The 56470-nt window shown below is 67.1% G+C and carries 53 protein-coding genes (2 of these 53 only partly in view); 18 read left to right on the top strand and 35 right to left on the bottom strand.

All coding sequences use genetic code 11. The annotated features are described in order from the left end of the window. Positions 1-665: the 3' portion of an energy transducer TonB gene (locus tag AX730_RS01645; protein WP_062350961.1), read on the top strand. The gene continues 4 nt to the left of window position 1, outside the view; the window shows 665 of its 669 coding nt (coding positions 5-669); its start codon lies off the left edge, out of view; it ends in the stop codon at positions 663-665. A gap of 57 nt (positions 666-722) precedes the next feature. On the opposite strand, the gene rlmH is transcribed toward AX730_RS01645, so the two are convergent. The 6 genes from rlmH to leuS all read right to left on the bottom strand — a co-directional run bounded on the left by rlmH (position 723) and on the right by leuS (position 6706). Next, on the bottom strand, positions 723-1193 hold the full coding sequence (gene rlmH, locus AX730_RS01640; protein WP_062350959.1) for a 23S rRNA (pseudouridine(1915)-N(3))-methyltransferase RlmH: 471 nt from the start codon (positions 1191-1193) through the stop codon (positions 723-725). Between the two features lie 85 nt (positions 1194-1278). Next, positions 1279-1695, bottom strand: a complete 417-nt coding sequence (gene rsfS / locus AX730_RS01635; protein WP_062350956.1) for a ribosome silencing factor — start codon at positions 1693-1695, stop codon at positions 1279-1281. Between the two features lie 31 nt (positions 1696-1726). Then, positions 1727-2404, bottom strand: a complete 678-nt coding sequence (gene nadD / locus AX730_RS01630; RefSeq protein ID WP_062351036.1) for a nicotinate-nucleotide adenylyltransferase — start codon at positions 2402-2404, stop codon at positions 1727-1729. Positions 2405-2410: 6 nt separating this feature from the next. Beyond that, on the bottom strand, positions 2411-3445 hold the full coding sequence (gene holA, locus AX730_RS01625) for a DNA polymerase III subunit delta (RefSeq protein ID WP_062350953.1): 1035 nt from the start codon (positions 3443-3445) through the stop codon (positions 2411-2413). Further along, positions 3445-3993 (bottom strand): LPS-assembly lipoprotein LptE, encoded by a 549-nt coding sequence (locus AX730_RS01620; RefSeq protein ID WP_062350950.1) that lies wholly within the window; start codon positions 3991-3993, stop codon positions 3445-3447. Before AX730_RS01620 ends, holA begins: the two co-directional genes overlap by 1 nt. Before the next feature lie 82 nt (positions 3994-4075). Beyond that, positions 4076-6706 (bottom strand): leucine--tRNA ligase, encoded by a 2631-nt coding sequence (leuS, locus tag AX730_RS01615; RefSeq protein ID WP_062350947.1) that lies wholly within the window; start codon positions 6704-6706, stop codon positions 4076-4078. A gap of 110 nt (positions 6707-6816) precedes the next feature. Here leuS and AX730_RS01610 point away from each other — a divergent pair, with 110 nt between their 5' ends. Next, entirely contained in the window at positions 6817-8136 is a 1320-nt protein-coding gene (locus tag AX730_RS01610; RefSeq protein ID WP_062350944.1) for a metal-dependent hydrolase family protein, read from the top strand. A 21-nt stretch (positions 8137-8157) separates the two neighbouring features. Here the strand turns inward: AX730_RS01610 and AX730_RS01605 are convergent, their stop codons facing one another. The 4 genes from AX730_RS01605 to AX730_RS01590 all read right to left on the bottom strand — a co-directional run bounded on the left by AX730_RS01605 (position 8158) and on the right by AX730_RS01590 (position 10307). Then, entirely contained in the window at positions 8158-8769 is a 612-nt protein-coding gene (locus tag AX730_RS01605) for a DUF998 domain-containing protein (protein WP_062350941.1), read from the bottom strand. Positions 8770-8799: 30 nt separating this feature from the next. Continuing rightward, entirely contained in the window at positions 8800-9384 is a 585-nt protein-coding gene (locus tag AX730_RS01600) for a DUF4410 domain-containing protein (RefSeq protein ID WP_062350938.1), read from the bottom strand. 78 nt (positions 9385-9462) lie between these two features. After that, positions 9463-9681 carry a helix-turn-helix transcriptional regulator gene (locus AX730_RS01595; protein ID WP_062350935.1) on the bottom strand — a complete coding sequence of 73 codons (219 nt, stop codon included), beginning with the start codon at positions 9679-9681 and terminating at the stop codon, positions 9463-9465. Then, positions 9678-10307, bottom strand: coding sequence for a hypothetical protein (locus AX730_RS01590; RefSeq protein ID WP_157074040.1), 630 nt, complete (start codon positions 10305-10307; stop codon positions 9678-9680). Before AX730_RS01590 ends, AX730_RS01595 begins: the two co-directional genes overlap by 4 nt. A 139-nt stretch (positions 10308-10446) precedes the next feature. Between AX730_RS01590 and trxA the strand changes: the two genes are divergently transcribed. Both trxA and AX730_RS01580 read left to right on the top strand, forming a co-directional pair. Beyond that, entirely contained in the window at positions 10447-11301 is an 855-nt protein-coding gene (gene trxA / locus AX730_RS01585; protein WP_062350929.1) for a thioredoxin, read from the top strand. Between the two features lie 43 nt (positions 11302-11344). Further along, positions 11345-11806 carry a DUF4442 domain-containing protein gene (locus AX730_RS01580; protein WP_062350926.1) on the top strand — a complete coding sequence of 154 codons (462 nt, stop codon included), beginning with the start codon at positions 11345-11347 and terminating at the stop codon, positions 11804-11806. Here AX730_RS01580 and AX730_RS01575 read toward each other — a convergent pair whose 3' ends face one another. Next, positions 11807-13144 carry a hypothetical protein gene (locus AX730_RS01575; protein WP_062350923.1) on the bottom strand — a complete coding sequence of 446 codons (1338 nt, stop codon included), beginning with the start codon at positions 13142-13144 and terminating at the stop codon, positions 11807-11809. Between the two features lie 72 nt (positions 13145-13216). Between AX730_RS01575 and AX730_RS01570 the strand changes: the two genes are divergently transcribed. From AX730_RS01570 to AX730_RS01545, 6 genes are all read left to right on the top strand, one after another. Next, positions 13217-13888 carry a DUF502 domain-containing protein gene (locus AX730_RS01570; RefSeq protein WP_062350920.1) on the top strand — a complete coding sequence of 224 codons (672 nt, stop codon included), beginning with the start codon at positions 13217-13219 and terminating at the stop codon, positions 13886-13888. A gap of 3 nt (positions 13889-13891) precedes the next feature. Further along, positions 13892-14668: a queuosine precursor transporter gene (locus AX730_RS01565; RefSeq protein WP_062350917.1), complete on the top strand. Its 777-nt coding sequence runs from the start codon at positions 13892-13894 to the stop codon at positions 14666-14668. 336 nt (positions 14669-15004) lie between these two features. After that, positions 15005-16657, top strand: coding sequence for a FecR domain-containing protein (locus tag AX730_RS01560; protein WP_083537635.1), 1653 nt, complete (start codon positions 15005-15007; stop codon positions 16655-16657). Beyond that, positions 16654-18363, top strand: coding sequence for a CHASE2 domain-containing protein (locus AX730_RS01555; protein WP_062350913.1), 1710 nt, complete (start codon positions 16654-16656; stop codon positions 18361-18363). The genes AX730_RS01560 and AX730_RS01555 overlap by 4 nt, the downstream gene beginning before the upstream one ends. 186 nt (positions 18364-18549) lie before the next feature. Beyond that, positions 18550-20637 (top strand): M13 family metallopeptidase, encoded by a 2088-nt coding sequence (locus AX730_RS01550; RefSeq protein WP_062351033.1) that lies wholly within the window; start codon positions 18550-18552, stop codon positions 20635-20637. Positions 20638-20832: 195 nt separating this feature from the next. Next, positions 20833-22851 (top strand): M13 family metallopeptidase, encoded by a 2019-nt coding sequence (locus AX730_RS01545; protein WP_062351031.1) that lies wholly within the window; start codon positions 20833-20835, stop codon positions 22849-22851. Positions 22852-22917: 66 nt separating this feature from the next. Here AX730_RS01545 and AX730_RS01540 read toward each other — a convergent pair whose 3' ends face one another. Continuing rightward, on the bottom strand, positions 22918-23568 hold the full coding sequence (locus tag AX730_RS01540) for a rhomboid family intramembrane serine protease (RefSeq protein ID WP_062350911.1): 651 nt from the start codon (positions 23566-23568) through the stop codon (positions 22918-22920). Positions 23569-23611: 43 nt separating this feature from the next. Further along, positions 23612-23950, bottom strand: a complete 339-nt coding sequence (locus tag AX730_RS01535) for an MGMT family protein (protein WP_062350908.1) — start codon at positions 23948-23950, stop codon at positions 23612-23614. Between the two features lie 42 nt (positions 23951-23992). On the opposite strand from AX730_RS01535, the gene AX730_RS01530 reads away from it, so the two are divergent. Beyond that, a complete protein-coding gene (locus AX730_RS01530; protein WP_062350905.1) occupies positions 23993-24403 on the top strand; it encodes a hypothetical protein in 411 nt (136 codons plus the stop codon). Positions 24404-24475: 72 nt separating this feature from the next. Here AX730_RS01530 and AX730_RS01525 read toward each other — a convergent pair whose 3' ends face one another. After that, complete coding sequence (locus tag AX730_RS01525) at positions 24476-25597, bottom strand: inorganic phosphate transporter (RefSeq protein WP_062350902.1); 1122 nt, start codon at positions 25595-25597, stop codon at positions 24476-24478. A 12-nt stretch (positions 25598-25609) separates the two neighbouring features. Beyond that, on the bottom strand, positions 25610-26236 hold the full coding sequence (locus AX730_RS01520) for a DUF47 domain-containing protein (protein ID WP_062350899.1): 627 nt from the start codon (positions 26234-26236) through the stop codon (positions 25610-25612). Positions 26237-26514: 278 nt separating this feature from the next. Here AX730_RS01520 and AX730_RS01515 point away from each other — a divergent pair, with 278 nt between their 5' ends. Both AX730_RS01515 and AX730_RS01510 read left to right on the top strand, forming a co-directional pair. Next, on the top strand, positions 26515-27852 hold the full coding sequence (locus AX730_RS01515) for a hemolysin family protein (RefSeq protein WP_062350896.1): 1338 nt from the start codon (positions 26515-26517) through the stop codon (positions 27850-27852). Position 27853: 1 nt separating this feature from the next. Beyond that, the gene (locus tag AX730_RS01510; protein ID WP_062350893.1) at positions 27854-28474 is read left to right on the top strand and encodes an exopolysaccharide biosynthesis protein; all 621 of its coding nucleotides are present in this window, start codon (positions 27854-27856) and stop codon (positions 28472-28474) included. Positions 28475-28599: 125 nt separating this feature from the next. Here AX730_RS01510 and AX730_RS01505 read toward each other — a convergent pair whose 3' ends face one another. The 3 genes from AX730_RS01505 to AX730_RS01495 are packed head-to-tail and all read right to left on the bottom strand — an operon-like array spanning position 28600 to position 32503. Continuing rightward, positions 28600-30720, bottom strand: a complete 2121-nt coding sequence (locus tag AX730_RS01505) for a putative bifunctional diguanylate cyclase/phosphodiesterase (RefSeq protein WP_062350890.1) — start codon at positions 30718-30720, stop codon at positions 28600-28602. Next, positions 30717-31646: a phosphate/phosphite/phosphonate ABC transporter substrate-binding protein gene (locus tag AX730_RS01500; RefSeq protein ID WP_083537633.1), complete on the bottom strand. Its 930-nt coding sequence runs from the start codon at positions 31644-31646 to the stop codon at positions 30717-30719. The genes AX730_RS01505 and AX730_RS01500 overlap by 4 nt, the downstream gene beginning before the upstream one ends. A gap of 50 nt (positions 31647-31696) precedes the next feature. Beyond that, on the bottom strand, positions 31697-32503 hold the full coding sequence (locus tag AX730_RS01495; protein ID WP_062350887.1) for an RNA methyltransferase: 807 nt from the start codon (positions 32501-32503) through the stop codon (positions 31697-31699). Positions 32504-32599: 96 nt separating this feature from the next. Between AX730_RS01495 and AX730_RS01490 the strand changes: the two genes are divergently transcribed. Beyond that, complete coding sequence (locus AX730_RS01490; RefSeq protein WP_062350884.1) at positions 32600-33421, top strand: inositol monophosphatase family protein; 822 nt, start codon at positions 32600-32602, stop codon at positions 33419-33421. 216 nt (positions 33422-33637) lie between these two features. On the opposite strand, the gene secF is transcribed toward AX730_RS01490, so the two are convergent. From secF to AX730_RS01460, 6 genes are all read right to left on the bottom strand, one after another. After that, a complete protein-coding gene (gene secF, locus AX730_RS01485; protein WP_062350881.1) occupies positions 33638-34612 on the bottom strand; it encodes a protein translocase subunit SecF in 975 nt (324 codons plus the stop codon). 13 nt (positions 34613-34625) lie between these two features. Beyond that, positions 34626-36509 carry a protein translocase subunit SecD gene (gene secD / locus AX730_RS01480; RefSeq protein ID WP_062350878.1) on the bottom strand — a complete coding sequence of 628 codons (1884 nt, stop codon included), beginning with the start codon at positions 36507-36509 and terminating at the stop codon, positions 34626-34628. Positions 36510-36608: 99 nt separating this feature from the next. Then, positions 36609-36941 (bottom strand): preprotein translocase subunit YajC, encoded by a 333-nt coding sequence (yajC, locus tag AX730_RS01475; protein WP_062350875.1) that lies wholly within the window; start codon positions 36939-36941, stop codon positions 36609-36611. A 138-nt stretch (positions 36942-37079) separates the two neighbouring features. Beyond that, positions 37080-38219 (bottom strand): tRNA guanosine(34) transglycosylase Tgt, encoded by a 1140-nt coding sequence (tgt, locus tag AX730_RS01470; protein WP_062350872.1) that lies wholly within the window; start codon positions 38217-38219, stop codon positions 37080-37082. After that, positions 38216-39250 (bottom strand): tRNA preQ1(34) S-adenosylmethionine ribosyltransferase-isomerase QueA, encoded by a 1035-nt coding sequence (gene queA / locus AX730_RS01465; RefSeq protein WP_062350869.1) that lies wholly within the window; start codon positions 39248-39250, stop codon positions 38216-38218. The genes tgt and queA overlap by 4 nt, the downstream gene beginning before the upstream one ends. A 56-nt stretch (positions 39251-39306) precedes the next feature. Further along, a complete protein-coding gene (locus AX730_RS01460; RefSeq protein ID WP_062350866.1) occupies positions 39307-39738 on the bottom strand; it encodes an Lrp/AsnC family transcriptional regulator in 432 nt (143 codons plus the stop codon). A 119-nt stretch (positions 39739-39857) separates the two neighbouring features. On the opposite strand from AX730_RS01460, the gene AX730_RS01455 reads away from it, so the two are divergent. Further along, positions 39858-41354, top strand: coding sequence for an aminotransferase class III-fold pyridoxal phosphate-dependent enzyme (locus tag AX730_RS01455; RefSeq protein ID WP_062350863.1), 1497 nt, complete (start codon positions 39858-39860; stop codon positions 41352-41354). Between the two features lie 116 nt (positions 41355-41470). Here the strand turns inward: AX730_RS01455 and AX730_RS01450 are convergent, their stop codons facing one another. From AX730_RS01450 to AX730_RS01440, 3 genes are read right to left on the bottom strand one after another with little or no spacing between them, the layout of a single operon-like run. Continuing rightward, positions 41471-42082, bottom strand: coding sequence for an inorganic diphosphatase (locus AX730_RS01450; RefSeq protein ID WP_062350860.1), 612 nt, complete (start codon positions 42080-42082; stop codon positions 41471-41473). A 29-nt stretch (positions 42083-42111) separates the two neighbouring features. Continuing rightward, a complete protein-coding gene (locus AX730_RS01445; protein ID WP_407071464.1) occupies positions 42112-43494 on the bottom strand; it encodes a purple acid phosphatase family protein in 1383 nt (460 codons plus the stop codon). Continuing rightward, on the bottom strand, positions 43491-44618 hold the full coding sequence (locus AX730_RS01440) for an NHL repeat-containing protein (protein WP_062350854.1): 1128 nt from the start codon (positions 44616-44618) through the stop codon (positions 43491-43493). Before AX730_RS01440 ends, AX730_RS01445 begins: the two co-directional genes overlap by 4 nt. A gap of 254 nt (positions 44619-44872) precedes the next feature. On the opposite strand from AX730_RS01440, the gene AX730_RS01435 reads away from it, so the two are divergent. Together AX730_RS01435 and upp are read left to right on the top strand one after the other, a co-directional pair. Continuing rightward, positions 44873-47701 (top strand): TonB-dependent receptor, encoded by a 2829-nt coding sequence (locus AX730_RS01435; RefSeq protein ID WP_083537632.1) that lies wholly within the window; start codon positions 44873-44875, stop codon positions 47699-47701. Positions 47702-47814: 113 nt separating this feature from the next. Continuing rightward, entirely contained in the window at positions 47815-48447 is a 633-nt protein-coding gene (gene upp, locus AX730_RS01430) for a uracil phosphoribosyltransferase (RefSeq protein ID WP_062350847.1), read from the top strand. 10 nt (positions 48448-48457) lie between these two features. On the opposite strand, the gene AX730_RS01425 is transcribed toward upp, so the two are convergent. From AX730_RS01425 to rsmD, 7 genes are all read right to left on the bottom strand, one after another. Beyond that, the gene (locus AX730_RS01425) at positions 48458-49294 is read right to left on the bottom strand and encodes an alpha/beta hydrolase family protein (protein WP_062350844.1); all 837 of its coding nucleotides are present in this window, start codon (positions 49292-49294) and stop codon (positions 48458-48460) included. A 94-nt stretch (positions 49295-49388) separates the two neighbouring features. Further along, positions 49389-50279: an MBL fold metallo-hydrolase gene (locus AX730_RS01420; RefSeq protein ID WP_062350841.1), complete on the bottom strand. Its 891-nt coding sequence runs from the start codon at positions 50277-50279 to the stop codon at positions 49389-49391. A 99-nt stretch (positions 50280-50378) separates the two neighbouring features. Beyond that, complete coding sequence (gene ggt, locus AX730_RS01415) at positions 50379-52103, bottom strand: gamma-glutamyltransferase (protein ID WP_062351025.1); 1725 nt, start codon at positions 52101-52103, stop codon at positions 50379-50381. A gap of 73 nt (positions 52104-52176) precedes the next feature. Next, positions 52177-52425 carry a YfhL family 4Fe-4S dicluster ferredoxin gene (locus AX730_RS01410; RefSeq protein ID WP_062350838.1) on the bottom strand — a complete coding sequence of 83 codons (249 nt, stop codon included), beginning with the start codon at positions 52423-52425 and terminating at the stop codon, positions 52177-52179. A 44-nt stretch (positions 52426-52469) separates the two neighbouring features. Beyond that, a complete protein-coding gene (locus AX730_RS01405; protein ID WP_062350834.1) occupies positions 52470-52964 on the bottom strand; it encodes a hypothetical protein in 495 nt (164 codons plus the stop codon). 46 nt (positions 52965-53010) lie between these two features. Then, positions 53011-53520 carry a pantetheine-phosphate adenylyltransferase gene (gene coaD / locus AX730_RS01400; RefSeq protein WP_062350831.1) on the bottom strand — a complete coding sequence of 170 codons (510 nt, stop codon included), beginning with the start codon at positions 53518-53520 and terminating at the stop codon, positions 53011-53013. Beyond that, entirely contained in the window at positions 53517-54161 is a 645-nt protein-coding gene (gene rsmD, locus AX730_RS01395; RefSeq protein WP_062350828.1) for a 16S rRNA (guanine(966)-N(2))-methyltransferase RsmD, read from the bottom strand. The genes coaD and rsmD overlap by 4 nt, the downstream gene beginning before the upstream one ends. A 151-nt stretch (positions 54162-54312) precedes the next feature. Between rsmD and htpG the strand changes: the two genes are divergently transcribed. Continuing rightward, on the top strand, positions 54313-56211 hold the full coding sequence (gene htpG, locus AX730_RS01390) for a molecular chaperone HtpG (RefSeq protein WP_062350825.1): 1899 nt from the start codon (positions 54313-54315) through the stop codon (positions 56209-56211). Between the two features lie 235 nt (positions 56212-56446). Here htpG and AX730_RS01385 read toward each other — a convergent pair whose 3' ends face one another. Further along, positions 56447-56470 carry the final stretch of a hypothetical protein gene (locus tag AX730_RS01385; RefSeq protein WP_062350822.1) on the bottom strand. The gene runs 276 nt beyond the window's last position, so the window shows 24 of its 300 coding nt (coding positions 277-300); the start codon falls outside the window, past its right edge; it ends in the stop codon at positions 56447-56449.

Here is a 56470-nt window from a genome sequence, read left to right as displayed (position 1 = left end):
TTCGCGCACTACCCCACGGTTCCGATACCCGCATCGACACCGGCCGCATCGCCGCCATCGCGGCCGCCATCGCGGTCCATGCCGCCGCCCTGCTGATGCTGCTGATGCCGATGGCGGCGCCGCCGCTCGCTGCACCGACCAAGCCAAAAGAAGACGTCCGCTGGTATCCGAAGGAAGAGGTCAAGCCGAAGCCGGTTGATGCCGTGATCGTCAAGCAGGTGAACCCCAAGCCGGTTGAACCGCGTCCGGTGGTGCAGCCGCGCATTGATGTGCCGATCATCGATGCTCCCATCATCGTGGATCAGGACAGTGTGCGTGCCATCGATACCGTCGCAACCGCAATCGACGGTGGTGACATTGGCGCCTCATCACAGGGCACAGGTCCGTTGCCATCGGCCACGCTGGAATACGTCAGCGCGACTTCTCCGCGCTACCCGATCAACGAACTGCGTAGCGGCATCCAGGGCACGGTAATCCTGCGCGTGCTGGTAGACCTGGACGGCAAACCCACCGAGGTGACGGTCGAGAGCAGCAGCGGCAATCGCAACCTGGACAGGGCTGCGCTCCAGCATGTGCTGAAGACCTGGCGTTTCAAACCCGCCATGCAGAACGGACAGGTGGTACAGGCCTACGGACTGGTGCCGATCGCGTTCAACCTGCAGTGATCCTCCCGGCATGAAAGCAGAAGCCCGCCGAAAGGCGGGCTTTTTCGTGGAGAGTGCTCAGGCGCGGTGGTAGGGATGGTTGGCCAGCATCGCCGCGGCGCGATAGACCTGCTCGGCCACCACCAGCCGCACCAGCATGTGCGGTAGCGTCAATGGACTGAGCGACCATTTCTCGTGTGCGGCGGCCAGCACGACCGGCGCATGGCCTTCAGGGCCACCGATCAGCAGCGCGATATCGCGGCCCAGCGTGCGCCATTGTTCCAGCCGCTGCGCGAGCTGCTCGGATGAATAGGGTTTGCCGGTGACTTCCAGTGCCACGATATGCGCGCTTTTCGGCAACGCCGCGAGCACGCGCTTGCCTTCGTCCTCGATGGCGCGCTGCGGGTCGCGTCCCTTGCCGCGCAGACCCGGCTCGATCTCGACCAGGTCGAATGGCAGCCAGTGCGACAGGCGCTTCTGGTACTCGGCGAAGCCCTGCGCGACCCAGGTCGGCGCGCGCTCGCCCGTGGCGATGAGACGGCATTTCATGGCGACATGATACCGAGCGCGTGCGCGATGCCATGAACGGCAACGGCGCCACGAGGGCGCCGTTGCCTGATCCTGCGGAATCGCATCAGAGCCGCGATTCGTCCGCCGTCTCCACATCTCCCGGCGGCTGGTCGCCGACGGTCCATAGACGTTCGAGCGCGTAGAACTCGCGTACCCGCGGCAGCATGACGTGGACGATGACGTCGCCCAGGTCCACCAGCACCCACTCGGCTTCGCGCTCGCCCTCCACGCCCAAGGGCATCACATCCAGCTTCTTGGCGAACCTCACCACCTCGTTGGCGATGGATTTCACATGGCGGGTCGACGTGCCGGACGCGATCACCAGGTAGTCGGCGACGCTGGACTTGCCGCGCACGTCGATCTCGATGACATCCTTGGCTTTCAGCTCCTGCACCGCGGCATGCACGTTGGCAAGCAGGTCCGGCAGAGCCGGCGGCGGACTGGGGAGGCGGGTCTTGATGACGTGGGCTTGGCTGGACAAAGGCTTGGTGGCTCCGGGAATACGGCCGGGATTATAGCGGACCGACGTCGGCCGCCCGTGAGGCGTACAGCCTTTCGTCGGCAATGGCGTCAGCCACGGGCGGCGGAACCAGATGACGCCAGGGCTCGCCGGCCGCGATGCGACGCCGGATCTCGGTGGCCGATTCCGGCTGGAGTGGCTGGTTCAGGCGATAGATTCGCCCCGCCGGCGTGCACTGCAGGTCCTCGCACTGGGCAGTCCAGCGTCCCGTCAACGCCTCCGTCAGCACGGGGACCAGCCCGGTGTCGAGACCGCTGCCCGGCCGATCGGCGACGATGAAATGCGTCAGGTCGAAGAGCGCGTCCCACGCCCGCCAAGTCGGCAGGCCCAGCAGGCTGTCGGCCCCGATCAGCAGCGCGATCGGGGTTGCGCTTCCCACCTCGGCACGCAGTTCGCGCAACGTGTCGATCGTGTAGGAGCGACCAGCTGGATCGCGTTGCGCGCGCCTCAGCTCACGGCGGTCGACACGAAGATCACCCGTGTTCTGTACCGCGAGATCGAGCAGATGCGCACGCTGGGCCGCGGTGGCACCGGGAGGCGCACGGTGTGGAGGATCGGCTGCCGGCATCAGGTGCACCGGCACGCCAAACTCGTCGTGCGCGGCACGCGCGATGGCCAGGTGTCCGTTGTGGAAGGGGTCGAACGTGCCGCCGTAGAAAAGCTGCAGCATCGCCACTCAGGCAACCAGCAATCGCACGGCCTTCGCATCCGCGATGGCCAGCAGCAGCCGTTCGAGTCCGACCCAGGCATCGCCGTCGCCACGGCCCTTGGCGGTCCGGTCGATCTTCGACGCCTCGGCGACGAAGCGTTCCCAGCGCGCCGGCGACGCGTGACGTTGCAGTGCCCGCTTGAACGGTGCCTGCTTGGCTTCCCAGATGCCCTGGGACTTCATCTCGGCGGCCAGGTTTCCGCCGTTGGCCTGCACGCGGGCCAGCGCCGCGGTGCGCAGCAACTCCTTGACCACCATCGGCATCAGGCCGGCGACCACATCGCCCTCGGCGCGCAGGCCGGCAAGGATGCGCGACACCTGGACACCCTGCCCCGCAAGCACCGCGTCGGTCAGGCGGAACACGTCGTACCGCGCCGCGTTGGCGACCAGCGATTCCATGCGCTCGGCATCGAGCACTTCGCCGTCGCTCAGCAGCGCGAGCTTGTCGATCTCCTGCGCCGCCGCGAGCAGATTGCCTTCGACACGATCCGCCAGCAGCTGCACGGCATCGCGTTCGGCACGGAGGCCCTTGCTGCGCAGGCGGCTTTCGATCCAGCCCGGCAACTCATGCGGCTTGATCGCCCAGGCCACCGCCAGCACACCGACGCGCGTGACCGCATCGCTCCACTTGCCCTGGTAAGCCTTGCCCCACTCTCCCGAGGTGATCAGCAACACCACGTCCGGCGGCGGATTGGCGCAGAACGCACTGATCACCTCCGCGCCCTCCTTGCCCGGCTTGCCGCCTGGCAGGCGCACTTCCACCAGACGCCGCGCGCTGAACAGGCTCGGCGCGTTGAAGCTCGCTTCCAGGCGGTCCCAGTCGAAATCGCGGCCATCGGCATCGAAGACTTCGCGCTCGCCGATGCCCTGCGCGCGCGCCTGCGCACGCACGGCGTCCGCTGCTTCCAGCACACGCAGCGTTTCGGGCCCCGCAATCAGGTAGACCGGCAGCAGCGGCTCGGACGTGCCGCGCGCCGCCAACTGTTCCGGCTTGAGTTCCATCAGGGCGCCGCGTTCACCTGGCGCGAGCGCACCACACCATCGATACGGCGCAGGATCGAGGACGCCATCTCGCGACGCAGTTCGTCGGCCAGCACCTCACGCTCGGTCGCGGTGCCGGTCGCATCCTGTGGCGGCGACACATAGTCGCGCGACAGCTCCACCACCTGCTGCGGTACGAGGTCGGTACCGTCGGCCCTCTTGAACGAAAACACCACCGCATAGCGAAGGCTGAATTCCTGAGCGCGCCCGAACTGGTCGACCGCGATCGGCAGGTCACCCCAGCGTTCGGAAACCACCCGCAAACTGGCCACCTGATCATCGGCCGCTGCGGCGCTGTCTTCTTCGCCGATCTGCAAGTCCAGGACCGCACCGGCCGCCTGCAGGCCGCGCGACAGGCTGGTCACGAGTGCGCTGTAGGATGCCGAGGGACCCATCACGCGGACCGGACCCAGATCGGCCGGCAGGGCGATCCTGTTGCGCAGATGGAAGCCGCAACCGGTCAGGAGGACGAGGGCGAAGACGAGGGCGGGCAGGCGGAATCGGATCATGGGTGAAGTCTGGACGAGCCCGTCATGGGCGGCAATAGCGTAGCCGGACCACAGGTGAACGCGGGGGCAAGGCCCCGCACCCTCATCCTGCGACGATGTTGACGATCTTGCCCGGCACCACGATCACCTTCCTGATGGCCAGGCCGTCGAGGAACTTCGCGGTATTGGGTTCGGCTTTCGCCAATACTTCGACCAGATCTCGCGGCGCGTCCGCAGCGACCTCGATCGTGCCGCGCAGCTTGCCGTTGACCTGCACCGCCAGCGTCACCGAATCGCGCACCAGCGCATCGGCGTCGACCTGCGGGAAGGCCAGGTCCTCGATCAGCGCCTCCTCGTGCCCCAGCGCCTGCCACAGCGCATGGCTGGTGTGCGGGGTGATGGGATTGAGCAGCAGCACGGCCGCTTCGAGCGCTTCCTGCCGCACGACGCGACCCTGCGGCGAGGTATCGTCGAACTTGCCCAGCGTGTTCGACAGCTCCATCACCGCCGCGATGGCGGTATTGAAGCTGTGGCGTTTGCCGTAGTCGTTGCCGACCTTGTCGATGGTCTCGTGCGTCTTGCGGCGCACGGCCTTCTGGTCCGCCGTCAGCACAGCAATGTCCAGCGCCCCGACCGCACCGTCGGCGACGTGCTTCTGCACCTGCGTCCACAGGCGGCGCAGGAACCGCGCCATGCCTTCCACGCCAGCCTCGTTCCATTCCAGCGACTGCTCCGGCGGCGCGGCGAACATCGAGAACAGGCGCACCGTGTCGGCACCGAACTTGTCGACCATCGACTGCGGGTCGACGCCGTTGTTCTTCGACTTCGACATCTTCTCGACCGGGCCGATCTTCACCGGCTGGCCGTCAGCCTTCAGCATGGCGCCGACCACGCGCGCCTTGTCGTCGCGCTGGATCTCGACGTCGATCGGGTTGATCCAGTCCTTCGAACCATCGGCGTTGTCGCGATAGAACGTTTCCGCGATCACCATGCCCTGCGTCAGCAGGTTGGTCGCCGGCTCATCGCTGTCCACCAGCCGCGCGTCGCGCAACAGCTTGTGATAGAAACGGAAGTACATCAGGTGCAGGATCGCGTGCTCGATTCCGCCGATGTACTGGTCGACCGGCAGCCAGTAGTTGCCGCGCTTGTCGACCATGTCCTTCGCGCCCGGGGAAGTGTAGCGCGCGTAGTACCAGCTCGACTCCATGAAGGTGTCGAAGGTATCGGTCTCGCGCTCGGCGGCCGCACCGCATTGCGGGCACTTGGTCTTGCGCCATTCCGGATCGGCCTTGATCGGCGACTTCACGCCGTCCAGGGTGACGTTCTCCGGCAGCACGACGGGCAGGTCGGAGTCCGGCACCGGCACCGCGCCGCAGGCGTTGCAGTAGATGACCGGGATCGGGCAGCCCCAATAGCGCTGACGGCTCACGCCCCAGTCGCGCAGGCGATAATTCACCCGCCGCTGGCCCTGTCCCTTGCGCTCGAACCGCTCGGCCAGCGCCTCGAAGGCACCGCGATAGTCCAGGCCGTCGAACTCGCCCGAGTTGACCAGTTCCAGGTCGCCACGCGTCTTGTCGCCGTACCAGTCGTGCCAGGTGGTGGCATCGTAGGTCTTCTCGTCGTCGTTCTTCGGCGATTTCAGCGCGATCACCTGCTGGATCGGCAGCGCGTACTTGCTGGCGAACTCGAAATCGCGCTGGTCGTGGCCGGGCACGGCCATCACCGCGCCGGTGCCATAGCCCATCAGCACGAAGTTGGCGACCCACACCGGCACCTTGTCGCCGGTGATCGGATGGACCGCGCGCAGGCCCGTGTCCATGCCGCGCTTTTCCTGCGTTTCCAGTTCCGCCTCGGACACGCCACCGTGCTTCAGTTCTTCCAGGAACGCCGCCAGCGCCGGGTTCGCGGCGGCGGCCTTGAGCGCCAGCGGGTGCTCACCGGCGATCGACACGAAGGTCACGCCCATCAGCGTGTCGGGACGCGTGGTGAAGACCGTCAGCGGTTCATGCGCCTCAACGGCGAACTGGATTTCCAGGCCTTCCGACCGGCCGATCCAGTTGCGCTGCATGGTCTTGACCGCGTCGGGCCAGCCCGGCAGGTCGTCCAGGCCGTCCAGCAGTTCCTGTGCGTAGTCGGTGATGCGCAGGAACCACTGCGGGATCTCGCGCTTCTCGACCAGCGCGCCGCTGCGCCAGCCGCGGCCGTCGATCACCTGCTCGTTGGCCAGCACGGTCTGGTCCACCGGGTCCCAGTTCACCACCGAGTTCTTGCGGTAGGCCAGGCCCTTGCGCAGCAGCCGGGTGAACATGCGCTGCTCGTGCACGTAGTAGTCGGGACGGCAGGTGGCGAACTCGCGCGACCAGTCGATCGCGTAGCCCAGCGACTTCAGCTGGGTGCGCATGTGCTCGATGTTGGCGTAGGTCCACTTGGCCGGCGCGGTCTTGTTCTTGATCGCGGCGTTCTCGGCCGGCAGGCCGAAGGCGTCCCAGCCCATCGGCTGCAGCACGTTGTGGCCGGTCATGCGCTTGTAGCGGCTGATCACATCGCCAATGGTGTAGTTGCGCACGTGGCCCATGTGCAGCGCACCGGACGGATACGGCAGCATCGACAGGCAGTAGAACTTGGGCTTGTCCGACTGCTCGTCGACCTCGAAGGCGCGCCGGGCCTCCCAGAACGCCTGGGCGGCAGATTCGACGGATTGGGGATCGTAGACAGCGGGTTCGGCAGTGGACATGGCGGGCGGCGGCTCGGTGCTGCAACGGCAAAGCCGCAAAGGGTACCGCAGCGCACCATGCCCCGCCACGGCAACGGTTAGCATGGCCGGGTCGAAACCGGGGATTCCAGATGACCAAGACCGTGCTTGCCGTTGCCCTGGCTGCCGCCAGCCTGTCCGCCCACGCGGCCGAGCCTGCGGCGCCCTCCACGCTGGCCCTGCATTGCGAGCGCCTGTTCGATGCCCGCAGCGGCAAGGTGCTGGGAGAGCACACGGTACTGGTACGCGACGGCAGGATCGCCGAGGTCATCCCCGGCCGCGCCAAGCTGGCCGACGCCGAATCCATCGTCCTGGGCGACCGCACCTGCACGCCCGGCTGGACCGACCTGCACGTGCATCTGGGCAGCGAATCCAGCCCGCAGAGCTATTCCGAGGGCTTCCGCCTGGATCCGGTGGATTACGCCTACCGATCGGTCGGCTATGCCGAGAAGACCTTGATGGCCGGCTTCACCAGCGTGCGCGACCTGGGCGGCGAAGTGGCACCGCACCTGCGCGACGCGGTCAACCAGGGGCTGGTGAAAGGCCCGCGCATCTTCGCGGCCGGCAAATCCATCGCCACCACCGGCGGCCACGCCGATCCGACCAATGGCTTCAACGACCGGCTGTCGCACCTGCTCGGCCCGCCGGGCCCCACCGACGGCGTCATCAACTCGCCGGAAGAAGCCCGCCAAGCGGTACGCCAGCGCTACAAGGACGGCAGCGACGTCATCAAGATCACCGCCACCGGCGGCGTGCTGAGCTACGCGAAGTCCGGCGACGCGCCGCAGTTCGTGGTCGACGAGGTCAAAGCCATCGTCGACACCGCGCGCGACTACGGCTTCCGCGTGGCCGCGCATGCGCATGGCAAGGAAGGCATGAAGCGCGCCATCCTCGGTGGCGTCACCAGCATCGAGCACGGCACCTACATGGATGACGAGATCATGCGGCTGATGAAGCAGCACGGCACCTGGTACGTGCCGACGATCTACGCCGGCCGCTTCGTCGCCGAGAAGGCCAAGATAGACGGCTACTTCCCGCCCGTGGTGCGCCCGAAAGCCCAACGCATCGGCGCGTTGATCCAGGAAACCGCCGGCAAGGCCTACCGCAACGGCGTGAAGATCGCCTTCGGCACCGACATGGGCGTGGGCCCGCACGGCGACAACGCACGCGAGTTCCTCTACATGGTCGAAGCCGGCATTCCCGCCGGCGTGGCGCTTCAGTCCGCCACGCTCCGTGCTGCTGACGTGCTGGGTGTCGACGACCAGGGCGTGATCGAACCCGGCAAGCGCGCCGACATCGTCGCCATGCCGGGCGACCCGGTCGCCGATATCAACGCGGTGCTGAACGTCGACTTCGTGATGAAGGACGGCAAGGTGTACCGCCAGCCGCGATCCGACAGCACGGCGCTTTGATGTGATGGCGTCGGCGCAGCGTCAATCGGCGCTGCGCTGACGCACACCGAGTGAAGCAACGCACAGCCAGGCCAGCCACGCCACGTAACCCAGCCGCTGGGCGACGCCGGCCGGCATCAGCTCCACCGCCAGTAGCGCGACGAACAGCACCAGCAGCGCCGCGATGACGCTGGCCCGCGCCAGCGCCCGCCACGACGCACGCCCACGCAGGCCGAGTGCAACCAGCCACGCGCCGGGCACGAAGGCGACCCACCACAGCATCCACGCGGTGGCGTGCAGGCTGCTGGCCGGATTGTCCAGGTCGTCGGGATCGAGCGGCAACAGCCCCATCGCCAGGAAACCCAGCGCGGACAGGAAGGTCAACTGCGCGCCGACGCGCAGCACCCAGCCTGCATCGATGGGCAGGCGGCGGCGCAGGTCCAGCGTCACTGCCGCGGCCAGTCCGCCGACGAGGACGAACGCCAGCAGGTTGAAGCCGAGCGCATGCGGCACGCCTTTTGCGCCCAGCACGGCCACGGGGTGCACGATCTGCGAGTAACCCGACAGCGCGAAGCCAAAACCCAACAGCGCACCGACGAACAGCAACGCAGAGATCGGCCCGACGAAGGACAGCATCCCGCGCCGGACACTCATACCGGACCGCCCTGACCTGTGCCCGTCACGTCAGTCCTGCTCCCAGCCGGTCTTGCTGCCCTGCGCCGCGGCGTGATTGCCCTGCAGGTAGTCGCGCGCCAGCGACGCGGTGCGCACCAGCATCGTGTTGTCCGCAGCGCCGAACGTCCACGCACCGGCCATCCCCTTCGCGTGCTGGTAGAACTCAGGCTCGGCGATGACCGCGCCACTGGCCGCGTCCGTCAGCCTCAGCTTCACCAACAGTTGCGAACTGCCGGCGAACGCCCCCGCCCAGAACCGCTTGCCGCCGCTGATGAAGCGGATCTTCTCGACCCGCGGCTCGATCACCAGCGTACGCGCAGGCGTGTGCTTGGCCGGTGCCGCATTCTGTTCGGTGACCCAGGCGCCGACCCGCTCGTCGAAGTTGCGCTGGAAGGCGATCAAGGCCTCCTTGTTGGCCGGATGTTCCGCGTAGTCGGGCGCCAGCGTCGCCGGCTTCAACTCGTAGCGGTCGAACTGGCCGAGCGCTTCGGCGGGCGGCGGGTTGGTGCTCGAGGACGCGCGGATCTCGTCCTTGGCCCAGGCCGTCCCGACCGCCGCGACCGCCAGCACCAGGCCCAACACGATGCGTCGCATTCCCATGATCCGTGCCCTTCCGTCGATGGCGCCGCTGCGCCGGGACCGCGACCCTAGCAGACCCGCATCGCCACCGCGCTAGGGTGACGAATCCCAGCGGAAAACCCCCTCGACCCCCACGCCGAATGCCCGCGCAATGCGGAACGCCAGTTCCAGCGACGGCGCATAGCGCCCCGCTTCCAGCGCGATGATGGTCTGCCGCGTTACCCCGCATGCATCGGCCAGCGCCTGCTGGGTCATCTCGCCACGCTCGAACCGCAGCCGCCGGATGTCGTTGGCGATCGGCGTGCCGGTCATCGACGGCCCCACCAGTACATCACCGCCGTCGCCGCGTACTCGCACAGCCAGCCCCACATCAGCGCGAACACCAGCAGGTTGGCGATCATGAAATGCGACGCCCACGCCAGCCGGTCTGCCGGCGAGAACGCCAGCATCACCGCCAGCCCGACCACGACGAAGGTCAACCCGCCCCGCCCCCAGCCCGCGGCCTGCTTCTCGATCTCGCGGTCGCGCTCGTCCTCCTGTACCCGTCCCTTCCAGCGTTTGCCGAGCATGCCGATGAGCACGCTCCACGCGACCAGCAGCAGCACCAGGTTGCGCCCCACCGCACGGGCAGCGTGGTTGTCCCAGGCGGGGCCATCGGCGAACACGTGCGTCTTGGCGAGGAAATAACCGGTGGCCGCCAGCATGAAGGCGACACCGACCCACGCCTTCCACTCGCCCGGCGAGAGGCCGCGCTCCACCTCGCCGGGCGGCGTTTGCGAGACCGCGAACAGCGATACCCAGGCCACCGTCACCAGCAGCGCCGTGCCCCACTTGCCCAGATCGACGCCGAACAGGACGTCCGGCCCGGCCAGCAGCGCCCAGAACGCGAGCATCGCGCCGACCAGCAGGACCCACCACCTCACATGCTGCAGCCGCATCGACGTCATCCTCGCCAGACAATATGTAATGCATACATTACATTTCGACCAAGCGATGTCAAATGCTTTTTACATCTCCTTGTATCCTGCCGGCCGCGGCACCATGTGACCGCCACGCCCCACCGCCAAGAGTGACCCGATGAGCGACCTGCCCCACGTATTCGATGCCACCACCGAGACCTTCGAGGCCGAGGTCCTGCGCAAGTCGCTGGAGGTGCCGGTACTGGTCGACTTCTGGGCCACCTGGTGCGGGCCGTGCAAGACGCTCGGGCCGATCCTTGAGAAGCTGGCGGGCGAGTACAACGGCGCGTTCCTGCTGGCCAAGGTCGACGTCGACCAGGAGCAGCAGATCGCCGCGGCGTTCCAGATCCGCTCGGTGCCAACCGTCTTCCTGGTCAAGGACGGACAGATCGTCGATGGCTTCCCCGGCGCGTTGCCGGAAGGCCAGTTGCGCGAGTTCCTGGCGTCGCATGGCGTGCAACCGGCCGACGCGGCCGATACCGTCGCCGAAGAGATCCCGCTCGATCCGCAGGCGCAGGTCGCCGCCCTGCGCGAGTCCATCGCGGCCGACCCCGACAAGGAGGAACTGAAGCTCGATCTGGTCCTCGCCCTGCTGAAAACAGGTGAAGCCGGCGAGGCCGAGCGCCTGCTCGATGCGCTGCCCGCCAACCTCGCCACGGACGATCGTGCGGTCAAGGCGCGCGCGCGGCTGGGCTTCGCCGCTGCGCTGAAGGATGCCCCGGCGCCCGACGCCCTCCGTGCTGCCATCGCCGCGAACGCGGACGACCTGCGCGCCCGCCACCTGCTCGGCGTGCATGCACTGGTCGCCGGCGACTCCGAGGCGGCGCTGGAACAGTTCCTGGAGATGCTCAAGCGCGACCGTGCCTACGAGGATGGACTGGCGCGCAAGAGCCTGATCGACGCCTTCCGCGTGATCGAGGACGATGCCCTGGTCAGCCAGTACCGCAGGAAGATGTCCTCCCTGTTGTTCTGATCCGCAAGTACTTCCCCGTCATTACCCAGCAAAGCAGTCCTGCATGAAACCCGGCACCCTGCGCCACATCTTCAACGTGTGGCCGCCCTTCCTTTTCAGCGGCATCCACGTCACCGAGATGGCACCCGACTGGAGCTTCGTACGCGTCGAGCTGCGCATGCGCCCCTGGAACCGCAACTACGTCGGCACCCATTTCGGCGGCAGCCTGTTCGCCATGACCGACCCGTTCTGGATGATCCTGGCCAAGGAGCGCCTGGGCGGCGAGTACTTCGTCTGGGACAAGGCCGCTGAAATCGAGTTCGTGAAGCCCGGCAAAGGCACGCTGCACGCCGAGTTCCGCCTGGACGAACGCGTGCTCGAGGACATCCGCGCCGAGGCCGCCAACGGCGAGAAGCACCTGCGCTGGATGCCCGCCGATGTGTTCAATGCGCAGAACGAAGTCGTCGCCCGCGTGCGCAAGCAGATCTACGTGCGACTGAAGCCCGAGGCACGCCGGCCGCGCTGATCACGGTGCCGGCAGGTCCGCGCCGGCGGCAGGTGGAGGCAGCGTGAACACGGGGCCTTGCCTGTCATTGAACAGGTCGATCTCCAGCCCGCTCCCGTCGGGACCAACCCGGATCCCGCGGCCACCCGGGTGCGCGCGCTGCCATTCGTCGAGCCGCTCCCTCAGCGGGCGCGCATCGTTGTGTTGTTCGCGCAACGCCCGCCAGGCCGACACCGCGCGCAGCCGGGCCTCCGTATCCTGGAAGCGCTCCGCGTAGCCCACCAGCGAAGGCGCGGCGATGTTGTCGAGAATGCAGCCGGTCGCATTCGCGAGGCAGGAGAACGTCCATCCTCCGGACACCGGTGCATGCTTGCCGATCGGGGTATCCGCGCGTACGAGCGCATCGGCCTGCGGACCGCAGAACCACGCGTGGCGACGTGCACCGCGCGCCATCGTCTTGCGCTGGTCGAGAAAGAGGTCCGTCATGAGCCTGCGATGCCAGTGCTGCTCGCTAGCACTCAATGCGCGGAAGCCCTCCATCAGGTAGCGCCCTTCGCCGATCATGGTGGGGCAGATGCCCGCGACCATCGCGCCATCCGCGTCGAATGCCTCCGCACATTCGTCCGGCAAAGGGTGATCGGGGGGCAGGTCCGCCAGCATGTCGACGAACAGCCGTGCGGACATATCCATCAACGCCGTCCCCACTACGCCGCCGACCAGCAAGTCGCCACTGGCCACCAGCTTGCGGGCGATCGACGCATTCCGGCAGGCGCCACGCAGGCCCTCTTCCCGATCTCCGTGCGCAAACGCGTACGCATGCAGCGTCTGCGTCTGGAACAGCGGGTTGTAGGCGGGCAGCGGCGTGTCCGGCCGTGCCGGAAACGGACTGCGGAAATAATCGTAGTCGTCCAGTGCAGCGACCCGCGCCGCGAGCGTCTTCCGGATCGCCACCGCCGGCACGAGGACGTCCATGCGATCGCGGACATGCCGCAGGCACTGCGTCTCCCGGCCGCTGCAGAGCTCATCGCTACCCGCCTCGACATCGATCCGCGGATACGCATCGAGTGTGGAGGCATCGGACGGTCCCGCGCCCCCTCCGGCCAGGATCGGCCGCGACCGGAAGCGTTCGACTTCCAGGACCAGCAGGCGCTCGGCCTCCGCCACCGGAACGTCATGCCGCAATGACCACAACGCCGCAAAGCCGTTGCTGCCTTCCATGGTGCGGGGCGCCTCGAGCAGGGCCAGCGCCTCGGCCTCGTCGCCAGGCATCGGCATCAACCTGCTTGCCGTGTACAGCACCACCAACAGCAGCGCCAGACCGAAGGCCAGCAGGCCGAACCACCTGAAGAAACCGCTCATTCCATTCCCCCTGCAACAGCGTCCTGCAAACGACTATATAGCCGGGACTGCGCGGCGGCCTACAATATCGCCATGCCCCCCGACCATCCCGCGCACCGCGTATCGGTGCAGAAGCTCTTCATCACCGGTCTGCTGACCCTGCTGCCGATCTGGCTGACCTGGGTCGTCATCAAGTTCGTGTTCGTGCTGCTCTCCGGCATCAGCAAGCCGTGGGTGGAACCGCTGTCGCACCAGATCGCGGCGACGTTCCCGCAGTCGCTCGGCTGGTTCAACGGCCTGTGGGTGCAGAACACCATCGCGATGGTCGCCACGCTGTTCGTGATCCTGGCCGTCGGCGCGCTGACGCGGCGCGTGATCGGGCAACAACTGCTGCGCTGGTTCGAGGCGCTGATCGCGCGCGTGCCGCTGGCGAACGTCATCTACACCAGCGCGCGCAAACTGCTGGACATGCTGGAAACCAAGCCGGGCAGCACGCAGCGCGTGGTGCTGATCGACTTCCCGCACCGCGACATGAAGTCGGTCGGTCTGGTCACTCGGGTGATCCGCGAGGAAGGCAGCGGGCGCGAGCTGGCCGCGGTCTACGTACCCACGACGCCCAACCCGACCTCGGGCTATCTCGAAATCGTCCCCGTCGAACTGCTGACGCCGACCGACTGGACGGTGGACCAGGCGATGAGCTTCATCATCTCCGGCGGCGCGGTCGCGCCAGAGACCATGCCGTTCACCCGCGCCGGGGAGCGCTGAGCGATGCAGGCGCCGCGCACGCTGGACGACCGCGCGGTCCGCCTCTTCATCGTGCTGGCGGCGGTGTTCTGCGCGAACGCCGTGCTCGCCGAGTTCATCGGCGTCAAGATCTTCGCGCTTGAAGACACGCTGGGCATCGCGCCGCTGGAATGGAACCTGTTCGGCCAGACCGGCTCGCTCAGTTTCACCGCCGGCACGCTGTTGTGGCCGTTCGTCTTCGTCCTGACCGACACCATCAACGAGTTCTTCGGCAAGCGCGGCGTGCGCTTCATCTCGTGGCTGGCGGTCGCCCTGATCGTCTACGGCTTCCTCTTCGCGTTAGCCGCCATCGCGCTGGCGCCGGCCGACTGGTGGGTGGACGCCGCGCAATCGCAGGGCGTACCGGACTACCAGAAGGCCTTCGCCGCGATCTTCGGCCAGGGCATGTGGACGATTGCCGGTTCGGTCGTAGCCTTCTTGGTGGGCCAGCTGATCGACGTTTCGGTATTCCATCGCATCCGCAACGCCACCGGCGAGCGCTGGGTGTGGCTGCGGGCGACCGGCTCGACCGCGATCTCGCAGCTGGTGGACAGCTTCGTGGTGATCTACATCGCCTTCGTGCTGGGGCCGCAGCAGTGGCCGACCTCGCTGTTCCTGGCGGTCAGCACCGTCAACTACCTCTACAAGATGCTGGCCGCGATCGCGTTGATCCCGCTGCTGTACCTGATGCGGTATGGCATCCGGCGCTACCTCGGCCACGAGCGCGAACGGCAACTGCGGGACGAAGCCGCCCTCGACTGAGCCCGTGCGCTGCACCGCGTGCCCTTGGCATGCCCCAGGACACGCGGCGCGCTACGTCTCGGTGCGACTGCAGGGCGAAGACCATCGGCTTCTGAAACGTGCTGCTGCGCTTCCCGACAACGCCTGACCGTGGTCGTGCCGAACCATCGCGATGCGGCGGAACCGTACCGGCGGGCACGGCACATTGCCGGTCTCTGGGGTGGCTCGCCATGAGGCAGCCTCGCGGCCAATTGTGAGGTGACGAGAAAAACGCGTGCAACCGGCCAGTGCGACCATCGGACCCGCTTATAATTGTGACCGATTCAACATTTCGTACGGCAGGCGCGGGAGCGGGCGATGCAGAAGCGGGCAATCCAGGGAAAGGGATGGCTGGGATGGGGACTGGCGATGCTGTTGCTGGCGTCGTGGTCGGCCCAGGCACAGGAATGGGTCTACCGGGTCCGACCCGGCGACACCTTGTGGGACGTGACCGGTGCCTACCTCAAACCGTCGGTTCCGTGGCAGCGATTGCAGGAACACAACCGCATCGCCAACCCGTACCAGTTGCCGCCCGGCAGCACGCTGCGGATCCCGTTGCAGTGGCTGGACCGCCAGCCTGCGAATGCCAGGGTCGTGGCCCTGCAGGGCAATGCCGTCGCGCGCTCGGCCGCTGGCCGCGATGCACCGGTGACCGCCGGCATGTCGCTGGCCACGGGTTACCGGTTGAAGACGTCTCCCGACGCCTCGCTGAGCCTGCAGTTCGCGGATGGTTCGCGCCTGCTGCTGCTCGGCGACAGCGAACTGCTGCTCGACCGGCTGACCCGTTTCGGCCGCTCCGGCATGGCCGACACCCGCCTGCGCCTGCAGCGCGGCAGGATCGGCAACGACGTCCGGCGCCTGCGCGGGCCGGCGGCGAACTTCATCGTAGACACTCCGACCGCATCGTCCGCGGTGCGCGGCACCCGGTTCCGGGTCGAGGCCGGTGACGACCACACCCAAACCGAGGTGCTGGAGGGCCGCGTCGCCGTGGATGCACCGCGCCAGCGCGGCGCGCTGCTGCGTCCCGGCTACGGTGCGGTGGTTGCGGCGGGACAGGCGGTGGTCAGGCCCATCGCCTTGTTGCCGGCGCCCGACCTGTCGCGCATTGCCGCACTGTCGCAGAGCGCGCATCCCGATCTGGCCTGGCCGGCGGTCGACGGGGCGCAACAGTACCGCGTCCAGGTGAGCGCCAACCGCGCCTTCGACAGCCTGCGTATGGATGCTGAAAGCGACGTGCCCCGCACCACCCTGCCGACACTGGACGCTGGTCGTTACTTCGTCCGCGTACGCGCGATCGCCGCGAACGGACTGGAAGGTCGCGATGCCGTCATCGAGTTGAGGATCGACGACCAGCCCGCTCCGCCCTATTCGATCGCACCCGCGGCAGGCAGCGTGGTGCGCACGCCGGACGTCGCCTTGAGCTGGACGCAGGCGCCCGGCGCGATCGCCTACGACTATGAAGTCGCCGGTGCCGGCGGATTTGCGCAGCCTCTTGCCCACGGCCGCGTCGATGCCGCGGTCTCGGCCCGCCTGCCCGATCCCCTGACGCCTGGCGACTACCACTGGCGCATCCGCAGCGTCGATGCCGCGGGCAAGGCCGGTCCCTTCGGTGACAGCCTGGCGTTCACCGTGCGTCCGCTCGCGGAGGTCACCGAGATCGACGGCACGGCCGCCGCCGGCAACACGCGCGACGTGACGTTCCGCTGGCCTGCCGGCCAACCTGGCCAGCGCTACCGCTTCCAGATGTCGCGCACGCCCGACTTCAGCGCGCCGCAGCTGGACGAACTCGTCGACGAAGCCCAGATCACCCTGCCGCGCCTGCGTTCCGGCACTTGGTATCTGCGCGCCCAGACCATCGATGTGGACGGCTTCGAAGGCCCATTCCCGGCCCCGCAGGTGATCGAGGTCCCCTGCCGCTGGTGCCGGATTGGCGCCGGAGCAGGCGCATTGCTCATACTGCTGGCCCTGTGAGCACCGCCCCGTCATCGCCGAAATGGAAACCCCGCCTGCTGACGGCGGTGGGTGCGGCTGCGCTCGTGATCCTGGTGACGCTGTCCGGCGTGACCGCGTCGCTCGACGCCTGGGTCTATGACCGGTTGGTGCTGGGCGCGGCGCCCGAGGCGGATCCGCGCATCGTGGTGGTCGACATCGACCAGAAGAGCCTGGCCGAACTGGGCCGCTGGCCCTGGTCGCGCCGCACCCATGCGCAGCTGGTCGATCGGCTGCGCCTGACCGAAGTGAAAGGCATCGCGTTCAACGTGCTGCTGTCCGAACCTGCGTTGTTCGATCCGGAAGGCGACGCATTGCTGGCCCGCTCGATCGGTCGCAGCGGCCGGGTCGTGCTGCCGGTGCTGGCCGAGCCCGTGCAGCTCAACAGCGCCACCGTGGAGCTGATGCCGATCCCCGAGTTCGCGGCGTCCGCCGCATCGCTGGGTCACGCCGAAATGGCGCTGGACGACGATGGCGTGGCGCGCAAAGCCTACCTGCGCGCCGGACTGGGATCCCCCCACTGGCCGGCCCTGGCGCTGGCCCTGCTGCAGTTGGACCAGCCAGCCGGTGCCGGCACCGAATTGCCGGGACGCCGCTTGGTGACCACCGGTCTGGAGCCTGTATCGCTCTACGAATGGGTCCGCGACCACGAGGTGCTGGTCCCCTTCACGTCGCCACCGAATGCCTTCCGCCACGTGTCGTACACCGACGTCCTCAACCAGCGCATTCCGGCCTCGCTGCTGCGCGGCAACTGGATCGTCGTGGGCGTCAGCGCGACCGGCATGGGACCGCTGGCGCGTGCGCCCGGGCAGGCGCCCACCGCCAGCATGAGCGGCACCGATTACCAGGCCAATCTGCTGAACATGCTGTTGAAGCGCGCGGCCATCACGCCGATGTCGGAGGGCTGGCAGGCGGCGCTGGCGGCGGCGCTGGTCTCGCTGCCGTTGCTGTTGTCGCTGCTGCCTGGCCTGCGTCGCATCTGGCGTCCCACCATGCTCACGATGGCCGCCACCCTGGTGCTGTCCGTGCTGCTGCTGCGCTACGGCCATCTCTGGTTCTCGCCCGTGCCCGCGATGCTCGTCCTGGCGCTGGGCGCTTCGCTATGGATCTACCGGCTGCTGCGGCGCACCCACCACCAGGCGCAGTCGGACGCGCTGACCGGGTTGGCCAACCGCAGCCGCTTCGACCATGCGCTGGACCATGAGCTGCGCATCGCGCGCCGTAGCGGCCAGCCGTTGTCGCTGCTGGTGATGGACATCGACCACTTCAAGCAACTCAACGACACCCAGGGCCATGCGGCCGGCGACGCCGCGCTGAAGGCGCTCGGCCGGATCCTGCGCAGCCGCGCGCGACGCCCGCGCGACCTGGTCGCCCGACTCGGTGGCGACGAGTTCGCGGTGCTGCTGCCCGAGACCTCGGCGCAGGCCGCGGCCACCATCGCGACCACCATCCACGTGGACCTGGCCCACCACGGGCGCAAGCCGCATGGTGCGAATGCCAGCGCACCGCCGCCGTTCACGGCCAGCGTCGGCATCCACACCTACCTGACCGGCGACGACGCCGGGCCGGAGGACGTGTTCGACCGCGCCGACGCCGCGCTCTACCGTGCCAAGCAGGCCGGCCGCAATCGCAGCTTCAGCAACACGGGCGAACACGAGCCCGTCGGGACGTCCGCGACGCGGGCGTGAGCATCGCGGCACCCCGGAACGTCCGCGCATGCCGCCAGGGTTCCCGTGAAGGCCCATGACCTTCGACACACCTGCCCGGTTCCCGACAGGCGTAGAGTCCGGCCACGCCCCCGCCTCGGGGGTTCCTTTTTTCGATTGCCCTGCCCAGGGCCGGAGTAACCCGTGATCGCCCGTAAACCCCAGATCCTGATGTTGTCGCTCGCCGTCGCCACCGTGCTGGCTGCCTGCGCGAAGAAGGAAGACGCCGCCCCCGCCCCCGCTGCCGATGCCGCCGCCCAGGCGCCGGCCACGCAGGCCCTGACGCTGGACGAGAGCGCCCTGCCCGGCGTGAACCGCTTCCAGATCGGCGACCTCGACACCACCAAGAACGCCTGCACCGATTTCGCTGGCTATGCGAACGGCAAGTGGCTGGCCGCCAATGCGATCCCCAGTGACCGCACCAGCTGGGGCGCGTTCGAGATGCTGGCCGAACGCTCCACCGCCGTGCAGAAGCAACTGGCCGAACAGGCCGCCGCGATGCCGGGCGCCACCGGTGTCGAGAAGATCGTCGGCGACCTGTGGTCCACCGGCATGGACGAGACCAAGGTCAACGCGCAGGGCATCGAGCCGATCAAGCCGATGCTGGCTGCCATCGACGGTCTGCAGGACAAGGACGCCATCGTGGCGCACCTCAACCAGACGGCCGCCAATGGCCAGAATGTGCTGTTCGGCTTCGGCGCGCTGCCGGAGTTCAGCAATCCGGACATGAACACCGCGGTCGCCATGCAGGGCGGCCTGGGCCTGCCGGACAAGAACTTCTACTTCGACGCAGACAAGAAGGACATCCGTAAGGCCTACCTGGCGCACATCGCCAAAGTGCTCGAACTGTCCGGTGTGGCGGCTGCCGATGCCAAGAAGCAGGCGGACCAGATCCTGGCGTTCGAGACGCGGCTCGCCAAGGCCTCCAAGTCCCGCGAAGACCTTTCTCGCGATGTCAGCCTGTACAACAACATGGTCAGCCTCGCCGACGCCGACAAGCTGACGCCCAACTTCTCGTGGACCAAGTTCCTCGAATCCCAGGGCGTGACCGGCCTGCAGCAGTTCTCGCTCGCCATTCCGGGCTTCCACCAGGAAGTCAGCACGATGCTGGGCGACACCGACGCCGCCATCTGGCGCGCTTACCTGCGCTTCCACACCATCGATGGCGCCTCGCCTTACCTGAGCGATGCGTTCGCCAACGAACAGTTCAACTTCTACAGCAAGACGCTGCGCGGCCAGAAGGAAATCGAGGCCCGCTGGAAGCGCGTACTGGGCACCATCGAGAACCAGAGCGGCGAAGCGCTCGGCCAGATGTACGTCAAGGTCGCCTTCACGCCGGAATCCAAGGCGAAGATGGAAACGCTGGTCGCCAACCTGGGCAACGCGCTGAAGGCGCGCATCCAGAACCTGGCATGGATGAGCGACGCCACCAAGGCCAAGGCGCTGGAGAAGCAGGCCGCATTCACCACCAAGATCGGCTACCCCGACAAGTGGCGCGACTGGTCCGGCCTGGCCACCGGCCGCGACAGTTACTACGGCAACGTGCTGGCCGCCCAGGCGTTCAACTACAAATGGGACCTGGGCAAGATCGGCAAGCCCGTGGACAAGAGCGAGTGGGGCATGCCGCCGCAGATGGTCAACGCCTACTACAACCCGTTCCAGAACGAGATCGTGTTCCCGGCCGCCATCCTGCAGCCGCCGTTCTTCGACCCGAACGCCACGGACGAGATGAACTATGGCGGCATCGGCGCGGTGATCGGCCATGAGATGACGCATGGCTACGACGACCAGGGCAGCCGCTTCGGTGCCACCGGCAAGTTCGAGAACTGGTGGAGCGATGCCGACACCAAGGGTTTCAAGGCGCTGACCGCGAAGCTGGTGGCGCAGTTCGATGGCTACCGCACCGACGCAGGCCAGGCGATCAACGGCAAGCACACGCTGGGCGAGAACATCGCCGATCTCGGCGGCCTGGCCACCGCCTACGACGCCATGAAGGCGGCCGCAGGCGACACGCCGGACCCGAAGACCGATGGCCTGACGCGCGACCAGCGCTTCTTCCTCAACTGGGCCACCGTGTGGCGCCGCAACTTCACCCCGGAAGAACTGAAGAACCGCATCGCCACCGACGAGCACGCCCCGGCGCAGTTCCGCGCGATCGGCGCGCCGTCGAACCTGCCCACGTTCGCCGCCGCGTTCTCGTGCAAGGCCGGCGAGGCGATGGTGCGCACCGGCAATCAGCAGGTCGTGATCTGGTAAGCGCGCGCGTCCCGTCGTGAGCTGGAAAGGCCCGGCATGTCCGGGCCTTTTCCTTTCTGAAGCCGGCGAATCACCGAGCTGTGACGCGTGCCCGCAAAAGTCGCCACCCGCGGCGGGATTCCCATCGACGACCGACGGGGCATCGACGACGCGCTTGCTAGAATCGCCCGACCCCTGAACTCCCGGATGTTCCTGATGCCCAGCCCGCGCCCTGCTCTCGGCCGCCCCACCCTGATCGCCTTCGCCCTTGTCCTCGCCCTGGGCGCCCCGGATGCCGAAGCACAGCGCAAGAAGCGCGCCCCCGCCGCACCGGCCGTCAGCGCCCAGTGCGCCGACTTCTACAGCGCCACCAACGCCGACTGGCTGAAGAAGAACCCGGCGTCGGCCACTGACGGTGCCGTGAGCGTGCTGGGCGCGTTCCGTGAGCGCACGCTGGAACAACAACGCACCCTGCTCGACGGCGCGATGAAGGCACCGCAGGGCAACGTGCAGAAGCTGCTGGGCGACTTCTGGGCCAGCGGCCTGGATGAAGCCGCCGTGGAAGCCGACGGTTCCAAGCCGATCGCGCCGCTGCTGGACCGCATCAACGCCATCAAGAAGCCAAAGGACGTGGCGCCCGCCATCGCCGCGCTGCACCAGGTCGGCGTGCCGGTCGCGTTCAACTTCAGTCCTGACGTGGACCTGCAGGCGCTGGACCGCCACATCGGCTACTTCATGCAGGGCGGCCTGGGCCTGCCCGACCCGGCCTACTACACCCGCACCGACGCCGACACCCGCGAACTGCTCGGCCGCTACCGCACCTATGTGAAGCAGGTGCTGGCACTGACCGGCACGCCGGCCGCCAAGCTGGATGCCGAATCCGCTCTCGTCATCGACGTGGAAACCAAGCTGGCCCAGGTGTCCAAGCCGTTGGTCGACCTGCGCAGTCCGTTCGCGAACTACGCCCCGGTCGCGACCAAGGACCTCGGCAAGCAGTACCGCAACCTGCAGCTCGATGCCTTCCTCAAGGCGCAAGGCGTCAACGACGACACCGTGTCGATGGCCGACCCGGCGCTGTTCAAGCGCCTCGACGGCCTGGTGGGCAGCCTCAAGCCCGACCAGTGGAAGGCCTATCTGCGCTGGCGCGTGGGTGACGCGATGGCACCCTACCTGGCCAAGCCGTTCCGCGACGCCGAGTTCGATTTCCGCGGCCGCGTGCTGCGCGGCGAAACCACGCCGGCGCCGCGCTGGCAGCAGGTGCTGGACGCGATCAACCTCGCCGCCGGCCCGATGCTGGGCAAGGAATACGCCGAGCGCTACGTCCCCACCGACCACAAGCGCCGCGCCGAACAGATCGCCGGCCAGGTACGAGATGCGCTGGACCGCGGCCTCGAGCGCAACACCTGGCTGAGCGAGGCCGCCAAGGCCGAAGCCAAGGCCAAGCTGGACAAGCTGAAGATCGAAGTCGGCACGCCCAAGCGCGACCTCGACTACAGCGTGCAGCCGATGGGCCGCGGCAGCTTCGGCGGCAACATCCTGATCGCGTCGACGTGGCGCCATCGCGAAGAGATGAAGCGCATCGGCAAGGGCAACGCCCGCCGCTGGGACGTGCTGCCGCAGCAGCCGGCGCTCGCCTACGACCTGGCGCAGAACCGGCTGATCATCACTGCTGCCGTGTTGCAGGAAGAGATCTTCGATGCGAAGCAGCCGGCTGCCGTGCAGTACGGTGCGTTCGGCGCGCTGGTCGGCCACGAGCTGAGCCGCGGCTTCGACGTGAAGGGCCGCATGGTCGACGCCAAGGGCCAGCTGCGCGACTGGTGGACGCCCGCCGATGTCGCCGCGTGGAATGCGCTGGGCGACAAGGTGGCCACGCAGTACAACGCTTACGCGTTCCCCGGCCTGAAGAACGTCAAGGTCAACGGTGCGCTGACGCGCGACGAGAACCTGGCCGACCTGGCCGGCGTGGAACTGGCATGGGATGCCTTCGCCACCACCGAGCCGCAGGCGAATGCCGGCGCAAAGCAATCGTTCTACAAGGCCTGGGCCACGCTGTGGGCGCAGAACCTGTCCGAAACGGAAGCCGCGCAACGTGCCGCCATCGACGTGCATGCCCCCGGCCAGTGGCGCGCCAACGGCCCACTGACCCAGCTGCCGTCTTTCGCGCAGACGTTCACCTGCAAGGCCGGCCAGCCGATGCAGGCGCAGGAAGCGGCCCAGATCCGGATCTGGCGCTGAGCCTGACGTAAGCTCCAAAAAGGACGGCGCGGAATTCCGCGCCGTTTTTTACCCGTCCGGCGCGCTTTACTTGACGGAGCGCAGGTGCGGCGGCTTCGGCTTGCGCGGCCCCTTGCCGAACGGCGGCTGGCCACGCCAGTAGCGGATCACCAACCACCCGAACAGCATGCCGCCCAGGTGCGCGAAGTGCGCCACGCCCGGCTGCAGGCCGGTGAAGCCGAGCACCAGGGCGAGCACGGCGTAGAAGATGACCAGCGTGCGCGCCTTGATTTCCATGGGCAGCGGAAACACGATCATGCGCTGGTTGGGGAACAACATCCCATAACCGAGCAGCAGGCCGAACACGCCGCCGGACGCACCCAGCGTGGGATACGGCAAAGCGCCGCCCGAGACCACCCACCAACCCACGACTAGCTGCAGCAAGCCTGCGCCGGCAATGCACACCAGGAAGAATGTCAGGAAGCGCTTCGGACCCCACGTCTGCTCCAGCGCAGATCCGAACATGTAGAGCGCCAGCATATTGAAGGCCAGGTGCATCAAGCCGCTGGTGTCGTGCAGGAATCCGTAGCTCAGCAACTGCCACGGCATGAAACCGTGGCCGATGGGCCACAACGCGAACCACGCCTCGACCGCCCCACCCAGCGCGAGCTGCAGCAGGTAGACAGCGACGTTGGCGATCAGCAGATTGCGGGTGACGGGGAGAAGTCGGGGAAACATGGCAATCCTCGGAACGGTCGCGTCACATCATACGGGGCACGCGTTAACGCGAGCCCGGCCCCCACAGCGCCGCATCCAGATCGCTCGCCTTGCGCGGTCGTTTCACGCGTCCGTTCTCCACTTTCACGCCCTCCGCGCGCAGGCGCTGGCTCTGTTCGCGGAATGCCTTCGTACCTTCGGGGAACGCGATGCGGCCATCGGATCGCAGCACGCGATGCCACGGCAGCGCGGGATCATCGTTCTGGCTGAGGATGCGCGCGGCCAGTCGCGCGCGGCCCGGCAGACCTGCGCGATGCGCCACTTCGCCATATCCGGCGACCTGACCGTGAGGTATCGCACGGATTGCGGCAAGGATGCGATCTTCGGGAGACTTGGCGCTCATGCCGGATTAGCATAGCGGCAACCGCAATAGGGGGAGCATCCCATGCACAACTTCGAGCAGGTCCGTGGCCACCTCAATTCCTCCGGCTACAAGGTGACCATGCATGATCCCTACGTGGCCTGCGTGGAGCTGTCGCTGGGCAACGGCAAGCGGCACCAGGCGATCTTCCTGTCCGAGCTGGGCAACGACGACGAGCGCGGCTACCTGCGCGTCAGCACGGTGATCGCGCCGATGACGGGCATCGACGCCCGCCGCGCGCTGACCTTCAACTGGCAGAGCAGCGTGGGCTACCTGGCCATCGGCGAACTCGACGGCGTGCCGTACCTGCAGCTGTGCGAGAATCGTCCGTATGAAAGCCTCAGTCCGTCCGAGGTGGATCGGCTGGTGCTCGAGATCGGCGGCCTCGGCGACAGCATGGAGCGCGCGTTGTCAGCCGAAGGCGACCTGCTGTAACCACCGTCATCGATCCAAAGAAAAACGCCGGGCAAGCCCGGCGTTTTTCGTTCCAGCGTCCATGCCGGGGTGTTACGCCCAGCCCAGGGATTCCAGCAGGCGAAGCAGGCCGTACGCAATGCCGCCCGCCGCGGGAATCGTCAGCACCCAGGCCCACAGGATGCGTTCGATCACGCTGAACTTCAGCGCGCGCGGATTCTTGGCGAAACCCACGCCCATGATCGCAGTGGAAATGCTGTGCGTGGTGGACACCGGCATGCCGAAGTGCGCCGCCACGGTCAGGATGGTCGCCGAACTGGTTTCCGCCGCGAAGCCATTGATGGGATGCAGCTTCACCATCTTGTGGCCCAGCGTCTTGATGATCTTCCAGCCGCCCGATGCCGTGCCCAGTGCCATCACGATGGCGCAGGTGATCACGATCCACATCGCGATGTCCTGCTCGCCGGCCGTACCGGGATGCAGGAAGGCCAGCCAACCCGGCAGGTCGTCGAGCGCACCGCTGGCTTCCGCACCGAACAGCGTCAGCGCGATGATGCCCATCGTCTTCTGCGCATCGTTGTGCCCGTGCGCGTAGCCCATGTAGGCGGCCGACAGGATCTGCGCCTTGCCGAAGAACTTGTTGACGAAGTGCGGGCGCGCCAGACGTCCCAGCCATCCGCCCGCACGCGACAGCAACGCGATCAGGCCCCACAACGCCACCATCACCAGGATGCCGAGCACGAAGCCCGCCACCGGCGAAGTGATCATCGGCAGCACGACCTTCCACAGGATGCCCTTGTTCTTGGTCCAGTCGCCCAGCGACTCGGACCAGATCAGTGCGGCCCAGTCGTTGTGGGCCGCAGCCAGCGCGGCGCCACAGAGGCCACCGATCAACGCATGCGACGACGACGATGGCAGGCCTTTCCACCAGGTGATCAGGTTCCACACGATGCCACCCAGCAGCGCGCACAGGATGACCTGCGACGTGACCTGCACCACGTCGGTGTTCACCAGGCCCGAAGCGATCGTCTTGGCCACCGCAGTGCCCATCAGCGCGCCGATCAGGTTCATGCCGGCCGCCAGCATCACCGCCTGGCCCGGCGACAGCACCTTGGTGGCGACGACGGTCGCGATGGAGTTGGCGGTGTCGTGGAAGCCGTTGATGAACTCGAAGACGAGCGCGGCGAAGATCACCACCAGAACAAGGGTAAGCATGGGCGAGACCCGTCAGCTGTTCTTGAGGACGATCTGGTACGCCACCACGCCGGCCTCGCGGCACCGGTCGATGGCCTTCTCCAGGATCTCGAAGAACTCCTTGAGCAGGAACATCTGCAGATGGTCCAGGCGGCCGGAATAGATATCGCGGTACAGCTCCAGCATCAGCCGGTCGGCCTCGTTCTCGATCGCGCGCAGCTTCTCGTTGAGCGAGGTCATGCGATCGATGTTCATCTTCTTGATCTCGTGGACCATGTCGACCACCACGCTGGCCGCCTGCTCCAGCATCGCCGCGCGCGGCGCGAAGTCGATGCCGTCCAGGTGCTGGATGGCCAGCGAGTAGCGGTCGGCGAACTTCTCGACCTGCTTGGGGATCTTGTACAGCGCCGAGCCGAGGGCTTCGATGTCCTCGCGCTCGATCGGGGTGATGAAGCTGTCCACCAGCGCCTTGCCGATCTTGTCCGAGGCCGCGCGCTCACGCAGGCGCGCCAGCTTGAAGGCATCGAGCGCCGGCTGGCGGTCGGTCGCCTTCATCATGGCGTGCAGCGCCTTGGTGCTGTCGTGGGCGGCTTGGGCGGCCTCGTCCAACAGCGTGTAGAACTGCTGGCCGGAGCCGAAGATCGTCTGGAGGGAGAACATCGGGCGGTCTCACCGTCACGGGATGGACGGCTTCAGGGGCCGAATTATGACGGTTTCATGACGCTGCCGGACAGCCCGGCCGGATCCCGATCGCACGGCTCGTCCCGCAGTAGCCGAATGTCTTGTTCAGCTTCATGCATCGGGCCACGGACCGTTTGCTAAACTCGCCCCGCGCCTCCGGGTGCACCCTATGGACGACGACCCTACCTCCTCCCACTGTCCCCCGCGACAGACCCCGCCCGCCTCGCCGGCCCTCCCCGCTCTGAACGGAGGCTCCCGTGCTTGAGCTGCTCATTGTTTTTGCGCTCGTGCTGTTGAACGGCTTCTTCGCCATGTCCGAGATGTCGGTCATGACCTCGCGCAAGAGCCGTCTGAAACAGATGGCCCAGACCAGCCATCGCGCCCAGCGCGCACTGGACCTGTCCGAGAAGCCCGAAAGCTTCCTCTCCACGGTCCAGATCGGCATCACGCTGATCGGCGTGCTCACCGGCCTGTTCGGTGGTGAGGCCATCGGCATGGCCATCGCCGAGTGGTTGCAGGGGATATTCCCGTCTCTTTCCGCCACGTTCACCCTCGTCGGCGAGCCGCAGCCCTGGTCTGAGCTGATAGGCAAGACCCTCGCGGTGGCGTTGATCACCTTCCTCACACTGATCTTCGGCGAACTGGTGCCCAAGCGGCTGGCGATCACCGCACCGGAAAAAATCGCCGGGTTTGCCGCCGTCCCGATGGGCTGGTTGGCGAAGGTTGCCTTCCCCTTCGTATGGCTGCTCTCCCACAGCACGCGCCTGGTCCTGCGCCTGCTGGGCCTGGGCAAGGACGAAGCAACCACCGTCAGTGAAGAAGAAATCCGCATGCTCGTGTCCGAGGGACACGAGGCCGGCGTCATCGACGTCGACGAGCGCAACATGATGAACCGCGTGCTGCGCCTCGGCGACCGCACCGCCGACAGCCTGATGACGCCGCGCAAGAAGATCGTCTGGCTGGATGCAGCGGCACCGTACGACGACAACCTGCAGACGATGCACGAATCCGCCTTCTCGCGCTTCCCGGTCTATCGCGGCAGCGATCAGGACGTGGTCGGCGTACTGGAAGTGAAATCCCTGCTGGACCGCTTCGGCGCCAGCAAGCCGGAGCTGTTCATCAAGCTGCGCGAACCGCTGTTCGTCTCCGAATCCACCCACGCGATGAAACTGCTGGAAATCTTCCGCGAAGAGCAGCAGTCGCAGGCGCTGGTCGTCGACGAGTATGGCGAAATCCAGGGCCTGGTGACGTTGAGCGACCTGATGGGCGCCGTGGTCGGCCGCCTGCAGGCGAGCGAAAACACCGAGGATGCGCCATTGGTCGTCGTGCGCGACGACGGGTCGTTGCTGGTGGACGGCTCGCTGCCCAACGACGACCTGCGTGAACTGCTCGGCGGCATGGCACTGCCGGACGACGACGAGTACAACACCGTCGCCGGCATGATGATCGAACGCTTCGGCCGCATCCCGCACGTCGGCGAGCACCTGGACTGGGCCGGCTGGCGCTTCGAGGTCGTCGACCTCGACGGCGCGCGCATCGACAAGCTGCTGCTGCAGAAACTGCCCGAGACCGACGGCGAAGACCTGGCAGTCTGAGATGTCCGCCGACGACGCACCGCGACACACCAGCACGGCCACGCTGCTCGACGGATTCGCCGCGGGGGACCCCGACGAGGTACTTCGACTCGGCAACCTGCTGAAGGATTTCGGCCCTGCCGCGTTCGGCATGCTGCTTTTCATCGGCGTGTTGCCTGCCTTCATCCCGGGCGTGGGCGGCGCGATCGGCGGCCCGATGGTGATCCTGGTCGGCGTGCAACTGCTGCTGGGCATGCGCAAGGTCTGGCTGCCCGCCTTCCTGGCGCGGCGTGGCCCGCACCGCAGCGCGATGATGCGCTTCCGCCAGCGCATGGCACCGTGGCTGCGTCGTCTGGAAAAACTGGTGCGTCCCCGCATGGCAGGCTTCCTCGACAACCGCATCGCACTCAGCTTCACCGGCCTGCTGCTGGTCCTGCTGGGCATCCTGCTGGCATTGCCCATTCCGTTCACCAACTACGTGTTCGGCTTCCTGCTGTTGCTGTTCGCCCTGGCGCTGCTGGAACGCGACGGCGCGCTGCTGCTGGTGGGGTGGATCGTCGGCGGCATCGCCGTGGTGGTGTTCGGCTTCCTGTCCGGCAACCTGGTCGAATCGCTGAGTGGGCTGATCGCGAAGTGGTTCTGAGCCGTCGCATCGGATGGCGATGCGGCATGACATGGGTGTGGGACCGACGTCAGTCGCGATGATGTGTCGGCACCTGAAAAGCTCGCGACTGACGTCGCTCCCACAGACGGCACATCAAAGCTGCGTTACGCCACCAGCTGCGCGAACTCCGCCGCGGTCACCGGATACCCCAGCCAGTAGCCCTGCGCCAGGTCGCAGCCGCGCTCGCGCAACAGGTTGAACTGACCTTCCTTCTCCACGCCTTCGGCCACGACCGTGATGCCCAGCGAGTGCGCCATCGCGATGATCGCGGTGGTCAACGCCAGGTCGTCCGGATCGCGCAGCATGTCGGCGATGAAGCTGCGGTCGATCTTCACGCCGTCCACCGGCACGCGACGCAAGTGGCTCAGGCCGGAGAAGCCGGTGCCGAAATCGTCCAGCCACACCTTCACGCCGGTGCGATGCAACGTCGCCAGCAACGCACTGGCGTGCGCTTCGTCGCTGATGACCGCCGTCTCGGTGAGTTCCAGGTGCAGGCGCGATGCGGCCAGGCCGGTATCGCGCAGGCACTCGGCCACCACGTCCGGCAGGTCGCCGCTGCGCAGCTGCCGCGGCGATACGTTGACCGAGACGAACAACGGATCCAGCGCATCACGGTCCGTGCCCCAGCGTGCGGCCGCCGTGCACGCCGCGCGCAACACGCGCGGGCCGATGCTTTCGATCAATCCGCTCTGCTCGGCCACGTCGATGAACACCGAGGGCGCGACCATGCCCAGCTCGGGATGCTGCCAGCGCAGCAGCGCTTCGGCACCGACGATGCGGCTGTCGGCCATGCGGAACACCGGCTGGTACATCAGGCTGAGTTCGCCGCGCTCCCAGGCACCGCGCAACTCCTGCTCCATCCGCACGCGCCGCTCGACGGCCTGGTCCATGGCGCGGCTGTAGAAGCGGTAGCAGTTCTTGCCGGCGACCTTCGCCTGGTACATCGCGATGTCGCCGTTCTTCATCAGCGCGGTCGCGCCGGACGCGTCCTCCGGGAACAGCGTGATGCCGATGGACGTGCCGAGGAACACCTGGCGCTCCTGCACCACGATCGGACGCCCCAGCTCGGCCACCAGCCTCTCGGCCAACCGGGTGGCGCTGCCGCGTACGTCGCCGTCCTGGATCAGGATGACGAACTCGTCGCCGCCGAAGCGCGCCAGCAGTGCATCGTCGCCGCCCATCAGTTCGACTGCATCGCGAATGCGGTGGGCGAACTGCTGCAGGACTTCGTCGCCGGCTTCATGGCCCAGCGTGTCGTTGACACGCTTGAAATCGTCGATGTCGGCGAACAGCAGCGCCAGCTGGCGGCCGGCGCCACGCAGCATCATCAGGCGGTGATCCAGGCTCTCGCGGAACGCCAGCCGGTTGGTCAGGCCGGTCAGCGAATCCGTGTAGGCCATGCGCCGCACGTCGCGGTCGTGCCGCGCGATGCTGTCGCTCATCGTCCCGAACGCACGCACCAGTTCGCCGACTTCGTCCTGGCGTTCGCTGGCCATGCGTTCGCCGTTGTAGTTGCCCACCTCGATGTCGTGCGCGGCGCGGGCGAGTTGGCGGATCGGCCCGACCAGCGTGCGTTGCGCGTACAGCATGATCGCCACGCAGGCGGCCACCAGCGCCGCCAGCAACAGCGCGATCCAGCCGAGATGGCGGGCACCGAGTTCGTTGAGGCGGGCGCGGGCGGCCGTGATCGCCTTCTCTTCGTAGGCCCGCACCGACGCCACCGAATAGCCCACCCGCACGCCGCCGATGCGCTCGCTGCCGATCATGATGGGCTCGGACACGTCCACGATCTGCGTCGACCACTGCGTGTGCATGCTGCGCGCGTTCACCGCTTCGTACGCCAGCGGGTCGGTCATCGTCTGCCCGTACACGGCGATGTCCGCGGTGCCGTCGTGGATGATCCGGCCCTGGTTGTCGTAGACCAGCACGTAGCTGACGTCCGGCTCCTTCTGCGCCGAGCGTACGATGCTGCCGATCGTGTCCAGGTCGAAGTAGTACAGCGGATTCGCCAGCGCATCGCCCAACTGGTCCACCGTGGCCTCGCCGTGTCGTCGCAGGCTGTCCTCGACCATGCCGTGCATCGCCTCGCGGCCGAGATCGGCGACGTCCTGCTGCATCACCTTCTGCCGGTGCAGCAACGTGCCCAGCAGGGCGATCACCACCACCAGCATGATGGCCATCGCCGCCAGGAAGCGCGCCTGCAGACCGAAACGCATGGACCTCATTCCACCTGCTCCCGGACGCGGGTCACGCCGCGGCGCAGGTCATCCAGCGCCTGCTGCGAGGCCGGATCCACCGGCAGGAACCGGGTGGTGCGGAAGAAGACCTTGAGTGCGTCGCGCGCGGCGGGATCGCTGGCGGCTTCCAGCAGCACCTCGCGCAGGCGTGCCTCGACCTTGGGATCGAGGTCGCCGCGGACCATCTCCAGCGCGCGCGGGAAATCCTGGGTCTCGTGGATCACGCGGAAATCGCGGCGAAAGGCGGGCGGCATGCGGCGTACGTCTTCCCAGTCCAGGTTGCTGACCACGCCGGCATCGACGAGGCGCTTGTGCACCCAGGCCGCGATGTTGAGCTCTGAGCGCGCGAACACGTAGCCCACGGCATCCGCCGATGGGCGGTCCATCGGCGACAGCAGGATCTCCATCCGCTGCCCGGCGTCGAGCAGGGCCACGGAGGGCGCGAAGTACGCACTGGTCGAGGCCGTGTTCTGGAACGCCACGGTGCGCCCCTTCAGATCCGCCAGCCGCTCCAGCCCACTGTCGCGCCGGACGAAGAACACCCCGTGGTAGCGGCTGACGCCACCGCGCTCGGTCAGCAGCACGGGACGCGCGCCGGCGCGCTCCTGCAGGCGCATGCCGGTCCCGGCGGTTTCGGTGACCCAGTCCACCCGGCCACGGCGCAGGTAGCTGGTCATCTGCTGGGCGTCGCGCGCCATCAGGATGCGGCCTTCGGTGATGCCGACATCGCGCATCCGCGGGACCACATAGTCCAGCAGCGGCTTGAGCTGTTCGTAATGCGCCTTGGGATCGTCGCTGATGCGCCCCAGGACGAGGACGCGTTCGTCGCCGGCGGCGTTCGCCGGGGCGACGGCGGCGGGAAGCAGAGCAGCGCCGATCGCGACCAGCGCCAGGCGGAACCAGGTTGTACGCAACGATAGGCGCCCGCCAGAACGATGGCGGCAGCCTATCGGAAAACGTGAGCTCAAGACAGTGATCCGGCCCCGCCGCCGCCCGCCAGCCGCGCCATGCGCTGGGCGTCGGCCAAGATGCCGCGCAGCAAGCGTACTTCCTGCTCGTTCAGGTCGGCCTTGGCGAACAAGCGCCGCAGCTTGCGCATCGCCGAATCCGGTGCGCGGCCCTTGTGGAAATCGATCGCGTCCAGGGTGTCGCCAAGCTGCGCGAAAAAACCTTCCATGTGCGCATGGCTGGCGGGAATCTCGTCAGGGTGGAGCGGCACCGGCTCCGTCGCCGGCCTACCCTCGAGCAAGGCCATCCTCAGTTCGTAGGCCAGCACCTGCACCGCCGCCGCCAGATTCAGCGAGCTGTATTCCGGATTGGCGGGGATGTGCACGGCCGCATGGCAGAGCTGCAACTCCTCGTTGCTCAGGCCGGTACGCTCGCGACCGAACACCAGCGCTACTTCGGCCCCCGCCATCGCACGGCCGACGGCCAGCGCAGCGGCCTGTCGGGGCGCATGCTCATCGAGCTGGACACGGCGGCTGCGCGCCGTACATCCCAGCACGAGGTGGCAGTCGGCGACGGCCTCGGCCAGCGAGGCCACTACCGGCGCCTCGCCCAGCAGGTCGTCGGCACCGGCCGCACGCCGGTAGGCCTCGTCGGCGGGATAGTCCTCGGGTGCGACCAGCACCAGGCGGGCCAGCCCCATGGTTTTCAGGGCGCGCGCGGCCGCTCCGATGTTGCCGGGGTGCTGCGTGCCGACCAGCACCACGCGAAGGCGGGTCGCGGCGGCCGAGGAAAGGGATTCGGTGAAGGAGACGGGCGTGTTCATGGGGGCAAATGGTAAACTGCGCGGGCCGGCCTCTGCGCCGTGCTGCTCTTTTCCACTCGTTTCGCCCCACCCCACGCCTGTCCGAGGTTCGTTCGCATGCAAAAGCCCGTCGTCACCGTCATGACCAAGGCCGCCCGCCTGGCAGGCAACGTGCTGTTGCGCAGCATCAACAAGCTGGATGCGCTGAACGTGGTGCAGAAGGAACGGATGGATTACGCGAGCGAGGTGGACGCTGACGCCGAGAAGGTCATCATCAAGGAGCTGCGCCGTGCCTATCCGGATTACGGCTTCGTCGGCGAAGAGAGCGGCGCCCAGATCAACGGGCGCTACACCTTCGTGATCGATCCGCTGGACGGCACCAGCAATTACCTGCGTGGCTTCCCGCATTATTGCGTGTCCATCGCGCTGGTGGACAACGGCGAACCGACCGATGCCGTCATTTTCGACCCCCTGCGCAACGACCTGTTCACCGCCAGCCGTGGTGCGGGCGCACAGCTCAACGAACGCCGCATTCGCGTGGCCGACCGCAAGGAGCTCGTCGGCACCGTCATCACCACCGGGTTCCCGCCGCGTGAGCGCGCCCGCGCCGGCGCGCAGCTGGAATGCGTCCGCGAGTTGCTGGTGCACGCCGAGGACATCCGCCGCACCGGTTCGGCCGCGCTCGACCTGGCCTACGTCGCCTGCGGCCGCGCCGACGCCTACTTCGAGGCCGGCGTGAAGGACTGGGACATCGCGGCCGGCGTGCTGCTGGTGCGCGAGGCAGGCGGCAAGGTCTGCGATTTCCGCGGCGCCGCGCTCGGCAAGATCGACGGCCGCACCGCCCTGCCCCGCCAGATCGTCGCCGGCAACCTCAAGGTCGCCGAAGCACTGCAGAAGACCATCGTCTCGTCGGGCTACGCGGCGTCGTTCAACGGCTGACCGCTCGCGTTCACCTGTAGGAGCGACGTGAGTCGCGACCGGAAACCGGAGCACTCGATAGCCGTTGGCCGAGCGACCGCCCCATCTGATCGACTGTCTCCAAACCATTGAACCGGCCAATCTGGCCGTGCGGTCGCGACTCACGTCGCTCCTACAGGAGCAGCAAAAAAAGGCCGCGCAATGCGCGGCCTTTTTCTTTTCCGGTAACCGGTCGACTCAGGGACGACGCGCCAGCAGCGCCTCGTCCTTTGCCTTCGGCATCAGGTCCTGCTTGGTGACCGTCAGGAAGCCCAGGGTCAGCAGCGGGCAGGCCACGAAGATCGACGAGACCGTGCCCAGCACGATGCCGATCATCTGCGACAGCGCCATGCCTTCCAGCGAGCCACCACCGTACAAGTACAGGGCGAACACGGTGAGGAAGGCGACGAACGAGGTGATGATCGTGCGCGACAGCGTCTGGTTGATCGAGCGGTTCAGGATCTCCATCGGCTCGGCGCGCAGGTTGCGGAAGTTCTCGCGCACGCGGTCGAACACCACGATCTTGTCGTTGATCGAGAAGCCCATCACCGACAGCAGGCCGGCCAGGATGGTCAGGTCGAACTCGATGCCGCTGGCCGCGAAGAAGCCGGCCACGATCAGCACGTCGGCCAGGGTGGTCACGATGGCCGAGATGGCGAACTTCCACTCGAAGCGCGCGGCGATGTAGATCAGGAAGCCGACCACCACGAACAGCAGCGTGTACAGGCCATTGAGCGCGAGTTCCTTGCCGACCTGCGGACCGACGAATTCGCTGCGCATCACGGTCGCCTTGTTGCCTTCGCTCGACGCCAGGCGCAGCACGTCCGCTGCGGTCCGGTTGCTCGCTTCGGCGCCTTCCGCCGTGCCGGCGTCCTCGCGCGGCTGCAGGCGCACCAGCAGATCGCTACCGGTGCCGAAGGTCTGCACCTGCGCGCTGCCGTAGCCGCCGGCTTCGAGGCGCTCGCGCACTTCATCGACCTTCGGCGGCGTCTGGAAGCGCAGTTCCACGACGGTGCCGCCGGTGAAGTCCAGCGCGAAGTTGAAGCTCTTGAACGCGATGGCGCCGATCGCGGCGAGGGCCAGCAGCGCCGCGATGCCGATGGACACCCAGCGCACGCGCATGAAGTTGAAGTTGGTGGTGTGCGGAATCAGCCGCAACGGGAAAAGGCTCATCTTCTGTCTCCCGTCAGATGGCGATGGACTTGATCTTGCGGCGGCCGCCGTAGATCAGGGTGGCGATGCCGCGAGAAACGGTGACCGCCGTGAACACCGAGGTCAGGATGCCGATGACCATCGTCACCGCGAAGCCCTTCAGCGGACCGGTGCCGAAGGCGTACAGCGCCACGCCGGCGAGCAGTGCGGTCATGTTGGAGTCGAAGATGGTGCCCGACGCCTTGTCGTAGCCGGTCGCGATGGCCGCCTGCGGCGGCACCCCCGCCCGCAGTTCTTCGCGTATGCGCTCGTTGATCAGCACGTTGGCGTCCACCGACATGCCGATGGTCAGCGCCAGGCCGGCGAAGCCGGGCAGCGTCATGGTCGCGCCGAACAGCGACATCACCGCCACCACCATCACCAGGTTGAGCAGCAGCGCGACGCAGGTGATCAGGCCGAACATGCGGTAGTACACCAGGAAGAACGCCAGCGCGAAGACGAAGGAGTACACCACCGCCTTGGTGCCGCGGGCGACGTTCTCGGCGCCCAGGCTGGGGCCCACCACGCGTTCCTCGATGAAGTCCATCGGCGCGGCCAGCGAACCGGCCCGCAACAGCTTGGCCAGGTTGTCGGCTTCGGTCTTCTCCAGGCCGGTGGTCTGGAAGTTCTTGCCGAACACACCGGCGATGCGGGTCGGCGACAGCGCTTCCTCGCGCACGCGCACGCTGCGCACTTCCTTGCCATCGACCATCGTCACGGTCGGCACGCGCTCGATGTAGACCACCGACATCAGCTTGCCGACGTTGGCGCTGGTGTAGTCGAACATGCGCTGGCCGGCGATGTTGTTGAGGGTCACGTCCACGGCCGGTGCGCCGTTGTTGTCCACGCCGACGCGGGCATTGACCATCTCGTCACCCGAAACCAGCACGCGCTTGTTGAGCAGCACCGGGCCGCCGTTGTCGCGCAGCTGGAAGACCTTGGCTTCCGGCGGGATGCGGCCACTGGCCACGGCGTCGGCGGCGTTGCCTTCCACGACGGCGCGGAACTCGAGCGTGGCGGTCGCGCCGATCAGGCGCTTGGCCTCGGCGGTGTCCTGCACGCCGGGCAGCTGCACGACCACGCGGTCGTTGCCCTGGCGCTGGATGATCGGCTCGGCCACGCCGATCTCGTTGATGCGGTTGCGCAGCGTGGTCAGGTTCTGCTCGATCGCCTCGCTGGCGATCTGCTCCAGCTCCGCCTGCGGCAGGCCGATGGTGATCTGCTGGCCCGCGGCCTGGTAGCTCAGGCCCGAACCGGTCGCCAGCGTGCTGGCGTTGTTGCCGCGCGAGCTGAGGGTCTGCGCCAATGCCTGCTGCGCCGCCGGCACATCCTCATCATCGGCCAGCGTGACCACGATGCTGTTGTTCGGGCGGCGTTCGACCGCGGTATAGCGGATGCGCTTGTCGCGCAGGGTGACGCGGGTGTCTTCCAGGTAGCCGTCGACGCGCTTGTCCAGCGCGGCCTTCTGGTCGACCTGCAGCACGAAGTGCACGCCGCCCTGCAGGTCCAGGCCCTGCACCATCGGACGTGCGCCGAAGTTGGCCATCCAGTCCGGCACGGTGGACGCCAGGTTCAGCGCGACCAGATAGTCCTCGCCCAGCGCCTTGCGCAGCGCATCGTTGGCCGCGGTCTGCGCATCCAGGCTGGGCAGGCGCACGAGCATGCTGGCGGCCTCGGTGTCGACCTCCTTGGCCTGCACCCCCACCTCCTTCAGCGCGGCATCGACGCGGCCACGCAGCGCGGTATCGATGGCGAAGCCACGGTTGGCGGTGATCTGCACCGAGGGATCCTGCGGATACAGGTTGGGCAGCGCGTACAACGCGCTCGCCAACACGACGATCAGGATCAGGGCATATTTCCAGCGAGGGAATTCAAGCATCGTGGCGACCCGCGCAGGCCCGTTCCGGGCACGCGCTCAACAGTGGTTCGGAATGAAACGGGAAACCTTCCCCCCGCGCGAGCGACGGGACGGGATGGATCAGGCGGACTTCAGCGTGCCCTTCGGCAGCACGTTGCCCACCGCGGCCTTCTGCACGCGGATGCGCACGTTGTCGGCCACTTCGATGGTCACGAAGTTGTCGCCGATGTCGGTGACGGTGCCGGCGATGCCGCTGGAGGTGATCACCTCATCACCCTTGGACAGCTTTTCGAGCATGGCCCGATGCTGTTTGGCACGCTTCATCTGCGGCCAGATCATGAATACAAACATGACGACCAGCAGGATTGGCATCAACACCAAGGTACCCATGCCCTGTTGTGCCGGAGCGGCCTGGGCGAACACGGGGGCAACGAAGAAATCAAGCAGATTCATGGACTTGTCCAGTCGGTATCAAAAGCAGCCGGGGATTATGCCACGCGCCGACGGGGGCCGTCCGGGCATCCCCTTGGCCCGGACTGGAAAAGACCGCCCCGGCGCCGGATGGTTCCCCGGCCGAGGACGGAACCGGCATCAGAGGGGCGGCGCGGCGGCCCCGCGGGCGGCATAGAACCCGTCCCGGAACGCCTGGAACCGGCCCTCCGCGATGGCCGCCCGCATCTGCGCCATCACCTGCTGGTAGTACCAGAGGTTGTGCAGGGTGCCGAGCATCGGGGCCAGCATCTCGTTGCAGCGGTCCAGGTGGCGCAGGTAGCTGCGGGTGAAGCCGTTGCGGCAGGCGTAGCAGCCGCAGCCGGGTTCGATCGGCTGCAGGTCGTGCTCGTACTTGGAGTTGCGGATGCGCACGGTGCCGAACGAGGTGAAGTAGTGGCCGTTGCGCGCGTTGCGGGTCGGCATGACGCAATCGAACATGTCCACGCCGCGCGCCACCGCTTCCACCAGGTCCTCCGGCCGGCCCACGCCCATCAGGTAACGCGGCTGGTCCGTCGGCAGCTGCGGGCAGGTGTGCTCGAGCGTCGTGTTGCGCTCCTGCTCGGTCTCGCCGACCGCCAGGCCGCCGATCGCGTAACCGTCGAAGCCGATCGCCTTCAGTCCCTCCGCGGAACGCGTGCGCAGGTCGTGGTGCACGCCACCCTGCACGATGCCGAAGAGCGCGGCGTCGTTGCCTTCATGCGCGCGCCTGGACCGCTCGGCCCAGCGCAGCGACAGCTCCATCGAGCGCTCGATCACCCGCGGATGCACCGGCTTGCCGTCGATGTTCACCGGCGGACACTCGTCGAAGATCATCACGATGTCGCTGTCCAGCACCTTCTGGATGCGCATGCTCTCCTCGGGCCCGAGGAAGACCTTGCTGCCGTCCACCGGCGAGGCGAACGTCACGCCCTGTTCGGTGATCTTGCGCCGGTGGGCCAGCGAGAACACCTGGAAACCGCCGGAATCGGTGAGGATCGGCTTGTTCCAGCGGGCAAAGCCGTGCAGGCCGCCATGCGCGCCGATCACGTCCAGGCCCGGCCGCAGGTACAGATGGAAGGTGTTGCCGAGGATGATCTCGGCGCCGAGGTCCTCGACGTGCTCGGGCAGGATGCCCTTCACCGAGCCGTAGGTGCCCACCGGCATGAACGCCGGTGTCTCGATGGTGCCGCGCGGGAACGTCAGCCGGCCGCGGCGGGCGGCGCCGTCGGTGGCCAACAGATCGAAGGACATCCGGCTCATGCGGTCGTTTCCGGGAACAGCAGCATCGCGTCTCCGTACGAGAAGAAGCGGTACTGCTCGCGTACCGCATGGGCGTAGGCGTCGAACACCCGCGCCTTGCCGGCGAACGCGCTGACCAGCATCAGCAACGTGCTCTCCGGCAGGTGGAAGTTGGTGACCATCGCGTCCACGCTGTGGATGCGGTAGCCGGGGAAGATGAAGATCTGCGTCTCGCCGGCGAACGGCTGCAAACCGCCGTCGCGCATCGCGGATTCCAGCGCACGCACGACGGTGGTGCCCACGGCGATGACACGGCCGCCGCGGGCGTGGGTCGCGCGCACCTGTTCGACCAGCGCCGGCCCTACGTTGAGCCATTCGCTGTGCATGTGGTGCTCGTGGATGTTGTCCACGCGCATCGGCTGGAAGGTGCCGGCGCCGACATGCAGCGTCACGTGGCCGAATTCCACGCCACGGTCGCGCAAGGTCGCCAGCAGCGCGTCGTCGAAATGCAGGCCGGCGGTCGGTGCGGCCACCGCGCCGAGTTCGCGCGCGAACACCGTCTGGTAGCGCTCGTCGTCGTCCTGCCCCGGCGCCCGCTGGATGTACGGCGGCAACGGCAGCCGGCCGGCCTTCTGCAGCCAGCTTTCCAGCGCGCCCGGCACGTGGAAGCGCAACTGGTAGAACTCGCCGTCGCGCCCGACCACCTCCGCTTCGCCGCCGGCATCTAGCTGGATGCGGCTGCCCGGCTTGGGCGACTTGCTGGCGCCAATCTGCGCACGCGCCGCGTTTTCCGGCAGCAGGCGCTCGATCAGGATCTCGACGCGCCCACCGCTTTCCTTCTGGCCGAACAACCGCGCCGGGATCACGCGCGTGTCGTTGAACACCAGCAGGTCGCCGGACTGCAGCCACGCCGGCAGGTCGCGCACATGATGGTCCGCGAACGGCGCATCGCCGGGCGGTACCACCAGCAGCCGGCTGGCGGAGCGCTCCGGCAGCGGCGCCTGGGCGATCAGCGCTTCGGGCAGGTCGAAATGGAAATCGGACTTCTTCACGGTCGGGGCCTTGCGGGGGCGGGCATTGTACGGGAGCCCGCCCGGACGCCTCGTCGTCAGCGCTCGAACTTGGTCGACAGCACGATCGACGAGGTGGTCCGCTCCACGCCTTCGAGCGCGCCGATGCGGTCGGTCAGCAGGTCCATGTCGCCGACGGTCGGCACGGCACCGATGGCGATCAGGTCGTGGCCGCCACTGACCGAATGCAGCACGCGCAGCTCCGGCATCGCACGCAGGGCGGCGACCACCGAGGTCATCTGCTTGGGATGCACGGCGATCATGATGTGCGCACGCAGGTGGCTGCGGTCGTACTCGTCATGCACGCGCACGGTGTAACCGCTGATCACGCCCTCGCGTTCCAGGCGCTCGATGCGGCTCTGCACGGTAGTCCGCGACAGGCTCAGTCGACGCGCGATCTGCGCGGTGGAGGCACGCGCGTTCTCACGGAGCATGGAGAGCAATTGCTGGTCGGCGTCGGTGAGCTTCATTGAACAGGCGAGATTCGTCGAATCGACGAAATATCCCCTAAATGCGCGCAGTTCACAACTGTCAAATGACGAATTATTCCCGATAATACGGGTTTGCCGTTTCCTGCCGGAGCACTTCCATGGCCCTGACCGCCCATCTCGCCCCGCTGCGCGCCCACCCGGGCCAGCGCCTGACCCATGGCCTGGACGACGCCACCGTCGAACGCCTCGCCAAGGGCCACCCGGACCTGGTGGCCGTCATCGAAGCCGCCGCCGCCGAGCACGCCCGCCTGCAGGACGAGTTCGCCGAACTGTTCGCACTCGACGAGGCCGAACAGCTGCGCGCCGTACAGGCCGGCTACGTCAACTTCTACGCGGACGACGCCATCAACCCGTACATCGCGCTGGCCGCGCGCGGCCCGTGGGTGGTCACGCTCAATGGCGCCGTGCTGTACGACGCCGGTGGCTACGGCATGCTCGGCTTCGGCCACACGCCCGCCGCCGTGCTGGAAGCGATGGCCCGCCCACAGGTGATGGCCAACATCATGACCCCCAGCCTGTCGCAGCTGCGCTTCGACCGCGCCCTGCGCAAGGAGATCGGCCACACCCGCGGCGGCTGCCCGTTCGCGAAGTTCCTGTGCCTGAACTCCGGCTCCGAATCCGTCGGCCTGGCCGCGCGCATCGCCGACATCAACAGCAAGCTGATGACCGATCCGGACGGCCGCCATGCCGGCCGCACCATCAAGCGCATCGTGGTGAAGGGCAGCTTTCATGGCCGCACCGAGCGTCCGGCGCTGTACTCGGATTCCTCGCGCAAGTCCTACCAGCAGCACCTGGCCAGCTACCGCGGCGAGGATTCGGTCATCGCCATCCCGCCGTACGACGTGGAGGCGCTGAAGCAGGCCTTCGCCGATGCAGAGAGCAAGGGCTGGTTCGTCGAAGCCGTGTTCCTGGAGCCGGTGATGGGCGAAGGCGACCCGGGCCGTTCGGTGCCGCCGGCGTTCTACGCCGCTGCGCGCGAGCTGACCCGCAGCCACGGCAGCCTGTTCCTGGTGGACTCCATCCAGGCCGGCCTGCGTGCGCATGGCGTGCTGTCCATCGTCGACTACCCGGGCTTCGAAGGGCTGGATGCGCCGGACATGGAGACCTACTCCAAGGCGCTCAACGCTGCCCAGTACCCGCTGTCGGTGCTGGCCGTGAACGAGCGCGCTGCCGGCCTGTACCGCAAGGGCGTATACGGCAACACCATGACCACCAACCCGCGTGCGCTGGACGTGGCCTGCGCCACGCTGGCGCAGCTGACCCCGCAGGTGCGCGAGAACATCCGCAAGCGCGGCGTCGAAGCGGTGCAGAAGCTGCAGCAGCTGCAGGGCGAACTCGGCGGCCTGATCACCAACGTGCAGGGCACCGGCCTGCTGTTCTCGTGCGAACTGTCGCCGGCGTTCAAGTGTTACGGCACCGGTTCCACCGAGGAATGGCTGCGCCAGCAGGGTTTGAACGTCATCCATGGCGGCGCCAACTCGCTGCGCTTCACCCCGCACTTCGCCATGGCCGCCGAGGAGCTGGATCTGCTGGTCGGCATGGTCGGCAAGGCATTGCGCGAGGGTCCGCGCATCAGCCAGGCCGCGGCCGCCTGATCCTATCGGCCCATGCGACGAAAAAGGCGGGCCTCGGCTCGCCTTTTCCTTGTCCGTCATCGGGCTTCCAACCACCACGTTCGCTTGTCGCGTGCGACGGCGGGCCTGGGCCCGCCCTACGGCTGTGCGGCGAAGCGCTCCAGCGACGCCTGGATCAGCGCCTTCGCTTCCTTCGCATCGCCATAGCCGTTGAGCTGCACGGGATTGCGACCCTTCGGCAGGTCCTTGTAGACGCGGAAGAACGCCTCGATGCGCTGGCGTTCGATCTCGGGCAGGTCGGCCAGGTCGCGGATGTTGGAATAGGTCGGATCGATCTTGTCGGTCGGCACGCCGATGATCTTCTCGTCGCGCTCGCCCGCGTCGATCATGCGCAGCACGCCGATGGGGCGGAACTTCACCAGCACGCCGGGATGCAACGGCTCGCGCGTCAGCACCAGCGCATCGAGCGGGTCGCCATCGCCGGCCAGCGTGCGTGGCATCGACCCGTAGTTCGCAGGATAGGCGACCGGCATCGACTGGAATCGGTCCACGTAGACCAAGCCCTCGTCGTTGATTTCGTACTTGGTGAAACTGCCGGCGGGAATCTCCACCGCCAGCAGCACTTCCTCCGGCGCCGCCTTCGGTTGTTGGGCGAGGAAGGGATGACGGATATGGCCCTCGCGCGCGAGGGCGTCGCCCCCCACGGTCGTGAGCAGCAATGCGAGTAACAAGGGAAGACGCTTCGTCATGTGGAATTTCCTGTGGAGAGTAGAACGCTTCATTCCCAGCACCGGTCGGCGCGACCCTTGAGGGTTTCGGTGCGGGCGCATGCGCGTGCTTCGATGCGGCCTTCCGTGCGTTCGATCAGCTGCTTGCCGTTCGCGCCGTCATCGACCAGCTCGAAGGCATCGTAGAGGCGGCCTGTGGCCGTGCGCGCTTCATAGCGCAGGCGTGGACCATCGAAGCGCAACACCTGGAACAGCTGCGTGTCCTCGGCGACCGGGCGCATCGTCTTGCGGGCTTCGTCCGACAACCGGTACTGCTTGGCGCCGGTGACCGACACCACGAACACCGGTGGCGGACTCTTCAGGCGGCCGTATACGTGGTCATGACCCTGCAGCACCAGGTCGACCTGGTGCTTGCGGATCACCGGCAGCAGGTGCCGGCGCAACGCCACGTTGTCGCGACCCTCGCGCGGCGAGAAGAACGGCTGGTGCGTCATCACGATGCTCCAGCGGTGCGGATTCGACGCCAATGCCTGGTCCAGCCACGCGGCCTGCGCTTCTGCCGTGCCCAGGTCGAGCGCGGAGGTACCGTCGATCACCACGACGCGCACATCCTGGTAGTCGAACCAGTATGTCGTGCGCCGCGCCTGTGCCACGCCGTTGCCCGGCAGCGCGAACGTCACCGGCCAGTGCGCGCCCAGCACGCGACGCTCCTGTGGCGTGTCCTCGAATTCCTCGAAGTACTCGTGGTTGCCCGGCGCCGGCGCGACGACCAGCGAGGTCGGCAACGTTTCGTTCGCCTCGAACCACTCGCCCCACTCGTTGTCGTCCTCGCCATCGCCGCCGCTGACCAGGTCACCGGCATACAACGCCAGCCGTGCATCGGGTGCGTAGCGCATCGCCTCCCGCACCACGCGGGTGGTCAGGCTGACGTTCTTGTTCTGGGTATCGCCGAAGTACAGCAGCGTCAGTGGCCCGGACGCCTTCGCCGCCGTGCGTGTATGGTGCCAGGCACTCCACGTACGGTCGCCCTGCACGCGCCAGGCGTACAGCGTATCCGGCTGCAATGCCCCCACGTCGACGCGATGATGGTGCGCATTGCCGTTCTCGGTCTTCAGCAGCGTACTGGTGGCCATGATGCGGCGCGGCTCGCCCATGTCGGGCGAATCCCCGGCGACGACGATCTCCAGCAACGGCGCGCTGACCGTGGCCGCCGTGCGCCAGGCGACCGCGATGCCGGTGGACGCCTCCTGCGCCGGCGACGCCACGATGCGGTCAGGGAACCCCGTCGGCGCGTAGCGCATCACGCCCTTCGGCACGCGCGTGTTCGGCTCCGGCTGGCGCGCTGCCGCGTCCTGCGCACTTGCCGCTGCGCAGGCCCCCAGCAGCAGCGCGGCCAGCAGGCCCTGCCGCATCACTCGCCCTGGATTCGTCATGGTGCCTGGCACACCGGAAGCGACAGTGCCTTGGCGATGTCGCGCCAATCGAAGGCGACGACGCCCTGGTCGTCGTGCACGGCGTACAGCACGCCTTCGGGGAACCGCTCGGACGTGGACGCGTCCAGCCAGATGCCATCGGTATTGGCGACCTGCGCGCCGGTCACCGCGCCGGTATGCGCCAGCGTCTTGCGGTCGAACAGGTGGAACACCGTGCGGCCCTTGCCCTGCTCCGTCGTCAGCCACCAGCCGCTGCCGTCGCCGCAGGTCTTCAGCATGATGCCTTCGGACTGCGCCTTGAACACACCACGGCCGATGGTCTTGCCGGCGTACTTGCCGGCCAGGTCGTAAACCTTCAGCTCGTTGGCGTAGGTCTCGTCTTCCTCGGCGATCAGCAGGCGGTCGTTGGCCGGGTCGCCCCAGATCGATTCGACCACGCGCAGTGCGCCGTCGGCCGTGGCGTCGCCGAAGCTGCCGATCGTCTTCGCTACCAGCGCATCACCATGGCGCGCGACGTCGAAGCGCCACACGCGTTTGTCCAACTGGTCCAGCGGCGGCAGGATGTCTTCGCCCTGCGCGTCCTCGGCCGCCATGTAGGCATCGGTGACGTAGACCTGGTAGCCGTTGCCGGCCTTGTTGATCCACAGGCCATAGGGCTTCTGCAACTGCTCGGCGGCGAAGGTCTGCACGTGCTTGAACGCCGGCAGCGACAGCACCTGCACGCGATGGTTGTCGCGCTCGACCACGAACACCAGGTCGTCCACCACGGCGATGCCGTTCGGCCGCTTGAACTGGCCCGCACCCTTGCCGGTCGCACCGACATTGCGCAGATGCGCACCGGTCTGGCCGTCGTACACCACCAGCCTGTCGGTCGCCTTCGCCGTGGCGATCAGCCAGCGCTGACCGTCGACCGTCGTCCACGACGCGGGCGAATCGATGTTGTCGGACGGCGTCATCGGCGTCAGCAGGACTTCCTGGATCACCGGGATGTCGCGCGTGTCGGGCGTACTGGGCGCATCCGGCGTGACGGCGACACGGGTGTCGGGCTCTCGATCAACCGCCGTTCGTTCACCACAGCCGGCAAGCATGAGACAGGTTGCCACGATACCGACACGCAACTTCATAGAGACCCTTCTCCAAGGCACGGACGTCCTGCACGAGCGCGGATGCTATGACCGAATTATTTCTGCCGCATGACGCTTGCATGGTGGCCGCCCCACGGCGCATCGAATCCAACGGCTTGGTTGTCTTCGAGCATGACAACACGAAGACGATAGATCGCGGATTCATGGCAATGAAACATTCGTGAAGAAAGATTCCGTTATGCCGCGCGGCATGACCGTGCCCACTTTCTCTACCCACAGCGACCAACCCACCCATGAACTGCAGACATTCCGCCATTACCACGGCAATCGCTGCCGTGCTCGCCCTCACCGCCGCCCAGGCGGCGCACGCGCAGCAAGGTGCAACGACCGTACTTGCCGAAGGCGCATCCGGCATTGTCACCGGTCAAGTGAAAGAGGCCGCGCGCGGCGTCTACCTGGACGGTGCGCGCGTCACGCTCAATGGCTTCCAGACCACCACGGAGCGCGACGGCAGTTTCCGCATTGCCGGACTCAGCCCGGGAAAGTATCGCCTCGCAGTGGACTACATCGGCTACCAGCCGCAGGAGATCGACGTCGAGATCGGCGCGGGCAAGCATGCCAGCGTGGACGTGGTCCTTCGCAGCACCGCCGGCGCACCGGGCGCGACCGAGTTGGACCGCATCGAAGTCCGCGCGATGCGCGACGCTCAGGCGATGGCACTCAACCAGCAGCGCTCTTCGACCAATTACGTCAACGTGGTGTCGGCGGATCTGCTGGGCCAGTTCCCCGACAACAACATCGCCGAGTCGACCCAGCGTATCCCGGGCGTGTCCATCGAGCGCGACCAGGGCGAAGGCCGCTACGTGACCGTCCGCGGCGCCCCGAAGGAATACACCACGGTCTCTCTGGATGGCGTTCCGCTGGCCAACCCGGATGGCACCAGCCGCGGCGTGGAACTGGATACGATCCCGTCCGACGTGATCGCCGCCCTTGAGGTGACCAAGGCGATCACGCCCGACATGGATGGCGACGCCATCGGCGGCAATATCAATATCCGCACGCAGAGCGCGTTGGACCGCGATGGAATGACGTTGAGGGCATCGGCCGCGATGGGCCAGTACCAACTGGGCGGCGGTGACAACGAACGCTACAACGCCACGATCGGCCAGCGATTCGGCGCCGACAAGAACATTGGCGTCCTGTTCTCCGGTTCCTACAGCAAGCAGGGGCGCTTCACCGACAATGTCGAGACCCTCTACAGCGCCATCGCCGGTGGCTTCGCGCCTACGGAAATCCAGATCAAGGACTACGAGGGCACGCGGACCCGCACCGGCCTTACCGGACGTTTCGACTACCGTATCGATCCAGGCAACCTGGTGTACTTCGTCGCGTCGGATGCCAACTTCAAGGATCGCGAATTCCGCGACAATCTGATCATCACCCTGGACAATTTCGCGGCCACCTCCAACGAGACCACCGGCCAGGCGCGCGCCACCTTCGACAAGGAGCTGCGTGAACGCACCTACGACAAGAGCATCCGCACCTACAACCTGGGTGGCGAACACTTCGTAGGCGACGACTGGAAGTTCGACTGGCAGCTCTCGCAGAGCAAAGCGACCAAGACCACGGACCCGCGCGATCAGTTCATCTTCCGGTCGACCGTCAGACCGCAGATGCGCTACGACTACACCAACTACGACTTTCCGACCTGGGCGATCCTCGGCCGCGCCGATGCGCCCGCCACCGGGGTCAACCTGCCCGAAGGCTGGTTCGCCTTTCGCCGCCTGAACGAGCGGTTCGAATACAACGAGGAGACCGAAACCGGCGTACGCTTCGACGCCGAACGCCAGCAGAGCTTCCTTGGCGACAGTGGCAGCATCCAGTTTGGCGTGCGTTCGCGCTCGCGCGACAAGATGTTCGATGACGAGCGCTACCGCAATGGCTCGGCCACCGACTTCAATGCGCTGGGCGTCACCATGTCGGACATGCTGTGCAGCGGCGTGTCCAACAATTTCGGCTACTTCCTGGCCGGCCGCCGCTTCTGTCGCGATATCTTCTCCAACTACGCCGGGCCGTTGCGCAACAGCGCCAACCATCAGCGCTTGCTGGCGGACTCGGTCACGGCCGACTACAGCGCCCAGGAAGACGTGCGTGCCGGCTATGTCCGCCTGGACGCCAACTGGGGACCGCTGACCATGATCGCCGGCGTCCGTTACGAGCGCACCACCCTGGAAGGACGTGCCGTGCAGTTCAACTCGGTTACCGAAGAGCTGATCCCGCGCCGTGCCAGCCGCCGCTATGACGATCTCCTGCCCAGCCTTCACTTCCGCTACGAGCTGAGTCCGGACAGTGTGCTGCGGGCAGCGTATTCGACCGGCCTGAACCGGCCTGACTTCATGCACACGGCTCCCTACCGCATCGTCGGCGAAACCGAGGCCTCGGATGTCGCCGAAGGAAATCCTGACGTCAAGGCCGCCTACGCACACAACTTCGACCTCTCGTACGAACACTATCTTCGTCCACTGGGCCTGATCTCTGCTGCCTTGTTCTACAAGCGCATCAATGATCCGCTGTTCGTCGCCAGCCGCAACGAGACCGTCACCGTGGGCGGCACCAACTACACCCGCAAGGTCACGCGAGCCGAGAATGGCTCCAGCGGGATGCTGCGTGGCGCGGAGCTGACCTGGCAACAGACGTTCGACAATCTGCCGGGCGCATTGTCCGGTCTCGGTGTGTATGCCAACTACACCTACGCCAAGTCCAGCGCCGAGCTTCCCTTCGGCTTGGGGTCGACCGAGCTGCCCGGCACGTCGCGCACCAACTACAATGCGGCGCTGACGTATGAGAAGTACGGCTTCAACACGCGACTGGCCTACAACTACCGCTCCCAGTTCATCCAGTCGTTCGACATCAGCAATCCCGCACTGGACGTCTATTGGGGCGCGCGCGCGAGCCTGGATTTCTCCGCCAGCTACAGCATCAACAAGCAGTGGCGGCTGTTCGCCGAGGTCAACAACATCGGCGACACCAAGCAGGTCCGCTTCCAGGGCACCCGCAATCGCGTACTGGAAATGGAGAGCTTTGGCCGCTCCTGGCTGGGAGGCGTCAGCTACAAGTTCTGACCTGCCCGGGACAGGCGGGCATGCGGAAGGCCGGCTCGTTTGCCGGCCTTTCGCGTTCCTGCCGGGCTGCCGTCATGCCGTAAGCTAGCCAGGTCCCCCCGCGTGCCATCCCCATGAAAACCGTCGAAGTCCGCCATCCCCTCGTGCAACACAAGATCGGCTTGCTGCGCAATGCCGGCCTCAACACCAAGGACTTCCGCGAACTGGTCACCGAACTCGGCACGCTGCTCGCGTACGAGGCCACCGCCGATCTCGAACTGACCACCGAGACGATGGCGGGCTGGGCCGGTCCGGTGCAGGTGAAGAAGATCGCCGGCGCGAAGATCACCCTGGTCCCGATCCTGCGCGCCGGCCTCGGCATGCTGCCGGGCGTGCTGGCATTGATCCCCACCGCGCGCGTCAGCGTGGTCGGCCTGCAACGCGACGAGGAAACGCTGCAGCCGGTGCCTTACTTCGAGAAGCTCACCGGGCGACTGGAAGAACGCGATGCGCTGATCCTCGATCCCATGCTCGCCACCGGCGGTACACTCATCGCCACCATCGACATGCTCAAGCGTGCGGGCGCGAAGCGGATCAAGGGCATCTTCCTGGTCGCCGCACCCGAAGGCCTCAAGGCACTGGAAGCGGCGCATCCCGATGTCGAGGTCTACACCGCCGCCATCGACGAGCGCCTCAACGACAAGGGCTACATCCTGCCCGGCCTGGGCGATGCGGGCGACCGCATCTTCGGTACGCGGATCGGCTGAGGGTCCACGCTCAGCGGCGGACCCAGCGCTCGGTTTCCGCGTCTTCCGCCGCCAATGTCTTCGTTGCCGCGGCATCCCTCAGCAGTTCAGCCTGAAGGAACGCCGTGCCGACATCGCGAGCCCGCTCGTAGAGCGCGCCCGGTTCCCCGCCGATCAGGTTGTGGCTGCCGCCCGCCAGCACCAGCGCGACCTTGCCGCCAGCCGGCGCGGTTTCCACCGGATACAGGTGATCCTTCGCATCGGTGACGAAGCCCGGCACCAGGTCCTGGTCGCCGGTGACGATCAGCACCGGCACCGCGACGGAGGCATAGGTGGTCGGCGTCACCAGCCCGGGGATCCTGCCGGGCGACGAGTAGCCGACCACGGCAACGACTGACGGATCGCGCAGCGGCGCCATGTCGGCCATCGCGCCACCCAGCGCCAGCGAGATCAGCGTGCCGTAGCTGTGGCCGCCCGCGGCCACCGGCGCACCGGGCCAACGCTTGGCCACGTAGGCGCTCGCCGCCTTCATGTCGGCCAGGCGTTCGCCGAAGCCCTGCTGCATGGAGAACTTCTCGCGCTCCGGATACTTCACCGAATCCACGTGCAGCGGCGCCACCACGGCGAAGCCGGCATCGCGCCACGCGGTCAGCACACCGTCGTAGCGCTCCGGCCATGACCCATGCCCGCTGGAGAACAGCACCACGCCGCGTACCTGCGCCGGCTCCCAGACGGCCATCGTGGTGGCGCGCTCCGGCGAGACCTGCAGCGGCACGGTCGCGGTGGGCGCGGCGAACGCGCCCTGCACCATCGCCAGCGAAGACACCACGAGTGCGAGTGCGCCGCGGAGGAAGAAACGCTTGTTCATGCCGGAACCCCTGTGGAAGACAGGGCCAGTCTGCCGTCCGTCGGCAGGGTAGGCAGGAGCCGGTCGTCACCGGATCGAGGTGCCGGAAGTCACTTCAGGCCGCCAGCGGACGCGCCTGCAGGTCGGCGACCTCGTGGGCGACGCCGAACTTGCCCTTCTCGTCGCGGGTCACCTGCGCCAGCGCGCAGCCCGGGTCGTGGGTGAAGAACAGATGGACGTTGCGGGCCAGCTTGTCTTCCAGGAAGGCGCGCTTCTCGTCGATCAGCAGTTCCGCGTTGCGGTCGTAGCCCATGGTGATGGGCACATGCACCCACGAGCGGCCTGGGATCAGGTCCGCGCAGAACACCACGCCGCCGTGCGCCTGCCCATCGATGCGCTCCGGTCCGACGATCTCCGCCAGCATCAGGCCGGGCGTATGGCCATCGCTGAAGCTGAAACGCACGGCGTCGCCGAGCGCCACCGAATGTTCGCCGGCGACAAGCTCCAACCGTCCGCTGGCTTCCAGCAACGGCTGCAATTCCGGGATGAAGCTGGCGCGGTCGCGAGGATGCGGCTTCAATGCGCGCTGCCAGTGATCGGCACCGACGATGAAGGTGGCGTTGGGGAACAGCAGTTCCGCCGCCTTGCCCTCCTGCCACGGCGCCAGCAGGCCGCCGGCATGATCGAAGTGCAGGTGGCTGAGCACCACCACGTCGATGTCCTCGTGCGAGAAGCCCGCCGCCTGCAACGAATCCAGCAGCACGTGCCGTGCTTCCTGCACGCCGAAGCGGGCGCGCATCTTCGGCTCGAAGAACGCGCCGATGCCGGTTTCGAACAGGACGGTCTTGCCGTTCAACGGTTGCGCCAGCAGCGCGCGGCAGGCCAGCTCGATGCGGTTCTCCGCATCCGGCGGCGACCACCGCTCCCACATGGCGCGCGGCGCGTTGCCGAACATCGCGCCCCCATCGAGTTTCTGGGAATTGCCCAGCAGCGACCAGAGTTTCATGGTGCGATTCTACGCCTCGATCCGCTGTGGGAGCGACGTCAGTCGCGATGACGCTCCCGGGTTGCCTTTCGCGACTGACGTCGCTCCCACAAGGAAGGGTCAGGGGGTCGCGGCGGATTCGACGACCTTGGCCGCACCGACCGAATTGCGCGGATCGCTGCCGCCATGCAGGGTGTTGGTGGTCTTGTCCCACTCCACCGTCTGCAGGTTGCCCCAGACATGGCTGGAGCCGCGACCGCCCTGTGCGGTGTTGCCGACGACCTTGAATTTATGACCCATGGCCTCGAGCGTCTGCCGCGTCGCCGGACTCAGCGCGTCCGTTTCCATCTCGATCAGGTCCGGCATCCACTGGTGGTGGAAGCGCGGCAACGCGGCGACCGCCTGCGGGTCGAGGCCGGCGTCGTATCCGAGTACGCCCAGCAAGACCATGGTGATGATGCGGCTGCCGCCCGGCGTGCCGAGCACCGCCACCTTGTCCGGCGATTCCAGGAAGGTCGGCGTCATCGAGCTGAGCATGCGCTTGCCCGGCTTGGGCGCGTTGGCGTCGTAGCCCATCACGCCGAACGCGTTGGGCGTGCCCGGCTTCAGCGCGAAGTCGTCCATCTCGTTGTTCAGCAGTACGCCGGTGCCCGGCGGCACCAGGCCCGAGCCATACAGCAGGTTCACCGTCTGCGTGCCGGCGACGCGGTTGCCTTCGGCATCGATGATGGAGAAGTGGGTGGTCTCTTCGTCTTCCAGCGGCGTCTGCTGCCCCGACAGCTGATCGCTGGGCGTCGCCTTCTGCGGATTGATCGTCGCGCGCAGGCCGGCCGCATAGTACGGGCTGGTCAGCGTCCTCATCGGAATGTCGACGAAGTCCGGATCGCCCAGGTAGAACGTGCGGTCGCGGAACGCGCGGCGCATCGCTTCCACCACCAGATGCGTGCGCTGCGCTTCGTCGAGCTTGGACAGGTCGTAGGCATCGAGGATCTGCAGCATCTGCGTCAGCGCCACGCCGCCGGACGACGGCGGCGGCGCGGTCGTCACCTGCCAGTCGTTGTAGGTGAACGTCAGCGGCTCGCGTTCGCGTACGGTGTAACCGGCCAACTCGCGTGCCGTCCACTGTCCGCCTTCGGCCTTGACGCCGGCCAGCAGCAGCTTCGCGGTTTCACCCTTGTAGAAGCCGTCGAAACCCTCCGCGGCGAGCCGCTCCAGCGTGCGCGCCAGGTCCGGTTGCCTGAAGACATCGCCTTCCTTGATCGGCTGTCCGTTCACCAGGAACACCGCGCGCGTGCCCTTGTAGCGCTCCATCACCTCGCGGCGCGCCTGGTAGCCGCGCGCCATCCGTGCATAGACCGGAAACCCTTCGCGCGCCGTGCGGATCGCCGGCGCCAACGAGGCCTTTAGCGGCAGCTTGCCGTACGTCTTCGCCAGATGGACGAAGGCCGCCGGCAGGCCGGGAATGCCCGCCGCCCACGGCCCGTTCTCGGCGCGGTCGCGATTGAAGTCGCCGTTCGACAGAAGATATTTGTCGGGCGTCGCCGCGATCGGCGCGGTCTCGCGCGCATCGACGAAGACGTCCTTGCCGGTCTTGCCATCGTGCAGCAGGAAGAAACCGCCGCCGCCCAGCCCTGAACTGATCGGCTCCACCACCGACAGCGTCGACGAGACCGCGATGGCCGCGTCGAAGGCATTGCCACCCTGCGCGATCACGTCCAGACCGGCCTGCGTGGCGAGCGCGTGCGCGCTGGCGATGGCGACGCCGGGAGGATGGGCTGAAGGTTGGGTGGTGCGGACGGCGTCAGCGGCCAGCGCGGCTGGCGCGAATGCGACGACGAACAACAGGGCAAACAGACGGCGATGGATCACGACTTCTCCTGGACAGACACCGGGACGAAGCACGTGTCGCGGTGGACTCTCAGCCGGCCTGCAGCCGGAGCATCTTCGCCAGCAGTGCTTCGTGGGTCTCAGGATACGCCGGATCGGGATCGATGCACTCCACCGGGCACACGACGACACATTGCGCTTCGTCATGATGACCGACGCATTCGGTGCAGCGCGCCGGATCGATAACATAGATCGTCTCGCCCATCGAGATGGCCTGGTTGGGGCAGGCCGGCTCGCAGACGTCGCAGTTGACGCAGAGTTCGTTGATCTTGAGGGACATGGGGAAAACACGCCCTCTCCCCGATGGAGAGAGGGCGGCAGGACTTACTTGGCTTCGACGAACACGTACTCGGCGCTGCTCGGCGCAACGGCGGTCTTCACCCGCTCGCTGTCCTCCGCCTTGCCGATGAACAGCACGCGCACGCCCTTGAAGGCATCGACCTCGACACCCGTGAACGCAGCCACGGCCAGGTCGGCGATCTTGGTGCTGTTCGGCGAGCCGAACGCGATCAGGTTGCCGCTGCTCACGCCACGGGCGACGGCACCCTTGGCCTGGTCCAGCTGGCGGCCGTACTTGGCCTCGAACTCCGGGTCGGTCTCGGCCGGCAGGTAGTACACGTACGGCGTATTGGTGATCGTGCCCATGTTGGCGTCGACCACCTTGCTCAGGTATTCCTTCCACGGGCCGTCTTCGGTCGTGGTCGGCGCGACCAGCGCGACCTCGGCCGGCTCGGCCGGGGCTTCATCCTGCTTCTTGCACGCCGCGAACGGCAGCACGAGGCAGGCGGTGAGCATGATGCGGCTTGCGAACTTCTTCATGGGTAATCCCCCTCCTGGTGAAACGGTTGTCGAAATCATCGGGCGCTCAGGCGCCCTGCTTGTGTTGCTGCCACTGCGCATTGAGCGCGGCGGTGACGGCCGGCGGCACGAAGCCCGACACGTCGCCGCCGAGGCGGGCGATCTCGCGGACCAGCGACGACGAAATGAAGCCGTATTGTTCGGCCGGGGTCAGGAACAGCGTCTCGACCTCCGGGATCAGGTGGCGATTCATGCTGGCCAGCTGGAACTCGTATTCGAAATCGGACACCGCGCGCAGGCCACGCAGCAACACGCCGCCGCCGACGTGCTTGACGAAATGGGCGAGCAGGCCATCGAAGCCCTGCACTTCCACGTGCGGGTGCCGGGCCACGGCCTCGCGGGCCAGTTCGACGCGCTGTGCCAGCGGCAGCGCAGGTCCTTTGCCCGGGCTCTCGGCCACGCCGATGATCAGGCGCTCGAACAGTGGCGCCGCACGGTCGATCAGGTCGATATGGCCATTGGTGATGGGGTCGAACGTGCCGGGATACACGGCCGTCCGGTTGCGCGCCACAGTCATTCAGTCGTCGCCGGCGGATCGTCGGGGCGCAGTGTAACAGTGGGCTGCGCGGCCGGGGTCCGGTAGAGCGCGTAGCGGACCTCACGGGTCCGGCCTTCGCGGTGCAGCGCCCAGCCTGCCGGCACGGGCGGCAGCAGGTCGGCGGGCGATTCCACGTAGACCCAGGCAGCGGGCGCCAGGCGTGGCGCCAGTCCGTCCAGCGCGCGCGCCCACAGACCGTCGGCGAATGGCGGGTCCAGGAACACCAGGTCGAACGTGTCGCTACAGCCGGACAGCCATGCCAGCGCATCCCCGGCATGCACCTCCGCCTGCGCGGACAGCTTTGCCACCGCCCCGCGCAAGGCAGTCGCCAGGCCGGGATCGCGTTCCACCAGCGTAGCCTGCGCCGCGCCGCGCGACACCGCTTCCAGCCCAAGCACGCCGGTGCCGGCGAACAGGTCGAGCACGCGCGCACCGGGCAACGCCGGCATCAGCCAGTTGAACAGCGTCTCGCGCACGCGGTCGCTGCTCGGCCGCAAGCCGGGCCGGTCCGGTACGGCCAGCTTCGTGCCGCGCCAGCGCCCGCCGATGATCCGTACCTGGCCGGCTCCGCGCGGAGCGGCGGCGACGGGCGGGAGGTGGGCGCGTGGGCGGCGAGGCATCGGGAATGCGGTGGCGGAGGATGCCGAATGATAGCCGTGCCGCGTAGACCGGGCGGCCGATCCGCTTGAGAAAGCCGCACCGGACCCATACACCGGGAGGCATCGGCCGCGATGGGCGGCCCCGTATTCGATTCCATGGAGCACGACCGCGATGACCGTTGAGACCCGCAAAGAAACGCTGGGCTTCCAGACCGAAGTGAAGCAGCTGCTGCAGTTGATGATCCACTCCCTGTATTCGAACAAGGAGATCTTCCTGCGCGAGCTGGTCTCCAATGCCGCCGACGCCGCCGACAAGCTGCGCTTCGAGGCCCTGAAGGAGCCCGGCCTGCTCGGGGAAGATCCGACCCTGCGCATCCGCATCGGCTTCGACGCCGCCGCGCGTACGGTGACCATCGACGACAACGGCATCGGCATGAGTCGCGACGAGGCCATCGCCCACCTCGGCACCATCGCCAAGTCCGGCACCGGCGAGTTCCTGCGCGCCATGTCCGGCGACCAGAAGAAGGACGCCAACCTGATCGGCCAGTTCGGCGTGGGCTTCTACAGCGCCTTCATCGTCGCCGACCGCGTCGACGTGTTCAGCCGTCGCGCCGGCCTGCCCGCCGGCGAAGGCGTGCACTGGTCCAGCGCCGGCGAAGGCGATTTCGAGGTCGCCACCATCGACAAGCCCGAGCGCGGCACGCGCGTCGTGCTGCACCTGAAGGAGGGCGAGGAAGGGTTTGCCGACGGCTGGAAGCTGCGCGGCATCATCAAGAAGTATTCCGACCACGTCGGCCTGCCGATCGAGATGCCGAAGGAACAGCACGGCGAAGACGCACCCATCGACGCCGGGTGGGAAGCGGTCAACAAGGCCAGCGCCCTGTGGACGCGCGCCAAGTCCGAAATCAAGGACGAGGAATACACCGAGTTCTACAAGCACATCGCCCACGACTTCACCGACCCGGCCGCGTGGAGCCACAACAAGGTCGAGGGCAAGCTGGAATACACGTCGCTGCTGTATGTGCCCGCGCGCGCGCCGTTCGACCTGTACCACCGCGACGGCGCCAAGGGCCTGAAGCTGTACGTGCAGCGCGTCTTCATCATGGACCAGGCCGAGCAGTTCCTGCCGCTGTACCTGCGCTTCCTGCGCGGCGTGGTGGATTCATCCGACCTGTCGCTCAACGTCTCGCGCGAGATCCTGCAGTCCGGCCCGGTGGTCGATTCGATGCGCTCCGCGCTGACCAAGCGTGCGCTCGACATGCTGGAGAAGCTGGCCAAGGACAAGCCGGAGGACTACAAGACGTTCTGGACCAACTTCGGCCAGGTGCTGAAGGAAGGCCCCGCCGAGGACTACGCCAATCGCGAGAAGGTCGCCGGCCTGCTGCGCTTCGCCTCCACCCACGACGCCTCCGGTGCGCCCAGCGTGTCGCTGGCCGACTATGTCGGCCGCCTGCAGGAAGGCCAGGACAAGCTGTACTTCCTGACCGGCGATTCGCATGCGCAGATCAAGGACAGCCCGCACCTGGAGATCTTCCGCAAGAAGGGCATCGAGGTGCTGCTGCTCACCGACCGCATCGACGAATGGCTGATGGGCTACCTGACCGAGTTCGACGGCAAGTCCTTTGTCGACGTCGCCCGCGGCGACCTGGACCTGGGTGCGCTGGACAGCGAAGACGACAAGAAGGCGCAGGAAGAAAGCGCCAAAGCCAAGGAGGCACTGACCGGCCGGATCAAGACGGTGCTGGGCCTGGACGTGGCCGACGTGCGCGTCTCGCATCGCCTGACCGATTCGCCGGCCATCCTCGCCATCGGCCAGGACGACCTGGGCCTGCAGATGCGCCAGCTGCTGGAAGCCAGCGGCCAGCAGGTGCCGGAGAGCAAGCCGGTGTTCGAGTTCAACCCGGACCACCCGCTGATCGCCAAACTCGATGCCGAGAGCGACGCGAACCGCTTCAACAACCTCACCCGCGTGCTGTTCGACCAGGCCGCGCTGGCCGCTGGCGAAAGCCTCAAGGACCCGGCCGGTTACGTGAAGCGGCTCAACGCGCTGCTGCTGGAGTTGTCGGCGTAAGCGAAGCTCTCCCGCTGTTCTCCTCTCCCCGTGCAACGGGGAGAGGGTGCCGAAGGCGGGTGAGGGGCGAGCGGAGGCAAGGCGCCTCGACGCCCTTCATAGGATCCGCAAGCGCAGTCCGATCGCGGACGTCCAGGTTCGCGCGAAGAGCGCCCCTCATCCGCCCCCGTATCAAGTACGCGGCAGGCGCTCCAGGCACCTTCTCCCCGCGCGCGGGGAGAAGGGATCGCATTCTCTAAGCCCTGATATCCAGCAGGCT

This window comes from Pseudoxanthomonas mexicana, from assembly GCF_001556105.1.
Taxonomy (GTDB): Bacteria; Pseudomonadota; Gammaproteobacteria; order Xanthomonadales; family Xanthomonadaceae; genus Pseudoxanthomonas_A; species Pseudoxanthomonas_A mexicana_A.
Note: the sequence above shows the minus strand (reverse complement) of the source record. Positions and strands in the feature narration are given on the sequence as shown.

Excerpts from the sequence above, each read along its gene's own strand:
- rlmH (WP_062350959.1), bottom strand. The coding sequence starts at position 1,193 with ATGAAATGCCGTCTCATCGCCACGGGCGAGCGCGCGCCGACCTGGGTC.
- nadD (WP_062351036.1), bottom strand. The coding sequence starts at position 2,404 with ATGCTGCAGCTTTTCTACGGCGGCACGTTCGACCCCTTCCACAACGGA.
- holA (WP_062350953.1), bottom strand. The coding sequence starts at position 3,445 with ATGGAACTCAAGCCGGAACAGTTGGCGGCGCGCGGCACGTCCGAGCCG.
- AX730_RS01620 (WP_062350950.1), bottom strand. The coding sequence starts at position 3,993 with ATGATCCGATTCCGCCTGCCCGCCCTCGTCTTCGCCCTCGTCCTCCTG.
- leuS (WP_062350947.1), bottom strand. The coding sequence starts at position 6,706 with ATGTCCACTGCCGAACCCGCTGTCTACGATCCCCAATCCGTCGAATCT.
- AX730_RS01610 (WP_062350944.1), top strand. The coding sequence starts at position 6,817 with ATGACCAAGACCGTGCTTGCCGTTGCCCTGGCTGCCGCCAGCCTGTCC.
- AX730_RS01605 (WP_062350941.1), bottom strand. The coding sequence starts at position 8,769 with ATGAGTGTCCGGCGCGGGATGCTGTCCTTCGTCGGGCCGATCTCTGCG.
- AX730_RS01600 (WP_062350938.1), bottom strand. The coding sequence starts at position 9,384 with ATGCGACGCATCGTGTTGGGCCTGGTGCTGGCGGTCGCGGCGGTCGGG.
- AX730_RS01595 (WP_062350935.1), bottom strand. The coding sequence starts at position 9,681 with ATGACCGGCACGCCGATCGCCAACGACATCCGGCGGCTGCGGTTCGAG.
- AX730_RS01590 (WP_157074040.1), bottom strand. The coding sequence starts at position 10,307 with ATGCGGCTGCAGCATGTGAGGTGGTGGGTCCTGCTGGTCGGCGCGATG.
- trxA (WP_062350929.1), top strand. The coding sequence starts at position 10,447 with ATGAGCGACCTGCCCCACGTATTCGATGCCACCACCGAGACCTTCGAG.
- AX730_RS01580 (WP_062350926.1), top strand. The coding sequence starts at position 11,345 with ATGAAACCCGGCACCCTGCGCCACATCTTCAACGTGTGGCCGCCCTTC.
- AX730_RS01575 (WP_062350923.1), bottom strand. The coding sequence starts at position 13,144 with ATGAGCGGTTTCTTCAGGTGGTTCGGCCTGCTGGCCTTCGGTCTGGCG.
- AX730_RS01570 (WP_062350920.1), top strand. The coding sequence starts at position 13,217 with ATGCCCCCCGACCATCCCGCGCACCGCGTATCGGTGCAGAAGCTCTTC.
- AX730_RS01565 (WP_062350917.1), top strand. The coding sequence starts at position 13,892 with ATGCAGGCGCCGCGCACGCTGGACGACCGCGCGGTCCGCCTCTTCATC.
- AX730_RS01560 (WP_083537635.1), top strand. The coding sequence starts at position 15,005 with ATGCAGAAGCGGGCAATCCAGGGAAAGGGATGGCTGGGATGGGGACTG.
- AX730_RS01545 (WP_062351031.1), top strand. The coding sequence starts at position 20,833 with ATGCCCAGCCCGCGCCCTGCTCTCGGCCGCCCCACCCTGATCGCCTTC.
- AX730_RS01540 (WP_062350911.1), bottom strand. The coding sequence starts at position 23,568 with ATGTTTCCCCGACTTCTCCCCGTCACCCGCAATCTGCTGATCGCCAAC.
- AX730_RS01535 (WP_062350908.1), bottom strand. The coding sequence starts at position 23,950 with ATGAGCGCCAAGTCTCCCGAAGATCGCATCCTTGCCGCAATCCGTGCG.
- AX730_RS01530 (WP_062350905.1), top strand. The coding sequence starts at position 23,993 with ATGCACAACTTCGAGCAGGTCCGTGGCCACCTCAATTCCTCCGGCTAC.
- AX730_RS01525 (WP_062350902.1), bottom strand. The coding sequence starts at position 25,597 with ATGCTTACCCTTGTTCTGGTGGTGATCTTCGCCGCGCTCGTCTTCGAG.
- AX730_RS01520 (WP_062350899.1), bottom strand. The coding sequence starts at position 26,236 with ATGTTCTCCCTCCAGACGATCTTCGGCTCCGGCCAGCAGTTCTACACG.
- AX730_RS01510 (WP_062350893.1), top strand. The coding sequence starts at position 27,854 with ATGTCCGCCGACGACGCACCGCGACACACCAGCACGGCCACGCTGCTC.
- AX730_RS01505 (WP_062350890.1), bottom strand. The coding sequence starts at position 30,720 with ATGAGGTCCATGCGTTTCGGTCTGCAGGCGCGCTTCCTGGCGGCGATG.
- AX730_RS01495 (WP_062350887.1), bottom strand. The coding sequence starts at position 32,503 with ATGAACACGCCCGTCTCCTTCACCGAATCCCTTTCCTCGGCCGCCGCG.
- AX730_RS01490 (WP_062350884.1), top strand. The coding sequence starts at position 32,600 with ATGCAAAAGCCCGTCGTCACCGTCATGACCAAGGCCGCCCGCCTGGCA.
- secF (WP_062350881.1), bottom strand. The coding sequence starts at position 34,612 with ATGAGCCTTTTCCCGTTGCGGCTGATTCCGCACACCACCAACTTCAAC.
- secD (WP_062350878.1), bottom strand. The coding sequence starts at position 36,509 with ATGCTTGAATTCCCTCGCTGGAAATATGCCCTGATCCTGATCGTCGTG.
- yajC (WP_062350875.1), bottom strand. The coding sequence starts at position 36,941 with ATGAATCTGCTTGATTTCTTCGTTGCCCCCGTGTTCGCCCAGGCCGCT.
- tgt (WP_062350872.1), bottom strand. The coding sequence starts at position 38,219 with ATGAGCCGGATGTCCTTCGATCTGTTGGCCACCGACGGCGCCGCCCGC.
- AX730_RS01460 (WP_062350866.1), bottom strand. The coding sequence starts at position 39,738 with ATGAAGCTCACCGACGCCGACCAGCAATTGCTCTCCATGCTCCGTGAG.
- AX730_RS01455 (WP_062350863.1), top strand. The coding sequence starts at position 39,858 with ATGGCCCTGACCGCCCATCTCGCCCCGCTGCGCGCCCACCCGGGCCAG.
- AX730_RS01450 (WP_062350860.1), bottom strand. The coding sequence starts at position 42,082 with ATGACGAAGCGTCTTCCCTTGTTACTCGCATTGCTGCTCACGACCGTG.
- AX730_RS01445 (WP_407071464.1), bottom strand. The coding sequence starts at position 43,494 with ATGACGAATCCAGGGCGAGTGATGCGGCAGGGCCTGCTGGCCGCGCTG.
- AX730_RS01440 (WP_062350854.1), bottom strand. The coding sequence starts at position 44,618 with ATGAAGTTGCGTGTCGGTATCGTGGCAACCTGTCTCATGCTTGCCGGC.
- AX730_RS01435 (WP_083537632.1), top strand. The coding sequence starts at position 44,873 with ATGAACTGCAGACATTCCGCCATTACCACGGCAATCGCTGCCGTGCTC.
- upp (WP_062350847.1), top strand. The coding sequence starts at position 47,815 with ATGAAAACCGTCGAAGTCCGCCATCCCCTCGTGCAACACAAGATCGGC.
- AX730_RS01425 (WP_062350844.1), bottom strand. The coding sequence starts at position 49,294 with ATGAACAAGCGTTTCTTCCTCCGCGGCGCACTCGCACTCGTGGTGTCT.
- AX730_RS01420 (WP_062350841.1), bottom strand. The coding sequence starts at position 50,279 with ATGAAACTCTGGTCGCTGCTGGGCAATTCCCAGAAACTCGATGGGGGC.
- AX730_RS01410 (WP_062350838.1), bottom strand. The coding sequence starts at position 52,425 with ATGTCCCTCAAGATCAACGAACTCTGCGTCAACTGCGACGTCTGCGAG.
- AX730_RS01405 (WP_062350834.1), bottom strand. The coding sequence starts at position 52,964 with ATGAAGAAGTTCGCAAGCCGCATCATGCTCACCGCCTGCCTCGTGCTG.
- coaD (WP_062350831.1), bottom strand. The coding sequence starts at position 53,520 with ATGACTGTGGCGCGCAACCGGACGGCCGTGTATCCCGGCACGTTCGAC.
- rsmD (WP_062350828.1), bottom strand. The coding sequence starts at position 54,161 with ATGCCTCGCCGCCCACGCGCCCACCTCCCGCCCGTCGCCGCCGCTCCG.
- htpG (WP_062350825.1), top strand. The coding sequence starts at position 54,313 with ATGACCGTTGAGACCCGCAAAGAAACGCTGGGCTTCCAGACCGAAGTG.